At 57.4% G+C, this 52,894-nt stretch carries 47 protein-coding genes and 1 pseudogene (1 of these 48 running past the window's edge); 37 read left to right on the forward strand and 11 right to left on the reverse strand.

The window, feature by feature from the left end; genetic code table 11:
- Together VSX58_RS17845 and ppa are read right to left on the reverse strand one after the other, a co-directional pair.
- Window positions 1-259, reverse strand: the 5' portion of a protein-coding gene (locus tag VSX58_RS17845) for a sulfonate ABC transporter substrate-binding protein (RefSeq protein ID WP_327619267.1). It extends 725 nt beyond the left edge of the window; the window shows 259 of its 984 coding nt (coding positions 1-259); the start codon lies at window positions 257-259; the stop codon falls past the left edge of the window.
- 621 nt (window positions 260-880) lie between these two features.
- Window positions 881-1,408 carry an inorganic diphosphatase gene (gene ppa / locus VSX58_RS17850; protein WP_327615450.1) on the reverse strand — a complete coding sequence of 176 codons (528 nt, stop codon included), beginning with the start codon at window positions 1,406-1,408 and terminating at the stop codon, window positions 881-883.
- Window positions 1,409-1,693: 285 nt separating this feature from the next.
- On the opposite strand from ppa, the gene VSX58_RS17855 reads away from it, so the two are divergent.
- A complete protein-coding gene (locus VSX58_RS17855; RefSeq protein ID WP_327619308.1) occupies window positions 1,694-3,280 on the forward strand; it encodes a methyl-accepting chemotaxis protein in 1,587 nt (528 codons plus the stop codon).
- A 50-nt stretch (window positions 3,281-3,330) separates the two neighbouring features.
- Here VSX58_RS17855 and plsY read toward each other — a convergent pair whose 3' ends face one another.
- Complete coding sequence (gene plsY / locus VSX58_RS17860; RefSeq protein ID WP_327619268.1) at window positions 3,331-3,963, reverse strand: glycerol-3-phosphate 1-O-acyltransferase PlsY; 633 nt, start codon at window positions 3,961-3,963, stop codon at window positions 3,331-3,333.
- A 122-nt stretch (window positions 3,964-4,085) separates the two neighbouring features.
- Between plsY and folB the strand changes: the two genes are divergently transcribed.
- Together folB and bacA are read left to right on the forward strand one after the other, a co-directional pair.
- On the forward strand, window positions 4,086-4,439 hold the full coding sequence (folB, locus tag VSX58_RS17865; protein WP_327619269.1) for a bifunctional dihydroneopterin aldolase/7,8-dihydroneopterin epimerase: 354 nt from the start codon (window positions 4,086-4,088) through the stop codon (window positions 4,437-4,439).
- Window positions 4,440-4,669: 230 nt separating this feature from the next.
- Window positions 4,670-5,488 (forward strand): undecaprenyl-diphosphate phosphatase, encoded by an 819-nt coding sequence (gene bacA, locus VSX58_RS17870; protein WP_327615453.1) that lies wholly within the window; start codon window positions 4,670-4,672, stop codon window positions 5,486-5,488.
- Window positions 5,489-5,665: 177 nt separating this feature from the next.
- Here the strand turns inward: bacA and VSX58_RS17875 are convergent, their stop codons facing one another.
- Both VSX58_RS17875 and VSX58_RS17880 read right to left on the reverse strand, forming a co-directional pair.
- Window positions 5,666-6,913, reverse strand: coding sequence for a multifunctional CCA addition/repair protein (locus tag VSX58_RS17875; RefSeq protein ID WP_327619270.1), 1,248 nt, complete (start codon window positions 6,911-6,913; stop codon window positions 5,666-5,668).
- An 82-nt stretch (window positions 6,914-6,995) separates the two neighbouring features.
- The gene (locus tag VSX58_RS17880; RefSeq protein ID WP_327619271.1) at window positions 6,996-7,616 is read right to left on the reverse strand and encodes a TIGR04211 family SH3 domain-containing protein; all 621 of its coding nucleotides are present in this window, start codon (window positions 7,614-7,616) and stop codon (window positions 6,996-6,998) included.
- Between the two features lie 268 nt (window positions 7,617-7,884).
- On the opposite strand from VSX58_RS17880, the gene VSX58_RS17885 reads away from it, so the two are divergent.
- The 5 genes from VSX58_RS17885 (at window position 7,885) to VSX58_RS17905 (ending at window position 16,055) form a co-directional block, all read left to right on the forward strand.
- The gene (locus VSX58_RS17885; protein ID WP_327619272.1) at window positions 7,885-9,225 is read left to right on the forward strand and encodes a CYTH domain-containing protein; all 1,341 of its coding nucleotides are present in this window, start codon (window positions 7,885-7,887) and stop codon (window positions 9,223-9,225) included.
- Between the two features lie 145 nt (window positions 9,226-9,370).
- Entirely contained in the window at window positions 9,371-12,220 is a 2,850-nt protein-coding gene (glnE, locus tag VSX58_RS17890; RefSeq protein WP_327619273.1) for a bifunctional [glutamate--ammonia ligase]-adenylyl-L-tyrosine phosphorylase/[glutamate--ammonia-ligase] adenylyltransferase, read from the forward strand.
- A gap of 103 nt (window positions 12,221-12,323) precedes the next feature.
- On the forward strand, window positions 12,324-13,757 hold the full coding sequence (gene hldE / locus VSX58_RS17895; RefSeq protein WP_327619274.1) for a bifunctional D-glycero-beta-D-manno-heptose-7-phosphate kinase/D-glycero-beta-D-manno-heptose 1-phosphate adenylyltransferase HldE: 1,434 nt from the start codon (window positions 12,324-12,326) through the stop codon (window positions 13,755-13,757).
- A gap of 15 nt (window positions 13,758-13,772) precedes the next feature.
- Window positions 13,773-15,827, forward strand: a complete 2,055-nt coding sequence (gene ligA / locus VSX58_RS17900; RefSeq protein ID WP_327619275.1) for an NAD-dependent DNA ligase LigA — start codon at window positions 13,773-13,775, stop codon at window positions 15,825-15,827.
- Between the two features lie 3 nt (window positions 15,828-15,830).
- Window positions 15,831-16,055 (forward strand): DUF3820 family protein, encoded by a 225-nt coding sequence (locus tag VSX58_RS17905; RefSeq protein WP_327619276.1) that lies wholly within the window; start codon window positions 15,831-15,833, stop codon window positions 16,053-16,055.
- A gap of 33 nt (window positions 16,056-16,088) precedes the next feature.
- Here VSX58_RS17905 and VSX58_RS17910 read toward each other — a convergent pair whose 3' ends face one another.
- The 4 genes from VSX58_RS17910 to barA all read right to left on the reverse strand — a co-directional run bounded on the left by VSX58_RS17910 (window position 16,089) and on the right by barA (window position 22,016).
- On the reverse strand, window positions 16,089-16,439 hold the full coding sequence (locus VSX58_RS17910) for a FlxA-like family protein (RefSeq protein ID WP_327619277.1): 351 nt from the start codon (window positions 16,437-16,439) through the stop codon (window positions 16,089-16,091).
- 193 nt (window positions 16,440-16,632) lie between these two features.
- Window positions 16,633-16,989 (reverse strand): FlxA-like family protein, encoded by a 357-nt coding sequence (locus tag VSX58_RS17915; protein WP_327619278.1) that lies wholly within the window; start codon window positions 16,987-16,989, stop codon window positions 16,633-16,635.
- Between the two features lie 87 nt (window positions 16,990-17,076).
- Window positions 17,077-18,612 carry a methyl-accepting chemotaxis protein gene (locus VSX58_RS17920; protein ID WP_327619279.1) on the reverse strand — a complete coding sequence of 512 codons (1,536 nt, stop codon included), beginning with the start codon at window positions 18,610-18,612 and terminating at the stop codon, window positions 17,077-17,079.
- A gap of 650 nt (window positions 18,613-19,262) precedes the next feature.
- Window positions 19,263-22,016, reverse strand: coding sequence for a two-component sensor histidine kinase BarA (gene barA, locus VSX58_RS17925; RefSeq protein ID WP_327619280.1), 2,754 nt, complete (start codon window positions 22,014-22,016; stop codon window positions 19,263-19,265).
- 246 nt (window positions 22,017-22,262) lie between these two features.
- On the opposite strand from barA, the gene rlmD reads away from it, so the two are divergent.
- The 6 genes from rlmD (at window position 22,263) to VSX58_RS22595 (ending at window position 30,338) form a co-directional block, all read left to right on the forward strand.
- A complete protein-coding gene (gene rlmD / locus VSX58_RS17930) occupies window positions 22,263-23,600 on the forward strand; it encodes a 23S rRNA (uracil(1939)-C(5))-methyltransferase RlmD (protein WP_327619281.1) in 1,338 nt (445 codons plus the stop codon).
- Window positions 23,601-23,652: 52 nt separating this feature from the next.
- A complete protein-coding gene (gene relA / locus VSX58_RS17935; RefSeq protein WP_327619282.1) occupies window positions 23,653-25,884 on the forward strand; it encodes a GTP diphosphokinase in 2,232 nt (743 codons plus the stop codon).
- A gap of 101 nt (window positions 25,885-25,985) precedes the next feature.
- Window positions 25,986-26,786, forward strand: coding sequence for a nucleoside triphosphate pyrophosphohydrolase (gene mazG, locus VSX58_RS17940; RefSeq protein WP_327619283.1), 801 nt, complete (start codon window positions 25,986-25,988; stop codon window positions 26,784-26,786).
- Window positions 26,787-27,012: 226 nt separating this feature from the next.
- On the forward strand, window positions 27,013-28,650 hold the full coding sequence (pyrG, locus tag VSX58_RS17945; RefSeq protein WP_327615468.1) for a glutamine hydrolyzing CTP synthase: 1,638 nt from the start codon (window positions 27,013-27,015) through the stop codon (window positions 28,648-28,650).
- A 75-nt stretch (window positions 28,651-28,725) separates the two neighbouring features.
- Window positions 28,726-30,027: a phosphopyruvate hydratase gene (gene eno / locus VSX58_RS17950; RefSeq protein WP_327619284.1), complete on the forward strand. Its 1,302-nt coding sequence runs from the start codon at window positions 28,726-28,728 to the stop codon at window positions 30,025-30,027.
- 215 nt (window positions 30,028-30,242) lie between these two features.
- Window positions 30,243-30,338 carry a DUF3363 domain-containing protein gene (locus VSX58_RS22595; RefSeq protein WP_433913813.1) on the forward strand — a complete coding sequence of 32 codons (96 nt, stop codon included), beginning with the start codon at window positions 30,243-30,245 and terminating at the stop codon, window positions 30,336-30,338.
- Between the two features lie 106 nt (window positions 30,339-30,444).
- Here the strand turns inward: VSX58_RS22595 and VSX58_RS17960 are convergent, their stop codons facing one another.
- On the reverse strand, window positions 30,445-30,990 hold the full coding sequence (locus tag VSX58_RS17960) for a MarR family winged helix-turn-helix transcriptional regulator (protein WP_327619285.1): 546 nt from the start codon (window positions 30,988-30,990) through the stop codon (window positions 30,445-30,447).
- Window positions 30,991-31,059: 69 nt separating this feature from the next.
- Here VSX58_RS17960 and VSX58_RS17965 point away from each other — a divergent pair, with 69 nt between their 5' ends.
- The 8 genes and pseudogenes from VSX58_RS17965 (at window position 31,060) to queE (ending at window position 36,490) form a co-directional block, all read left to right on the forward strand.
- On the forward strand, window positions 31,060-31,932 hold the full coding sequence (locus VSX58_RS17965; protein WP_327619286.1) for an EamA family transporter: 873 nt from the start codon (window positions 31,060-31,062) through the stop codon (window positions 31,930-31,932).
- Between the two features lie 136 nt (window positions 31,933-32,068).
- Window positions 32,069-32,158: pseudogene (locus tag VSX58_RS17970) on the forward strand (nitroreductase family protein); the annotation flags it as partial.
- Between the two features lie 3 nt (window positions 32,159-32,161).
- Window positions 32,162-32,290 carry a hypothetical protein gene (locus VSX58_RS17975; RefSeq protein WP_327619287.1) on the forward strand — a complete coding sequence of 43 codons (129 nt, stop codon included), beginning with the start codon at window positions 32,162-32,164 and terminating at the stop codon, window positions 32,288-32,290.
- Window positions 32,287-32,487 (forward strand): nitroreductase family protein, encoded by a 201-nt coding sequence (locus VSX58_RS17980; protein ID WP_327619288.1) that lies wholly within the window; start codon window positions 32,287-32,289, stop codon window positions 32,485-32,487. Before VSX58_RS17975 ends, VSX58_RS17980 begins: the two co-directional genes overlap by 4 nt.
- 8 nt (window positions 32,488-32,495) lie before the next feature.
- Complete coding sequence (locus VSX58_RS17985; RefSeq protein ID WP_327619289.1) at window positions 32,496-32,714, forward strand: hypothetical protein; 219 nt, start codon at window positions 32,496-32,498, stop codon at window positions 32,712-32,714.
- Window positions 32,715-32,944: 230 nt separating this feature from the next.
- The gene (locus tag VSX58_RS17990) at window positions 32,945-34,501 is read left to right on the forward strand and encodes an MFS transporter (protein WP_327619290.1); all 1,557 of its coding nucleotides are present in this window, start codon (window positions 32,945-32,947) and stop codon (window positions 34,499-34,501) included.
- A 43-nt stretch (window positions 34,502-34,544) separates the two neighbouring features.
- On the forward strand, window positions 34,545-35,684 hold the full coding sequence (gene bglB / locus VSX58_RS17995) for a beta-galactosidase BglB (RefSeq protein ID WP_327619291.1): 1,140 nt from the start codon (window positions 34,545-34,547) through the stop codon (window positions 35,682-35,684).
- A 134-nt stretch (window positions 35,685-35,818) separates the two neighbouring features.
- Window positions 35,819-36,490, forward strand: coding sequence for a 7-carboxy-7-deazaguanine synthase QueE (queE, locus tag VSX58_RS18000; RefSeq protein WP_327615927.1), 672 nt, complete (start codon window positions 35,819-35,821; stop codon window positions 36,488-36,490).
- A gap of 76 nt (window positions 36,491-36,566) precedes the next feature.
- On the opposite strand, the gene queD is transcribed toward queE, so the two are convergent.
- Window positions 36,567-36,929: a 6-carboxytetrahydropterin synthase QueD gene (gene queD / locus VSX58_RS18005; protein ID WP_327615906.1), complete on the reverse strand. Its 363-nt coding sequence runs from the start codon at window positions 36,927-36,929 to the stop codon at window positions 36,567-36,569.
- Window positions 36,930-37,311: 382 nt separating this feature from the next.
- On the opposite strand from queD, the gene cysJ reads away from it, so the two are divergent.
- The 15 genes from cysJ (at window position 37,312) to rpoS (ending at window position 52,801) form a co-directional block, all read left to right on the forward strand.
- Window positions 37,312-39,147, forward strand: coding sequence for an NADPH-dependent assimilatory sulfite reductase flavoprotein subunit (gene cysJ / locus VSX58_RS18010; protein ID WP_327619292.1), 1,836 nt, complete (start codon window positions 37,312-37,314; stop codon window positions 39,145-39,147).
- Window positions 39,148-39,182: 35 nt separating this feature from the next.
- Entirely contained in the window at window positions 39,183-40,898 is a 1,716-nt protein-coding gene (gene cysI, locus VSX58_RS18015; protein ID WP_327619309.1) for an assimilatory sulfite reductase (NADPH) hemoprotein subunit, read from the forward strand.
- Between the two features lie 12 nt (window positions 40,899-40,910).
- Entirely contained in the window at window positions 40,911-41,645 is a 735-nt protein-coding gene (locus VSX58_RS18020) for a phosphoadenylyl-sulfate reductase (RefSeq protein ID WP_327619293.1), read from the forward strand.
- A gap of 140 nt (window positions 41,646-41,785) precedes the next feature.
- Window positions 41,786-43,228 carry a siroheme synthase CysG gene (cysG, locus tag VSX58_RS18025; RefSeq protein ID WP_327619294.1) on the forward strand — a complete coding sequence of 481 codons (1,443 nt, stop codon included), beginning with the start codon at window positions 41,786-41,788 and terminating at the stop codon, window positions 43,226-43,228.
- 9 nt (window positions 43,229-43,237) lie between these two features.
- Complete coding sequence (cysD, locus tag VSX58_RS18030; protein ID WP_327619295.1) at window positions 43,238-44,146, forward strand: sulfate adenylyltransferase subunit CysD; 909 nt, start codon at window positions 43,238-43,240, stop codon at window positions 44,144-44,146.
- An 11-nt stretch (window positions 44,147-44,157) separates the two neighbouring features.
- Window positions 44,158-45,603 (forward strand): sulfate adenylyltransferase subunit CysN, encoded by a 1,446-nt coding sequence (gene cysN, locus VSX58_RS18035; protein ID WP_327619296.1) that lies wholly within the window; start codon window positions 44,158-44,160, stop codon window positions 45,601-45,603.
- Window positions 45,542-46,228 carry an adenylyl-sulfate kinase gene (cysC, locus tag VSX58_RS18040; RefSeq protein ID WP_327619297.1) on the forward strand — a complete coding sequence of 229 codons (687 nt, stop codon included), beginning with the start codon at window positions 45,542-45,544 and terminating at the stop codon, window positions 46,226-46,228. Before cysN ends, cysC begins: the two co-directional genes overlap by 62 nt.
- 53 nt (window positions 46,229-46,281) lie before the next feature.
- Window positions 46,282-46,614, forward strand: coding sequence for a DUF3561 family protein (locus VSX58_RS18045; protein WP_327619298.1), 333 nt, complete (start codon window positions 46,282-46,284; stop codon window positions 46,612-46,614).
- Between the two features lie 265 nt (window positions 46,615-46,879).
- A complete protein-coding gene (gene ftsB, locus VSX58_RS18050) occupies window positions 46,880-47,209 on the forward strand; it encodes a cell division protein FtsB (protein ID WP_327615914.1) in 330 nt (109 codons plus the stop codon).
- Window positions 47,210-47,212: 3 nt separating this feature from the next.
- A complete protein-coding gene (gene ispD, locus VSX58_RS18055) occupies window positions 47,213-47,932 on the forward strand; it encodes a 2-C-methyl-D-erythritol 4-phosphate cytidylyltransferase (protein WP_327619299.1) in 720 nt (239 codons plus the stop codon).
- A gap of 211 nt (window positions 47,933-48,143) precedes the next feature.
- Window positions 48,144-48,641: a 2-C-methyl-D-erythritol 2,4-cyclodiphosphate synthase gene (ispF, locus tag VSX58_RS18060; protein WP_327615916.1), complete on the forward strand. Its 498-nt coding sequence runs from the start codon at window positions 48,144-48,146 to the stop codon at window positions 48,639-48,641.
- 2 nt (window positions 48,642-48,643) lie between these two features.
- Window positions 48,644-49,690, forward strand: a complete 1,047-nt coding sequence (gene truD / locus VSX58_RS18065) for a tRNA pseudouridine(13) synthase TruD (protein WP_327619300.1) — start codon at window positions 48,644-48,646, stop codon at window positions 49,688-49,690.
- Window positions 49,691-49,816: 126 nt separating this feature from the next.
- Complete coding sequence (locus VSX58_RS18070; RefSeq protein ID WP_327615918.1) at window positions 49,817-50,443, forward strand: protein-L-isoaspartate(D-aspartate) O-methyltransferase; 627 nt, start codon at window positions 49,817-49,819, stop codon at window positions 50,441-50,443.
- A 259-nt stretch (window positions 50,444-50,702) separates the two neighbouring features.
- Window positions 50,703-51,755 carry a murein hydrolase activator NlpD gene (gene nlpD, locus VSX58_RS18075; RefSeq protein ID WP_327619310.1) on the forward strand — a complete coding sequence of 351 codons (1,053 nt, stop codon included), beginning with the start codon at window positions 50,703-50,705 and terminating at the stop codon, window positions 51,753-51,755.
- 53 nt (window positions 51,756-51,808) lie between these two features.
- On the forward strand, window positions 51,809-52,801 hold the full coding sequence (gene rpoS / locus VSX58_RS18080; RefSeq protein WP_327615919.1) for an RNA polymerase sigma factor RpoS: 993 nt from the start codon (window positions 51,809-51,811) through the stop codon (window positions 52,799-52,801).
- Window positions 52,802-52,894 lie beyond the last annotated feature (93 nt).

Here is a 52,894-nt window from a genome sequence, read left to right on the forward strand (position 1 = left end):
TGCTGCCGACGTTGAGTCCCTCCAGCATTTGCGGACCGGCGGGAAACTCGATCCAGCGGGTGGCGATGCCTTTCTGCTTCAGCGCTTCGTCGAGCGTGCCGCGGGATTTGAGCAGCGCCAGAATATTGGCTTTTTGAAAGCCGATATTCAACTGCCGGAGCGGCGGTGTCTCCGCCAATGCCTGACCGAATATTCCCAGCGCCGCCAGCGCGATTATCACGCGCAGAAAGCGCCGTGCTAAAACAGATCCGTAATTCATAAAACCGCCCGTTTATCTGTAGTGAAATATCTAAAAATCCCGGCAGGAATTAAAATGAACCGCCTGGATTAACGTTAATAATTTTTAGTGCGCGTTGCCGGTGTGTTTATTGATATGCTCTAAATCATTCGAGCCGCGGCAAGGCGTATGCGAAGGACAAATTCGGCGGGAACGAATTTATCCGGCCAGCGGCCAGGCCAACGCTCATGCGGCTTGAAATATGACGCGTGTATTTAAAAACAGAGATCGCCTCATCCCGTCACCCGAGATAAGGCTAACGTTGTAAGAGGCCGCCGATATTGTCAAAGTAAAAGATTGGTATTACATAGGATATTTAATTATTAACGATATAAAATATTGCCAATAATCTCTGTGTTCTAATATTGCGGTGTGAAAAAGGTTTGTCGTAGCGTAATTCGCTAAAACGGACGAGCTGGCATAACCTTATTTTTGTACCAATTGAAAGACTTTTCTTGCCGCCGAATACCGTTCTTTAATTAAGGATAATGTTAAGCGCGATGCTTTGCGGCGGATATTGCGCGGTGGGATCTATTCGGAAGGCATGCCGGCTGGCGCCGGCATGCCGCAGCATCGAATGCGGCTTTTACTTTTACGGCGGGCTTATTTCTTGGCGCGTTCGAAAGAGGCGACGATTTCCGCTTTGGCGGCTTCGGCGTTATCCCAGCCTTCTACTTTCACCCACTTGCCTTTTTCCAGATCTTTATAGTGTTCAAAGAAATGGGTGATCTGCGCCCGCAGCAGTTCCGGCAGATCGTTGACGTCTTTGATGTGATCGTACTCTTTCGTCAACTTGCTGTGCGGCACGGCGACCAGCTTGGCGTCTTCGCCGGATTCGTCGGTCATTTTCAGTACGCCGACCGGACGGCAACGGATAACCGCGCCCGGCTGCAACGGATACGGCGTCGGCACCAGCACGTCGACCGGGTCGCCATCCAGAGACAGAGTGTGATTGATATAGCCATAGTTGCATGGATAGAACATGGCGGTAGACATGAAACGGTCTACAAACAGCTCCCCGCTCTCTTTATCAACTTCATATTTGATCGGATCGGCGTTCGCCGGGATTTCAATGATGACGTAGATATCTTCCGGCAGATCTTTACCCGCCGGGACATTATTCAGACTCATGTCGGTTTCCTTCTCTATTAAACCTGAAATGGCGTGGCGGTCATTATAGCCAAAACGCGCCTGATGTCCTCATTTTTAGCGCCCGCCGTTTTCCCCAAAGCCGCGCCGCGCGGCGCGCAATGAGTGATAAGCGAATGTAACAAACTTATTAATTCGTTATTAAGTTACTAAACCCCACGGCGGGTTAAAGATTGAGATATCGGCATCCGATAGATGGCTGGTGCGAATGGCGTGAGCCGTTTGCTGCTTTTATAGGATTGATGTTTATATATTCAGGAGGAAATGATGTTGAAAAACATCACCATTAAGGTGAATTTGATCGCGCTGCTCGGTGTGATGGTGTTGCTTCTTACGCTGGTTAGCGCCATTGGCATTAGCTCTATCGATCGGGGGAAGAGATCGCTTGCGACGATTGACAAAATTCAGGGCAAAGAGCTAAGCGCGCTGGCGGGCAGTTACACCGCCTCGCTGCGCGCCCGCACGGGGGCGGCGCTGGCGGCCCGACAGATGGTGGCCGGCGAGCTTATTCAGGCCCAGGAGTCGGTGGAGCGGGCGCAGAACTATGCGCAGATCTCTCGTCAGGAGATGGCCCGCTTCATCGAATACGGCGCGGTGACGGATCACGGCAAGAAGCTGTTGGAAGACATCAGAAAACAGTACGCCATCTATATCGATATGGGTATTCAGCCGATGCTTGACGCGCTGAAGCGCAGCAACGTGGATGAATATTATAGCCTGCTGCAAAACGTGGTTCCGCCTCTCAGCGCGGACATGGATAAAGCCAATAACGCTTTCCGCGATTTTGCCTTGCTGGTCGGGCAGGAGATGGTCGCTGAAGCGGAATCCTTTGCCTCCGGCCGGTTGATGACGATCGGCGTCGCCTGCGCGCTCACGCTGCTTATGGCGCTGCTTGCCTGGGTTGTGCTGAAGCGCCTGGTGCTGCTTCCGCTTAGCGGCGCCGTAGAGCAGTTGGAATTTATCTCGCAGGGCGATTTAACCCATCAAATTGAAGAGGGCGGCAACAATGAGATCGGCCGCCTGTTGCGATCGATGAAAACCATGCAGCACTCGCTTTCTCTGGCGGTGGGTCGGGTGCGCGACGCTGGCGGCCAGATTGACATCGGCACCGGCGAGCTCTCCATCGGCAATACGCATCTGGCGGCGCGTACCGAAGAGTCGGCGGCATCCATTGAGCAAACCGCGGCCAGCATGGAACAGCTGAATGCGACGGTAAAGCTGAACGCGGAGAATGCCGAGCAGGCCTATACTCTGGCGCAGAATGTCGCCGATATCACCGAGCGCGGCGGCAATGCGGTCGGCCAGATGGTCGAGAAGATGGGGTTTATCTCCCAAAGCTCGGCGCGCATCGCCGATATTCTGGCCGTTATCGACGGCATTGCTTTCCAGACCAACATCTTGGCGCTGAACGCGGCGGTGGAAGCCGCCCGCGCCGGCGAACAGGGGCGGGGATTCGCGGTAGTGGCCGGCGAAGTGAGAAACCTGGCGCAGCGCAGCGCGCAGTCGGCCAAAGAGATCAAGGCGCTGATGCTGGACTCTCAGGACCGGGTGCGGGAAGGCACGGAAATGGCGGAAATCGCCGGCGGCATAATGAATGAGGTTTCCGATGTCGTGACGCATATGACCACGCTGATGCGGGAGATATCCAGCGCGTCGCGTGAACAGAGCCACGGCATTGAACAAGTGAACGTCGCGGTGTCGCAGATGGATGAAGCGGCCCAGCAGAATGCGTCGCTGGTGGAGGAGTCGGCGGCGGCGACGCGTTCATTGGAGGAGCAGGCGCGTCAACTGGCGGAAAGCATGGCCGTATTCAGACTGTCGCGTCAGGAACCGGTGGCGATAGGCCAGCATTAAATCCGACGGTTCGGCGTTATCAACCGGCCATTCCCGCGCGGCGGGAGTGGCTATTTTTTTCCGGCGTCCGCATCGTCAGCGCGCTTTTTGCCGCGCAGCTTGCGCCAGATTTTACTTTCCTGCCCACGCCACAGGCGCTGAATATTATCGTGGTGACGCACCAATATCAGGCAGGAGAGCATGGCGACCGGGAAGGTAAACTGAGGCTTAAACCACCAGACGTAGAACGGCGCGATCAGCGCGCTGACGATCGCCCCAAGCGATGAGTAGCCGCTGAGCAATACGGTAAGCAGCCAGGTTCCCGTCATCAGGCCGGTAAGGTCCCAGCCGATTGGCGCAATGGCGCCGAACGCCGTGGCGACGCCCTTGCCGCCGCGAAAATGAAAAAATACCGGATAGATATGGCCGAGACAGGCGGCAATGGCGGTCAGCCCCAGATATAAGGGGGAAACCCCCAGCGCATACGCCGCCCAAACGGGCAACATTCCTTTCAATATGTCGAAGACCAGCACGGCGGCGGCGACGCCCTTGCCGCCGATACGCAACACGTTGGTGGCGCCGGGATTTCCTGAGCCATGCTCTCGCGGGTCCGGCAGTCCGGCGATCCGGCAGACCAGAATCGCGCTGGAGATAGAGCCACACAGATACGCGATTAATATCATACCAAGCGCGGTAGCACTCATAACGAGGTTCCGTTTAATAGAAGGCGGTTTAATAGGGGTCGTTTTACTCTTCGCATCCGTGGATAATACGCATATTCCGTCGGAAGTGGTATCCGACAACGACAAAAACAGAGAATGGCGTGATGGATATCGTATTTATTGAAGAGCTTACCGTAGTGACCACGATTGGCGTTTACGACTGGGAACAGACCATCCGACAGAAATTGGTGTTCGATATCGAAATGGGCTGGGATAATCGCCGCGCGGCGACCAGCGATGACGTAGACGACTGTCTGAGTTACGCCGACGTCAGCGACGCCGTGATTACGCTGGTTGAAGGCGGGCGCTTCGCGCTGGTTGAACGCGTGGCGGAGGAGGTGGCGACAATGCTTATGCAGCGTTTCTCCATCCCCTGGTTGCGCATTAAACTTTGTAAGCCCGGCGCCGTGGCGCAGGCGCGTCAGGTCGGCGTAATTATTGAGCGCGGAACGCGATAAATCTGATTTTTTTGCAATAATACTGATTTGCGCGCAACAAAAACGTAATCTGTAAGGTCTATAACACCCGAAGCGGCTCGCTAGGCAGCGCTGCCGCTTTTTTATGGCGGGTATCCCTGCCCGCCGCAAGCGGCGTTGATACGTCGCGCCGTTCCCGTTCTCGCTTTCAGACCATGTCCGCGCTACGTTTTTTATGGTCTAACGGTTTTATCATACGCAAGGTATTTTAGATGGCAGATCTGCACTCACTATTTATTGCATTTATTCTCGGCGTCGTTGAGGGATTGACAGAATTTTTACCCGTATCTTCCACCGGCCATATGATTATCGTCGGCCACTGGCTCGGGTTTGCGGATGACAAGGCAAAAACGTTTGAGGTGATCATCCAACTAGGCTCCATTCTTGCGGTCGTCGTGATGTTCTGGCGCCGTTTGTTTGGCCTGATCGGCATCCATTTTGGTCAGGTTCCCCATGAAGGCCACAGCGCCGGCCGCTTAAAGCTGAGCCATATTCTGCTGGCGATGATCCCGGCGGTGGTGCTCGGCCTGGTTTTTCACGATGTGATAAAGTCGCTGTTCGAGCCGAGAAATGTCATGTACGCGCTGGTCGTCGGCGGTTTCCTGCTGCTGGCGGCGGAGTGGTTGAAGCCCAAGCATCCCCGCGCCGTCGGGCTGGATGATATTACCCATCGCCAGGCATTTATGATCGGCTGTTTTCAATGCTTGGCGCTCTGGCCGGGATTTTCCCGCTCCGGCGCCACCATTTCCGGCGGGATGCTGGTGGGCGTGAGCCGCTATGCGGCGTCGGAGTTCTCTTTTATTCTGGCGGTTCCCATGATGATGGGCGCGACGGTGCTGGATCTCTACAAGAGCTGGCATTTTCTGACGCTGGGCGACCTGCCGATGTTCGCGGTGGGTTTTGTCACGGCCTTTATCGTGGCGCTGATTGCGATTAAAACGTTCTTACAGGTTATTAAGCGTATCTCTTTCGTTCCTTTCGCTATTTACCGTTTTATCGTCGCCGCGGCGGTTTATATGGTGTTTCTGTAACCGGCCCGGAGTAAAAAAAACACGCGACGGCGTAATGCCGATCGTTTAAGCATCGAGATACACGGGGCGACCACCGGGGTGAGGCGTCCCTACGGGAACCTCCCCCTGTGTTTCCCCTAAAAACCGGCTTAAGTGAACGGCATTAACGCGACGGCGTGGCTTTTTACCTTTCGGCGCTTATGCCGTCGGCGCGGCGTCGTCCGCCTGCGCCGCCTTCCACTGCTCCAGCGCCCTGATACGGCGACGATGAAGCTCGTTGCGCACTTCCACACCCTGAAAACCATCGGCGACGACGGCCGCGCTGGAAACGTTGCCGGCGACGCGAAAGGCGGCGCGCAAATAATCGCCCTGCGGATAGGCGGTTTCTTCGAAGCCGGTGCGCCCGCGGGCATCGGCTTCGCTGGCGATGGCCAACTGTTCCACGCGCTGCGGCTTACGCCATACGTCAAGGGCGTCAAACAGCTTCAGCAATGTTTTCGGCTGCAGTGTCTGAACCGTGTGCACCAGATCGTGATATTCCGCGACCAGTTTCGCCAGATCGCGGATAGGGTTGGGAATACGCAGCCGCAGACATAGCGCCTCAACCAGTTTTACTCCGGCCGGCCCATGTCCGTGATGCCGCGGCCAGAGTTCGGGCGGCGTCAATCCTTTGCCAAGATCGTGACACAAGACGGCGAAGCGTATGTCAACATCCGGCGTAAGGCGCGCGGCGATGGCCAGCGTCATCAGCGTATGAATGCCGGTATCGATTTCAGGGTGCCATTTGGCCGGCGCCGGAACGCCGTAGAGCTTATCGATTTCAGGAAACAGCACGCCGAGCGCGCCGCACTCCCTGAGTACCTGAAAATAGACCTGCGGGGATGAGGTCGCCAGCGCCTTTTCGGTCTCTTTCCAGACGCGCTCCGGCGTCAGATAGGCGAGTTCGCCCTCGCGCGTCATTTTTTGCATCAGCGCCCTGGTTTCCTCGGCAATCTGAAAACCGAGACTGGCGAAGCGGGCGGCAAAACGCGCCACGCGTAATACGCGCAGCGGATCTTCACTGAAAGCGGCGGAAACATGGCGTAAGATGCGCTGTTCCAGATCGCGGCGGCCATGATAGGGATCGATAAACTCTCCCTCTTCCGTGCGGGCGATGGCGTTAATGGTCAGATCGCGGCGCAGCAGGTCCTGCTCCAGCGTAACGTCCGGCGCGGCATGGCAGACAAAGCCGGTGTAGCCGTTTCCTGATTTTCGCTCGGTACGGGCCAGCGCATACTCCTCATGGCTGACCGGATGCAAAAATACGGGAAAATCCTTTCCCACCTGCCGATAATCCTGAGCGAGCATCTGCTCCGGCGTTGCGCCAACTACAACCCAATCTCGTTCGGTAACGGGCAGATTAAGCAGACTGTCCCGTACTGCACCGCCGACAAGGTAAATATTCAACGTCGGGCTCCTGTGAATGCGTCGTCATATTCACGACATATTACCATTTTGCGCGCCGTGCCGTTACCGACGGCGGATCGCGTTAACTCATCCAGCGGTCATTCTTTTTCCGGCGCGGGATAATGTGCGGCAGCACCAGGCCCAACAGCAGCCCGGCGCCGGCCACGCCGCCGCCGTACAGGAACCATTGGAGAATAATGGTCCGCTGTTTATCGTCAAGCTGGACGTTCGCGGCGCTGACTTTCTTCTGAGCCACGATGAGCTGATTCTTCAATTCCTGATTTTCGTTATGTAACCCGTTAATAATCTCGTCGCTGGCGGAAACTTTCCGCTGCATTTCCGCCGTACGCTGGTTCCAGCTTTGATCGATGTTTTTCAGCTTGTCCGTCAGCTCGCTAACCTGATTTTCCAGTTCGGGCACGCGGGTTTTCAGACTCGGCGTTTCGCTCAGCTGATCGAGCGCGATCCAGCTGGTGCGGTTTTTATCATCAAGGATCTGCGCATAGCCCGCTTCCTGATTCGTCGCGAGAACCGTCACCGGCGTGCCGGCCTTCAGCGTGCCGACAATGCGGTATTGATTGCCCGGTCCGCTGTGGATATAGGTCAGCAGTTCATCGGAAATATAGCGTTTTTCCTCGGCATGCGCGGTCAAACTTAGCGTAAAGGTCATTAAGGTAAAAAAAATCAGGAATAATTTCTGCATAAGATCATCATGTTGCGTGAGTCATAGGATGATAGTAGAGGCTTAAGTCTGACGAGGCAATGATTAAACCTGAATGAGAACTTTCTCACTCTTGGTTCGCCGGCCGTTCTCCCGCGCGGTGCGAGACGTTTTTGTCGCGGCGCGGACGCCGTTTATTCTCATCGCCGCCCGTGAAGCGTCGTCGGCCGCCGCAAAGGTGGCAAGGTGAAGTAAAATGTTATTTACTGAGGTAAATTTCATGGAGTTGGAATCCGGCCTGGTAAATGTTATGAGTGAAGAAATCGAACTGAAATTTATTGTTCATCGCGACGGCGTCGAGTCGCTGCGCAAACAGCTGTCCGACTGGCGAAGCGAGTACAGTCGCGTCGAACATCTGCATGCCCGGAGGCTGACGAACACCTATTATGAGACGGCGGACCGCTTCCTGCGTAAACAGGGCATCGGCCTGCGCATTCGCGGTGAGGACGAACGCTATGAAATGACGGTGAAAACCGCCGGTAGGGTGATCGGCGGACTGCATCAGCATCCTGAATACAATATCGCGTTGGAAAAAGCGGCGTTGGATCTTAGCCTGCTGCCGGCGGATATCTGGCCTGAAAACTGCGATCCCGGCGCGCTTCAGCGCGCTCTTAATCCGCTGTTTAGCACCGACTTTACCCGTGAAATGTGGGTAATCACTTACCACCAAAGCGTGATTGAGGTTGCGCTCGATCGCGGCGAGATTCGCGCAGGCGAACTCAGCGAACCCTTGTGCGAACTTGAGATGGAGCTGAAGCTGGGACAGACGGCGGATCTGTTCGAGCTGGCGGCGGAGATCGCCGAGTTCGGCGGTTTGCGTCAGGGAAGCCTCAGTAAAGCGGCCCGCGGCTATCATTTGGCGCAGGGCAATCCGCCCCGCGAATGCCGTCCGGCGGGCATCCTTATCCTGGAGCCCAAGGCCACTATCGATCGCGCCATCGGCGCGGCGCTGGAATACGCGCTGAGCCATTGGCAGTATCATGAAGAGTTGTGGGTGCGCGGCAACGCCGAGGCCCGCGGCGCGCTGCCGCAGGCCGGCGCGCTGATGCGCGAAATGCTGGTGCTGGTCGGCGGCGTGATTCCCCGCAAGGTGACGACCCTGTTTCGCGCCGCGCTTGCCAGTCTGGAGGAAAAGGTTCAGGGGCCGGGAGAGGCGGAAACCCTCTGCTACAGCGTGGAGTATCTGCAAAGTAAGCTGGCGCTTACTTCATGGCTGGTGGAGGCCGGCTGGCGCAGCCATATGGATAATAAGGAGCGAATCAAGCTGCAGGGCTCTTACAAACGCTTTGCCGACATCATGCTGGGACGCAGTTGCGCCGAGCTGAAACACACGTTCAGCGGCCCCCTGAGCGAGACGCAATATGTACAGCAACTGCCCCGTTTGCGGCGCAATATTTGCGCCCTCCGGCTGCTGTCCGGCGCCTATCCGGCCGAACAGGTTGAGGCGTATATCGAGCGCTGGCGCGCCTTAATCCAGTCGATTGCGTCGCTGTCGGTCGAGCGCTCGCCGTCGCCGTATCTGGAAGCCTGCCGCAAACAGGCGCTGGCTCAACCGCCATTCTGGTTACACAGCGCCGGGAATATACACTGAAAATAATTCGCGCCGCAGGACAAAACGCCATCGTTTTGCCGCGTATCGTATTACACAATGCGCCAGCGGCTTGCAGTATGGACGGGTATCACCGTTAACCGCGTTTACCGCCATTGATGGCGGATAACGCCTCAAGGGAATCACCATGCCGACACCTTCTTTGCCGCCTTTGCCTCCGCTATTGGCGGAGCAGTGCCAACGGGTTTTATTACGTCAGCAGGCCGCCGCCGACCCGGCTTCGGCTGCGGAGAGCGAGCTCGCCGTTCTGGCGATGAGCGATTTCGTCAGCGACGCGCTGGCGCGTTACCCGGAGTGGCGGCAGGATATTCACCGCCTGCCGCCGCAGCCGGAAGAGTGGCGGCATTATCCCGAGTGGCTGAATCGGACGCTGAGCGCGATCGATGACGAAACGGCGCTGATGGCGGCGCTGCGGCTGTTTCGCCGTCATATGCTGGTCAGGATCGCCTGGTCGCAGACGTTGCGGACCAGCACCACCGAACAAACGCTGCGGCAGCTCAGCGAACTGGCCGAAACGCTGATTATCGCGGCGCGCGACTGGCTGTATCAAGCCTGCTGCCGGGATTGGGGCGTGCCGGTCAATGCGCAGGGCGTTCCCCAGCCGCTGCTGATTCTGGGCATGGGAAAATTGGGCGGCGGCGAGCTGAATTTCTCCTCCGACATAGACCTGATTTTCGCCTATCCGGAGAGCGGCCAAACCCGCGGCGGACGGCGCGAGCTGGATAACGCGCAGTTTTTTACCCGCTTGGGGCAGCGGCTGATCAAGGCGCTGGATCAGCCCACGGTTGACGGATTCGTCTATCGAGTGGACATGCGGCTGCGTCCGTTTGGCGATAGCGGCCCGCTGGTGCTGAGCTTTGCCGCGATGGAGGACTATTACCAGGAGCAGGGAAGGGACTGGGAACGCTATGCGATGGTGAAGGCCCGTCTGCTGGGCGGGGCGCAAGACGAATACAGTCAGGAACTGCGCAGCATGCTGCGGCCGTTTGTCTTTCGGCGCTATATCGATTTCAGCGTTATTCAGTCGCTGCGCAATATGAAGGGCATGATTGCCCGCGAAGTTCGCCGGCGGGATTTGCGCAACAATATCAAATTGGGCGCGGGCGGCATTCGTGAAATCGAGTTCATCACCCAGGTCTTTCAACTTATCCGCGGCGGGCGCGAGCCGGGGCTACAGCAAAGGGCGCTGCTGCCTACGCTGCATCATATCGGGGAGCTGGGGCTGTTGGCGCAGCCCCAGGTCATGGCGCTCAGCGCGGCATACCGTTTTCTGCGCCGCCTGGAAAATCTTCTCCAGGCGATTGCCGACGAACAAACCCAGACGCTGCCGGATGATGCGCTGAACCGGTCGCGGCTGGCGTGGGGCATGGAAGTTGACGGCTGGAGCGAGCTGGAACAGGCGCTGGCGCGGCATACGCTCTCCGTCCGCCGGGTATTTGACGAGTTAATCGGCGATGACGCGCCGGACAATAACGATATTCCCGAACACGGCAGCTATTGCAGCCTGTGGCGGGATAAATTGGATTATGCCGATCTGGCCTTGCTGACTCCGCATCTCACGGAAAGCGTGCGGGAAAAACTGCTGCGCCAGGTGGTCGATTTTCATCATGATGTCTCGAAGCGTACCATCGGTCCGCGCGGGCGCGATGTGCTCGATCAACTGATGCCCTGCCTGTTGGCGGAAGTGTGCGCCCGGAAAGACGCCGACATCATTTTGGCGCGTCTGACTCCCCTGCTGCTGGGCATCGTCACCCGCACGACCTATCTGGAACTGCTGCTGGAGTCGCGGCCCGCGCTGGCGCAGCTCGTTCGGCTGTGCGAGGCCTCGCCGATGGTGGCCGGTCAGTTGGCCCGATACCCGCTGCTGCTGGATGAGTTGCTCGATCCCGCTACGCTCTATCAGCCGACGGCGCCGGAAGCCTATGCCGATGAGCTGCGCCAGTATCTGATGCGGGTGCCGGAAGACGATGAGGAGCAGCAGCTGGAGGCGGTGCGTCAGTTCAGGCAGGCGCAGCTGCTGCGTATTGCCGCCGGGGATATCGCCGGGGTACTGCCGGTAATGAAAGTGAGCGATCACTTAACCTACCTGGCGGAAGCGATCATCGCCGCGGTGGTGCAGCAGGCCTGGTCGCTGATGGTGGCCCGTTACGGTCAGCCCTCCCATCTGAGCCAGCGCGAAGGGCGCGGTTTTGCGGCGATCGCCTACGGCAAGCTCGGCGGCTGGGAGCTGGGTTACGGCTCCGATCTGGATCTGGTGTTCCTGCTGGATTGCCCGCCCGATGTTATGACCGACGGCGAACGCAGCATCGATGGCCGTCAGTTTTATCTGCGGCTGGCCCAGCGCGTGATACATCTGTTCAGCACGCGCACCTCATCGGGCATTCTGTACGAGGTGGATGCGCGCCTGCGGCCTTCGGGCGCGGCGGGCATGCTGGTCAGTACGATCCAGGCCTTTGACGATTATCAGCATAGCGAGGCCTGGACCTGGGAGCACCAGGCGCTGGTGCGGGCGCGGATGGTTTACGGCGAAAGCGACATTCAGCGGCAGTTTGAGAACATTCGGCGCAACATTCTTTGCCGCGAGCGCGATGGCGACAAGCTGCGCGCCGAAGTGCGTGAAATGCGCGAGAAAATGCGCCAGCATCTGGCGAACAAGGACAAGAACCTGTTCGATCTGAAAACGGACGCCGGCGGGATCACCGACATTGAGTTTATCGTCCAGTATCTGGTGCTGCGCTATGCGTCGCAGGAGCCGCGCCTGACGCGCTGGTCGGACAATGTGCGCATCCTTGAGATGATGGCGCAGTATGGGGTGATGGAGGCGCGCGAGGCCGACGCGCTGAAGCAGGCCTACGTTACCCTGCGCAATGCGCTGCACCATCTGGCGCTGCAGGAGATCGCCGGTCGGGTGGAGCAGGATAAGTTTATGGCCGAGCGGCGACAGGTTGTGGAAAGCTGGAATAAATGGCTGGGCTGAGAGACGCCGCGCATTCCGCTTAGCCGGCGTGCGCTTTTTAATGGTAATAATCAGTCCTGTGATATTATGACGCGCATTATGCGAAATGAGCTTGGAGTAGGGGATGAAAGTTACGCTGCCTGATTTCCGCCGTGCGGGCGTATTAGTGGTTGGAGACGTGATGCTGGACCGTTACTGGTACGGGCCCACCAGCCGTATTTCACCAGAGGCGCCGGTGCCGGTGGTGAAGGTGGATACCATAGAAGAGCGCCCGGGCGGGGCCGCCAACGTGGCGATGAATATCGCATCCCTGGGCGCGCTTTCACGATTGGTCGGCTTAACGGGGATCGATGACGCCGCGCGGGCGCTGAGCGCCAAACTGAACGAAGTCAACGTGAAGTGCGATTTCGTTTCGGTGCCCACGCACCCGACTATTACCAAACTGCGCGTGTTGTCGCGTAATCAGCAGTTGATCCGGCTGGATTTTGAAGAGGGTTTCGACGGCGTCGATCCGCGGCCGATGATTGAGCGCATCCAGCAGGCGCTGCCCAATATCGGCGCGCTGGTGTTGTCTGATTACGCCAAAGGGGCGCTCACGCATGTGCAGGAGATGATCCGGACGGCGAAAGCGGCGGGCGTACCTGTGCTGATCGATCCGAAAGGAACCGACTTTTCCCGCTACCGCGGCGCGACGCTGTTGACACCCAACCTGTCCGAGTTCGAGGCGGTGGCCGGGCGCTGTAAAAATGAAGAAGAGCTGGTGGCGCGCGGCATGCAGCTGGTGGCCGATTACCAGCTGTCGGCGCTGTTGATCACCCGCTCCGAGCAGGGCATGACGCTATTGCAGCCGGGCAAAACGCCGCTGCACCTGCCGACCCAGGCGCAGGAAGTGTATGACGTAACCGGGGCCGGCGATACGGTCATCGGCGTGTTGGCCGCGGCGCTGGCCGCCGGCAATCCGCTGGAAGAGGCCTGCTTCCTGGCGAACGCCGCCGCCGGCGTGGTGGTCGGCAAGCTGGGGACGTCGACGGTCACGCCGATCGAACTGGAAAACGCCATTCGCGGCCGCTCGGAAAGCGGATTCGGCGTGATGAGCGAGCCGCAGTTGAAAGAGGCCGTAGCGCGCGCGCGCCAGCGCGGCGAGAAGATCGTCATGACGAACGGCTGTTTCGATATCCTGCATGCGGGGCACGTCTCCTATCTTGCCAATGCCCGTAAGCTGGGAGACCGGCTGATTGTCGCCGTCAACAGCGACGCCTCGACCCGCCGCCTAAAAGGGCCGACCCGGCCGGTGAATCCACTGGCGCAGCGGATGATCGTATTGGGGGCGCTGGAGTCCGTCGACTGGGTGGTGGCGTTTGAGGAAGATACCCCGCAGCGCCTGATTGCCGAAGTGTTGCCGGACATTCTGGTGAAGGGCGGCGATTATCAGCCGCATGAAATCGCAGGCAGCGAAGAAGTGTGGGCCAACGGCGGCGAAGTCAAGGTGCTGAATTTTGAAGACGGCTGCTCCACCACCAATATTATTAATGCCATTAAAGCCGGTAAGTCTGAGTAACTGACTGAAACAGGTATGAATCCATTGAATTTAGCGTTAGCCGAAGTACGCGAGGCTAACTCGCGGATAGCAGAACTGCGCACGCTGTTGCGCCACCATGAATATAAGTATCACGTGGAGGATGCGCCGGAAATTCCCGATGCCGAATATGACCGGCTGATGCGCGAGCTGAAAAGTCTGGAAGAGGCCTATCCCCAGTTGGTGACCGGCGACTCGCCGACCCAGCGCGTGGGGGCCGCGCCGCTGGCGGCGTTCGAACAGGTGCATCATGAAGTGCCGATGCTGTCGCTGGACAACGTATTCGATGAAGAGAGCTATCTGGCGTTCAGTAAACGTATCGGCGATCGGTTGAAAAACGCCGAAGACCTGACGTTTTGCTGCGAGCTGAAGCTGGACGGCCTGGCGGTCAGCCTGCTGTACGAAGATGGCGTGCTGGCGCGCGCGGCCACGCGCGGCGACGGTAGCACCGGCGAGAACATCACCGCTAATATTCGTACCATCGGCGCGATCCCGCTGCGTTTGCGCGGGGAGAATATTCCGCGCCGTCTGGAAGTGCGCGGCGAAGTGTTTATGAAGCACAGCGGTTTCGAAAAGCTGAATGAAGAAGCGCGCCGCGTCGGCGGCAAGGTCTTCGCGAATCCGCGCAATGCGGCGGCGGGTTCGTTGCGCCAGCTCGATCCGCGCATCACGGCGAAACGTCCGCTGACCTTTTTTTGCTATGGCTGGGGGCTGCTGGACGGGGGCGAACTGCCCGGCAGTCATTGGCAGCGTTTGATGCAATTCAGAGACTGGGGGTTACCCGTCAGCGACCGTATCCAGCTCTGCACCGGCAGCCGAGAAGTGCTGGATTTTTACCGCCGCGTCGAGCAACAGCGCGGTTCGTTGGATTTTGATATCGACGGCGTGGTCATCAAGGTCGACTCGCTGGCGCTACAGGAGCGTTTGGGGTTTGTCGCCCGGGCGCCGCGCTGGGCGGTGGCGTTTAAATTTCCGGCTCAGGAACAGCTGACCTGGGTGCGCGACGTTGAATTCCAGGTCGGCCGTACCGGAGCGATTACGCCGGTGGCGCGCCTGGAGCCGGTGGCGGTGGCCGGGGTGATGGTCAGCAATGCGACCTTGCATAACGCTGACGAAATCGAGCGCCTCGGGATACGCATCGGCGATCGGGTGATTGTGCGCCGGGCCGGAGACGTTATTCCGCAGATTGTCGGCGTGGTGGAGGCGGAGCGTGCGGAAAATACTCTGCCGATCCTGTTCCCCACGGCGTGTCCGGTGTGCGGTTCCGATGTGGAGCGCATCGAAGGCGAAGCCGTCACCCGCTGTACCGGCGGACTGATCTGCGGGGCGCAGCGCAAAGAATCCCTGAAGCATTTTGTCTCCCGCCGCGCGCTGGATGTCGAGGGAATGGGGGATAAGATTATCGATCAACTGGTGGAGAAAGAGTACGTCAAAACGCCGGCCGATCTTTTCCGGTTGAGCGCCGGGATGTTAACCGGTCTCGATCGCATGGGGCCGAAGTCGGCGCAAAACCTGGTCAACGCGCTGGAAAAAGCGAAAACCACCACGCTGGCGCGCTTCCTGTATGCTCTGGGGATCCGCGACGTCGGCGAGGCGACGGCGGCCAATCTTGCGGCGCATTTCGGTTCGCTTGAGGCGCTTTTCGCCGCCGGCGAGGAGGCGTTGCTGGACGTTTCCGACGTAGGAACGGTGGTGGCGACCCATGTGCGTCATTTCCTTGAGGAAGAGCACAACCAGAAGGTGATCCGTGAGTTAACCGATCCTGAGGGCATCAATATCCATTGGCCGGCGCCGGCGGCGATCCGGGTTGACGAGATCGATAGTCCGTTTGCCGGCAAGACGCTGGTGCTGACGGGGTCGTTGAGTCTCTTATCCCGGGATGAGGCCAAAGATCGGCTAACGGCGCTGGGGGCGAAGGTTAGCGGCAGCGTATCGAAGAAAACGGATATGGTGATTGCCGGCGAAGCGGCGGGTTCCAAGCTGGCCAAAGCGCAGGCGCTGGGGATTCCGGTGATCGACGAGGCCGAAATGATCCGTTTGCTGGGAGAGTAATCCGTGGAAAAAGAGGACCTGATCGAGATTGCCAATATGCGCATGCCGTTTGGCAAATATCAGGGACGCGCGCTTATCGACCTCCCGGAAGAGTATCTGCTGTGGTTCGCCCGTAAAGGCGAGTTTCCGCCGGGGCGCCTGGGCGAGCTGATGCAAATCACGCTGACAATCAAGATAGAAGGCCTGCAAGGGCTGATTAAGCCGTTGAAAAAGAGCGGCAAGGCATAAGCGTTATGCCTTGCGCGCTACGGCTACGGATCGTTAGGCATAAACGTTGATCTGATTGTCGTCCGTCGGGCGGTTAACGCCGTCTGCCTGGGCGGAAAGACTGTTCTTATCCGAATCTGCTTCTTCAACCGACTGCTGCACCTGGGCGCTTTCCTGCGCCTGCTGCGCCTGAAGCTGGGCGATTTGCGCCTCGATCACCTGGATCTGGGCCTGCAACATCTCGCTTTGCGCTTCCGACGTTTCGTCTCCGGATGACGAGACGTTTTTAAGCTGTTCCGTTAATTTTTCAAGCTTTTGAGTGAGTTGATTAATCTTCTGGGCATAGCTTTGCGAATCGCTGCCTGAAGATGACGCTGCTGATGAAACTGCACTTATGCTGGACATTGATCCTCCTGATAACGCGCATGTGTGAATCGATTATCGGCAACGACGCTTTTTTATTGAGGATAGCCGAGTTATCAAGTCGCAAGGCCGCCGTTAATCTTGAGTAATAGGCGTAACAAGATATGTTTGCCGCATGTCGCCGCGCTATTTTTACCATCGGCCGAGCATCGCTAGCCATAGAGAGATAACGTTATTAGATGTAAAGATCGAGCCGATTATTCCCCGACGCCGCATCGGGCGCATTCACGCTTTCCGACGCGTTTTCAGCGGTCGCCGCCGGAGGGACCGGCTCTCCTTGCTGTAAAATCGCTACCTGAGACTGGAGAGCGACCAGCTGCGCCTGAATAATCTGCTTTTGCTCCTGAATCTGCGTCTCGCTCGGGCTGTCGTCCCCCCCCGCGGCGGGAGCGCTGAGCTGCGACAGCTTGTCGTTAAGATGGCTGATGCGCTGATTAAGCTGGGTGACCTGCTGATCGGCGTCGCTGGCGGTGTTGGATGTGATCGGCGCGATAGAAGAGACTAAAACCAAAGCAATGGAAGATGTAGACATTGTTTTATCCTCAACGTAAAAATTCCTGACGGCAACCTTACTACTATCGGTTAAATTTCGCCCGGCTTTAATGTTTTGAAACATTAATCAACGTCCATAAACATGGATGGCGCTGTTTAAGCGTTTCGCCTGGTTATTTAACTCTTCCGCGGTTTCCGTCGATTGCGTCACCATATCCGTATTGCGCTGCGTCATCTCCTCGATATGGGCTATCGACGTATTAATTAGTCCCAGCGCCGACGTTTGCTCGTGGGAAGCATGGCTGATCTCTTTGATCATCGTCGAGACTTGCAGCACCTCATTCACCATATCGCTGATATGTTTGCCGGCATTCTCCACCATCTCTCCGCCCGACTTAACGCTTTTGACGTTGTCGTCGATCAGCGTTTTGATCTCTTTCGCCGCCGATGCCGAGTGTTGGGCCAAATTTCGGACTTCCGCCGCCACCACGGCGAACCCCTTGCCTTGCACCCCGGCCCGCGCCGCTTCAACGGCGGCGTTCAGGGCCAGTATATTGGTCTGAAAGGCGATGCTGTCGATCACGCTGATGATATCGACGATTTTATTGCTGGCATGGGAAATGGAATCCATCATGCCGCTGGTCTCTTTCATTATCTCCCCGCCGGCGACGGCCGTCTGGCTGGCGGTTTCCGCCATCTGCGTCGCTTGCGCGGCCGTTTCGGAACTCTGCTGAACCGCGGCGGTGATTTGTTCTATGGCCGCCGCCGTTTGCTGCAGGTTGGCGGATGTCTCCTCCGTGCGGCTATTCAGCGCGATATTGTTTTCCGCCAGCCTGCGGCTGACCTCGGTCATGCCTTTTACCTGCGTGCCGACATCATCGACCAGGGAGTGCAGATTGAGTCCGAATTGGTTGACGACCCGCAGCAGCAGGCCGATTTCATCAACCCGGTTCAGGCGCATGGCTTTTCCCTTGCGCCCGGAAACCACATCCTGGGCCTGTTGCAGAATCATTTTCAGCGGCCGGGCGATTTGCCGCTGCAAAAGAGCATCCAGCAGCAGAATTAACGGCAGCGTCAGCGCCGTCAGCCAAAGCGCATTCATGCCGCCGAGCGCCAGTAACGCCGGAGCGCCGCCGGCGAACAGCACCGCCAGCCGTAAGCGCCAGCGAACGGACAGCTTTTGCAACAGCGAAAGCGGGGAGAATATTCCGGTTCGAATCACCAAGCCTTTATATAATTTACGTTTCCCGGCCTGATTTTTCTTCATCGCGGCATATAAAGGCTCCGCCAGTCTGATTTCATCCGCGCTTGGCGTATTGCGTACCGAGATATAACCTGTAAGTTTATTTTGATGATAAACCGGCGTGACGTTCGCTCGCACCCAATAATAATCGCCGTTATTACGACGGTTTTTTACCAGCCCGGTCCAGCTGTCTCCCTGTTTTAAGGTAAACCACATGTCTGCAAATGCTTCGACCGGCATATCCGGGTGGCGCACAATATTGTGCGGCTGACTGAGCAATTCTGATTCGGAAAAACCGCTGACGTTGATAAACGCGGAATTAGCGTAGGTAATATGGCTATTCGTATCTGTTGTCGACATTAAGATGGTATCCATGTCCAACAGATACTCCTGCTGCGTAACAGGCGTATTTAATCTCATCGAAAACCCCGGCGTGTTAATACCCGTATCGATTTGCGGTTGCAGCCGATATTAGGGTAATTGCTGTGTAAATTAATCAATATTTATTAAGTAAGCCTATATTCCCGCTATTATTGTTGCCATTTTGTTGGTCTATTGTGAAAATTGGTAGGAATATACGCCGTCGATTATAATAAACGTTATGTTAATTTTTTATGACATCCGACGTTCGGCGGCAGACTTCTTTTTAAGGCGAGTGTCTGAATATATTCATCATCATGTCAAGTATTGTAAATTTATGATGACGGCGATCCTGATGTCAACGAGTTCTTTAATTATTAAAAAAAACAATAATAGACCGGGTCGATCGCAGTTAAAAAAAGGTTTTCCTTATTTGTTATATAAAACCTATCCTGAATGTTGCTGATTATAAGGTGTTATGCGGATTACTCTCTGGTATACCCGTCATACTTCAAGTTGCCTGTGCGTTGGCCCTGTTACTCGCTCCATCCGTGGGGCCGCCGCAAGCGCCGTGCAAAAACGCTTTGGCGTTTTTGTCCTGCAACTCGAATTATTTAGGGGATATAACTGAGAATATATCGGCTAAATTGATCTCCAATCAAAAATAAAAATAGCGCTCGCCGGATTGATTTTGCGTTGCGCCATGTTATTTAGTGCGATAAGTGCTGCGCCGCCGCTTTACTGACATTCCCGATCTCATCCAGCAATTCCAGCCATTCCGGCTCCAGATCGCCGGCATCGATGCCTTTGCGCAGCTGCTGCTCCAGGTAGCAGCAGATTTGCTTCAAGCGCGGAACGCCGCTGTAGCTGCAACTGCCGTGTAATTTGTGGATCAGATCGAGGATCCGATCGCTGGGTTGGCCATTCATCATGTTCTCAACCTGCCGGCTCACCTCCGGCAGAAAGTCCAGCAGCATCTGTAGCAGTTCGCGCGCCAGCTCCGGTTTATTGGCCGCCTGCCGTTGCGCCAGCTCCCAGTCCAGAGAGCGTCGGCCCTCCTGCGCTTCATCGGCCGGCGCTTGGCTATGGGAATAGCGGGACAGCGCCTTTTTCAGCATCTGTTCGTCAATCGGTTTCGCCAGGTAATCATCCATCCCCGCCTGGAGCAAACGGTCGCGCTCGTCGCTCATGGTATGGGCGGTCACGGCGATAATCGGCGTTTGGGCGTGATTGGGAAGCTGGCGGATTAACTCGCTGGCGCGGATACCGTCCATGCCCGGCATCTGGATATCCATCAGAATAATATTGATCTCCCGCTCCCGGGCCTGGTGGATGGCCTCCGCGCCGTTTTCACACAGAATGATATTCTCCACCAGCTCTTCCAGCAGCGTGCCGATCAATTTCAGATTGGCCGGATTATCATCCACCGCCATGACGCTGAGCGGCAGGCGTTCGGCGGACGGCAACGGCGGCTGCGCCGTCTTGACATTTTGCGGCGGGAAAGGCGGCTGGGATAACGGGGTGTCTTGCAGCAGCGGCAGCAGCCGGGGCGCGGAGATCGGTTTGCTCAAACAGGCGTGAACGCCAAACAGCTTCAGCTGCTCGGCGTCCATTTGCGCCAGGCTGGGCAGCGCCAATATCACGCAGGGCGCGCGCCGGCAAACGTCCCGCAGCTTGGGCGTATAATCGAGCAGTTTGTTGCGGTAGTGAACCGGAATGCCCAGCAGCAGAATATCAAAAGGCGCATCGGGAAGCTGTTCCAGGGTGGCGCTGTAGCTGACCGTCAACGGCGTTTGGCTGAGAATATCCAGCGTAGCCTGCGCCGCCGCCGGATTGGATTCGATATACGCCAGGCTTTTGCCCTGCAGCATAGGATATTTGTTGTGCGTCGGCGCGGCGTGGGGGTTCAACGGCAGGTTGATATGGAACCAGAAGGTGGAGCCTTTATTCAACTGGCTGTGAAAGCTGATCGTGCCGCCCATCTCTTTGATCAGCCGCTGGGTGATCACCAGGCCAAGCCCGGTTCCCCCGTGGCGGCGTGAAATACTGGTGTCCGCCTGGCGGAAAGCCTGAAACATCTGCGACTGCTGCCGTTCCGCAATGCCGATGCCGGTATCGCGGATTTGAACTTCCAACTGAACCTGGCGATGCTCCTGCCGGCGTTTCTCCACCCGGATGTCGATGTTGCCCTGTTCGGTGAACTTAATGGCGTTCCCCAACAGGTTGGTGATGATTTGCTGCAGCCGCATCGGATCGCCGACGTACTGTTCCGGCACGTCATTTTGAATATCGAGCGTGAGCTCCAGCCCCTTTTCATGCGCGGTATGGGCCAGCAGCATCACCACTTCGTCCAGCGTGTTATGCAAGGAGAAGGGAATATTTTCCAGCACCAGTTTGCCGGCTTCCAGCTTGGAGAAGTCCAGTACGTCGTTAATGATGTTGAGCAGATTATTGGCGGAGCGTTCGATGGTCAGCAGGTAGTCGGTCTGCGTCGGATTCAGCGAGGTTTTCAGCGTCTGGCGGGTAAAGCCGATGACGCCGTTGAGCGGCGTTCTTAATTCGTGCGACATATTCGCCAAAAACTCGGACTTGATGCGCGCCGCTTCCTGCGCCCGTTTTTTCGCCAGATCCAGCTCGACGTTCTGGATCTCCATTTGTTCCAGGGTTTCCCGCAGATCGTAGGTGGCCTGATCGATATTCTGCTGCATCTCTTCATGATAGGCGGTTAACGACATCGCCATTGAGTTGATGCCGTTTTTCAGCATATTCAGCTCGCCCAGCATATGGCCTTCAACCCGGCTGTCCAACTGCCCGCGGCGGATTCTATCCACCGTTTCGACCATGTTGCGGATGGGCGCGGTGACGTCCCGCATCAGACGATAGGCAAACAGTACGGCAATGCCCATACAGAGCAGCAGCAGCAGGCCGACGATAAGAATTTCCTGGTATTGCTGGAGCTTGAGGGCGTTGATATCCAGCTCGACGGCCAGGTAGGCGATAGGCCGCGTAACGTCAGGCAGGGCCGGGCTGACGTTATGGGTGAATTCGCTATCCCCCATGATGGGCATATGCAGGATCAGCAGGCTGTCGGTGCGGTAGAGGCGCAGGCCGCCGTTAGTGGGCGGCTCCGCGCTCAGGCGTTCAGGCAACGTTTTATGACGAATGTTGGTGGTGACGATCAGCCGATCCTGGGCGTCGAAGATGCTGATGGCTCTGATGACATCGGAATGGCGGCGGTGCAGGGTATTGATCAGCGGCTGAAGCGTATCCAACTGGTTTCTGGCGATAGCATAAGCGCTGGCGACCGCCAGCGGCTCAATAATACTGGCTCCGGTATCGGCCAGCTGCGACTGCAGTTGGTTATAGCGGTTTATGCCGAAAAACACGCTGAGCAGCAGCCCGATCAATAATGTCGGCGCCAGAACCAGTATTAACATACGCGCACGCAGACTGTATTTGGTCATGTGGCTCCAATGTGGGAGAATTCAGCCTTACCCGCTATCTTGACAGCAATCATTGGGTATCAATCAACATTACAGCTTAAAAATTAGGGCGTTTATATACCTAAAATAATTCGGGTTGCCGGACAAAACGTTATCGTTTTGCACAACGCGCGGCGTCGGCCCTTGACGGGCGGGCTCCGAGGGGCCGGGTAGCAAAGCCCGCGCGTCTGCAGCTTGAAGTATAAAGGTATAAACCGATTGTAAATTATGGCGCAATTCTACTCTCCAAACCGGCGCGTGACGACCCGGCAAATCATAACCGTAGCGGTAGACTCGCTGGACCCGTTTGGTCAAGGGGTGGCCCGTCATCAGGGTAAAACGATTTTTGTCGCCGGCGCGTTGCCGGGGGAACAGGCGGAAGTGCAACTGACGGACGAAAAGCGTCAGTTTGCGCACGCCAAACTTAAGCATCTATTGACGCGCAGTCCGCAGCGCGTAGCGCCGCGGTGTCCGCACTTTAACGTCTGCGGCGGGTGCCAGCAGCAGCACGCCGATATCGCGCTACAGCAGCGCAGCAAATCGTCGGCGCTATTGCATCTGATGGCGCGGGAAACGGGCGTGAGCGCGCCCGCCGGCGATCCTATCTGCGGCCCGGCTTACGCATATCGGCGACGGGCGCGGCTTGCGTTATACTATCAGGCGAAGCGGCAGCGCCTGCTGATGGGGTATCGCCAGGCCGGATCGCACGATTTGGTCGATATCCGGGCCTGCCCGATACTGCGGCCCGAGCTGGAAGCGCTATTGGCGCCGCTGCGCGATTGCCTGGGAAGCCTGCAGGCGGTAAGGCGGTTGGGGCACGTAGAGCTGGTGCTGGCGGATAACGGCCCGTTACTGGTATTGCGCCACCTCGATCCGTTGAGCGCCGCCGATCGCCGGGCGCTATGCGACTTCGCGCAGCGGCATGCGGTTTCGGTCTATCAGGCCGAGGATGCGCAGTCCCTGAGCCGTCTGCACGGCGTCGAGCCGGTATACCGCATTGCGGGGTTAACGCTGGCATTCAGTCCGCGGGACTTTATTCAGGTCAATGATGCGGTCAATCAGCAAATGGTCGGCCAGGCGTTGGCCTGGCTGGACGTTCAGCCGGAGGACCGGATACTGGATCTGTTCTGCGGGATGGGCAATTTCACCCTCCCTTTGGCGCAGCGGGCGGCCGGCGTTGTCGGCGTCGAGGGCGTGGCGGCGTTAGTGGAAAAAGGGCGCGAGAACGCCCGGCACAACGCCCTTGAGAACGTCACATTTTTTCACCAAAATCTTGAAGATGACGTCACGCGGCAGCCCTGGGCCGCCCAGGGTTTTGATAAGATATTGCTCGATCCGGCGCGTGCCGGCGCCGCGGGCGTTATGGCGCAAATCGTCAGGCTGTCTCCCCGGCGCGTGGTGTACGTTTCCTGTAACCCGACGACGCTGGCGCGCGACAGTAAAATATTGCTCGAAGCCGGTTACCGGCTGGCGAATGTGACTATGTTGGATATGTTTCCGCATACCGGGCACCTTGAATCGATGGCCCTGTTTTTACGCGATTCCGGCGAGGCGGATACCCAGTAGGTTTCGACGCGCCGGCGGCTTGGAAGATGACGGGGATGAGTAGGGAGAAATTATGGTTGCGGTAAGAAGTGCGCATATGAATACGGACGGCGAGTTTGTCGCTGACGCGTGGATTGCTTCGCTTGGATTAACCAGCCAGCAGTCGTGTGAACGTTTAGCCGAAACCTTGCGTTACTGTGAACAACAAACTCAGGATCATCCCGATGCCGTGCTGCTGCTGTGGCGGGGAATCGAGATGGTTGAAATACTGTCCACCCTGAGCATGGATAACGACAGCATGCGCGCGGCGCTGCTGTTTCCGCTCGCCAACGCCAATGTGGTGGATGAAGCCACGCTGGGCGAAAAATACGGCAAAAGCATTGCGGATTTGGTGCACGGCGTGCGCGATATGGATGCGATTCGCCAGCTCAAGGCCACCCAGACGGGCTCCGTCGCTTCTGAACAGGTGGATAACATCCGCCGTATGCTGCTGGCGATGGTGGAGGATTTCCGCTGCGTGGTGATCAAGCTGGCGGAGCGCATCGCCCACCTGCGCGAAGTGAAAGACGCCCCGGAAGAGGAGCGGGTGCTGGCGGCGAAAGAGTGCAGCAATATTTATGCGCCGCTCGCCAATCGCCTGGGGATCGGGCAGCTCAAGTGGGAGCTGGAAGACTTCTGTTTTCGCTATCTGCACCCGGAAGAGTACAAACGCATTGCGACGCTGCTGCACGAGCGCCGCATCGATCGCGAACAGTACATCGACGATTTCGTGAAAACGCTGCGCGCCGCCATGAAAGAAGAAGGGGTGCAGGCGGAAGTCTACGGCCGCCCCAAACACATCTACAGCATCTGGCGCAAGATGCAGAAAAAATCGCTGTCGTTTGACGAACTGTTCGACGTGCGCGCGGTGCGCATCGTGGTGGAGCGTCTGCAGGACTGCTACGGCGCGCTGGGGATTGTGCATACCCACTATCGCCATCTGCCGGACGAGTTCGACGACTACGTCGCCAACCCGAAACCGAACGGCTACCAGTCCATCCATACGGTGGTGCTGGGGCCGAAGGGCAAAACGCTGGAAATCCAGATCCGTACCCGCCAGATGCATGAAGACGCCGAGCTGGGCGTGGCGGCGCACTGGAAATATAAAGAGGGCACGGTGGCGGGCGGCCGTGCGGGCTACGAGGGGCGGATCGCCTGGCTGCGCAAGCTGATCGCCTGGCAGGAAGATATGGCGGATTCCAACGAAGTGCTGGATGAAGTACGCAGCCAGGTGTTTGACGATCGGGTTTACGTCTTTACGCCGAAGGGCGACGTGGTCGATCTGCCGGCCGGCTCGACGCCGCTGGATTTCGCCTACCATATTCACAGCGATATCGGCCATCGCTGCATCGGCGCGAAAATCGGCGGACGCATCGTGCCCTTCACCTACCAGTTGCAAATGGGCGATCAGATAGAAGTGATCACCCAGAAACAGCCCAACCCGAGTCGCGACTGGCTGAACCCCAATCTGGGCTATATCACCACCAGCCGCGGGCGTTCTAAAATTCACAACTGGTTCCGCAAACAGGATCGCGACAAGAACATTCTGGCCGGCCGTCAGCTCCTGGACGACGAGCTGGAACACTTGGGGATCGGCCTGAAGACGGCGGAGAAACTGCTGCTGCCGCGTTATAACGTGAATTCGCTGGATGAACTGCTGGCGGCGATCGGCGGCGGGGACATTCGTCTCAACCAGATGGCGAATTTCCTGCAATCGCAGCTTAAGCAGCCCAGCGCGGAAGAGCAGGATCGTGAAGCGCTGCGCCAACTGACGCAAAAATCTCCGCCGCCGGCGCCGCGCAACAAGGATAACGGGCGCGTGGTGGTGGAGGGCGTGGGCAACCTGATGCATCACATCGCGCGCTGTTGCCAGCCGATCCCCGGCGACGATATCACCGGGTTTATCACCCGCGGGCGCGGGATCTCCATTCACCGCTCGGACTGCGATCAGTTGGAAGAGCTGCGTAGCCATGCGCCGGAGCGCATCGTGGACGCGGTGTGGGGCGAAAGCTACTCCAGCGGTTACTCGCTGGTGGTGCGGGTGACGGCCAACGATCGCAGCGGCTTGTTGCGCGACATCACCACCATTCTGGCGAACGAAAAAGTCAATGTGCTGGGCGTGTCCAGCCGCAGCGACACTAAACAGCAGTTGGCCACCATCGATATGGAGATCGAGATTTATAACTTGCAGGTGCTGGGCCGCGTGCTGGCCAAGCTCAACCAACTGCCGGACGTGATCGACGCGCGCCGCCAGCAGGGAAGCTGAATCGGTTTTTCTTTGGGGGGCTTTTACCATGGCGTAAGCAATTACGCTGAGGCGGGCGACCCCGCGCATGTTATTACCCAATTTTTAAATTGAGATACCCAATGAATTCACCCGCTATTGAGCGCCTGCTTGGCGTGATGAAAACCCTGCGCGATCCGCAAAACGGCTGTCCGTGGGATCGTAAACAGACCTTCGACACCATCACCCCTTACACGCTGGAAGAGACGTACGAAGTGCTGGACGCCATCAGCCGTAAAGATTTCGACGACCTGCGCGGCGAGCTGGGCGATCTGCTGTTTCAGGTGGTGTTTTACGCGCAAATGGCGCAGGAGCAGGGGCTGTTCGATTTTTCCGACGTCTGCAACGCCATCAGCGACAAGCTGGAGCGCCGTCATCCGCATATCTTCGCGGGCGCGGCGGCGCCGGCGGACGGCAAGGCCGCGCTGGCAAGCTGGGAACAGACCAAGGCGCAGGAAAGGTGCGAAAAAGATCGCCACTCGCTGGTGGATGATATTCCGGATGCGCTGCCGGCGTTAATGAAAGCGCAAAAAATTCAGCAGCGTTGCGCCTCCGTCGGTTTTGACTGGAACAGCCTGGGGCCGGTTGTCGATAAGGTTTACGAAGAAATTGATGAAGTGATGCATGAGGCGCGGCAGGCGGTTATTGATGAAGACAAACTGGGCGAAGAGATCGGCGATTTATTGTTCGCCACCGTCAATCTTTCGCGCCATTTGGGGCATAAGGCCGAACGGGCGCTGCAAGAGGCCAATCGCAAATTCTGCCGTCGCTTCCGTCAGGTGGAACAGCTTATTAGCCAGTCCGGCCGCACTATGGAGCAGGCCACGCTGGAGCAGATGGAAGCGGCGTGGCAGCAGGTGAAACAGCAAGAAAAAAGCAGCTGACCCGGTTTTTATTATGAATGCGTTATTTTCATAGCTTATTATTCATAATAAAATGATTTTTAGATGATTTTCTGTTGGGCATGACGGGATGTGAACTCCCGAAGCCGCGGGGATGAAATCGCCGCGACGGGCAAAACGAACAATTGTGGCGCCCGGCCGGTTCCGGTATACTACTTTCCCGTCTTGGTCTTTCCATCGTCTTTAAACCTAAACTCTCAGGTTCAGCATGACAACTAATTATATTTTTGTGACCGGCGGGGTCGTATCCTCTCTGGGTAAAGGCATTGCCGCAGCCTCTCTGGCGGCTATTCTCGAAGCCCGTGGCCTCAACGTTACCATCATGAAACTGGACCCGTACATCAACGTGGATCCGGGCACGATGAGCCCGACTCAGCACGGTGAGGTCTTCGTCACCGAAGACGGGGCGGAAACCGATCTCGATCTGGGCCACTACGAGCGCTTTATCCGCACCAAAATGTCTCGCCGCAATAACTTCACCACCGGCCGAATCTACTCCGACGTGCTGCGCAAAGAGCGCCGCGGCGACTATTTGGGCGCGACCATCCAGGTTATCCCCCATATTACCAATGCGATTAAAGAACGCATTCTGGAAGGCGGCGAAGGGCATGACGTGGTGCTGGTGGAAATCGGCGGCACCGTCGGCGATATCGAATCGCTGCCGTTCCTCGAAGCGATTCGCCAGATGGCGGTTGAAGTGGGCCGTGAGCATACGTTGTTTATGCACCTGACGCTGGTGCCTTACCTGGCCGCCGCCGGCGAAGTGAAAACCAAGCCAACCCAGCATTCGGTTAAAGAACTGCTTTCCATCGGTATTCAGCCCGATGTGCTTATCTGCCGTTCCGACCGCACCGTGCCCGCCAATGAGCGCGCAAAAATTGCTTTATTCTGTAATGTGCCGGAAAAAGCGGTAATCTCCCTTAAAGATATTGATTCCATTTATAAAATTCCGTCGCTATTGAAATCTCAGGGGCTGGACGATTATATTTGTAAACGATTCAGCTTGAACTGTCAGGAAGCAAACCTGTCAGAATGGGAACAGGTGGTGTACGAAGAGGCCAATCCGGGCGGCGAAGTGACCATCGGGATGATCGGCAAATACGTCGCTCTGCCCGATGCCTATAAGTCCGTTATCGAAGCGCTGAAGCACGGCGGTTTGAAGAATCGCCTGACGGTGAACATCAAGCTGATCGATTCGCAGGATGTTGAAACCCGCGGCGTTGAAATTCTGAAAGATTTGGACGCTATCCTGATCCCCGGCGGATTCGGCTATCGCGGCGTTGAAGGTAAGGTGATGGCGGCACGCTACGCCCGCGAACACAATGTCCCCTACCTGGGGATTTGTCTGGGGATGCAGGTCGCATTAATGGAATTCGCCCGTAACGTCGTCGGTATGGAAGGGGCGAACTCGACGGAGTTTGTGCCAGAATGTAAGTACCCGGTGATTGCGCTGATTACCGAATGGCGCGATGAAGACGGCAATATCGAAGTGCGCAGCGAAGACAGCGACCTGGGCGGCACCATGCGCGTCGGCGGGCAGCAGTGCCACCTGGCGGAAGGCAGCCTGGTGCGCCAGCTCTACGGCGAGCCGACGATCGTTGAACGTCATCGCCATCGTTACGAAGTCAACAACATGTTGTTGAAACAGATTGAGGCGGCGGGATTGCGTGTTGCCGGTCTTTCCGCCGATCGCAAACTGGTGGAGATCATCGAATTGCCCGATCATCCGTGGTTCGTGGCCTGTCAGTTCCACCCGGAATTCACATCGACGCCGCGCGATGGGCATCCGCTGTTTGCCGGTTTTGTAAAAGCCGCCGGCGCGTATCAAAAGCGCCAGGTGAAGTAAGGTTTTGCCAGCGCCGCGCGGACTTTGCGCGGTGTTCGTCTGAGGTTTTAGTTTAACTGTACTGAGGAAAATCTAATGTCCAAAATTGTTAAAGTCATCGGTCGTGAAATCATCGACTCACGCGGAAATCCAACTGTTGAAGCCGAAGTGCATCTGGAAGGCGGTTTTGTTGGTCTGGCTGCCGCGCCGTCAGGGGCTTCCACGGGTTCTCGCGAAGCGCTGGAACTGCGTGACGGTGACAAATCCCGTTTTCTGGGCAAAGGCGTAACTAAAGCCGTTGCCGCAGTAAACGGCCCGCTGGCTCAGGCTATCCTGGGCAAAGACGCGAAAGATCAGGCGAACATCGATAAGATCATGATCGACCTGGACGGGACTGAAAACAAATCCAAATTCGGCGCTAACGCCATTCTGGCCGTTTCCCTGGCCGCCGCTAAAGCCGCCGCCGCCGCCAAAGGCCTGCCGCTGTATGCCCACATCGCTGAACTGAACGGCACTCCGGGCCAGTACTCTATGCCTCTGCCGATGATGAACATCATCAACGGCGGCGAACACGCCGACAACAACGTCGACATCCAGGAATTCATGATTCAGCCGGTCGGCGCGAAATCCGTTAAGGAAGCGATCCGTATCGGTTCCGAAGTGTTCCACAACCTGGCTAAGGTGCTGAAAGCCAAAGGCATGAACACCGCAGTCGGCGACGAAGGCGGCTATGCCCCTAACCTGGAATCCAACGCCGCCGCGCTGGCCGCTATCAAAGAAGCGGTGGAAAAAGCCGGTTACGTGCTGGGTAAAGACGTTACGCTGGCGATGGACTGCGCGGCTTCCGAGTTCTACAACAAAGAAACCGGTAACTATGAACTGAAAGGCGAAGGCAAAACCTTCACTTCTCAGGAATTCACTCATTACCTGGAAGGCCTGACCAAAGAATATCCGATCGTTTCCATCGAAGATGGCCTGAACGAATCTGACTGGGACGGTTTCGCTTACCAGACCAAAGTTCTGGGCGACAAAATCCAGCTGGTTGGCGACGACCTGTTCGTAACCAACACCAAAATCCTGAAAGAAGGCATCGAAAAAGGCATCGCTAACTCCATCCTGATCAAATTCAACCAGATCGGTTCTCTGACCGAAACCCTGGCTGCAATCAAGATGGCGAAAGACGCCGGTTACACTGCCGTCATCTCTCACCGTTCCGGCGAAACTGAAGACGCCACCATCGCCGACCTGGCGGTAGGTACGGCGGCCGGTCAGATCAAAACCGGTTCCATGAGCCGTTCCGATCGCGTTGCTAAATACAACCAGCTGATTCGTATCGAAGAAGCGCTGGGCGCGAAAGCACCGTTCAACGGTCTGAAAGAAGTGAAAGGTCAGGCTTAATTTTTAGCCTTTTCCTGTTTGCTGATAACGGCTCCTTCGGGAGCCGTTTTTTTTGGTGTGCCGGGCATGCTCGGCAGCTCGCGGGGGAAAGTCCCCCGTCCAGCCTGATGGTGACGAAGGACTAGAGAAGCGCAAGGGCGTCGTCGTGAGGCGGGGTCTTAAGAAAGCCTGAAATAAAACCATGACCTGACGAACAGAAACCCGATACAAGGCCTATCGCCCACGGCGGTCGCTACGCGATGCTCGATGACGGCATGAGATTCAGCCTGGTGCCGTGGCGGCCAGTGATAGAACAACGGCTGGGACAGTAGATCGCCGCGACAGTGCGCGGCGGTGGTGTGTCGTGGGAGATTGGGCCGCGGCGGGGACTTTCGATTTAAGCACGCTCGATGTGGGGATTGTGTTTCGCACGGCGATCTAGCTTGCTTGCGTGGAGTTGTTACGCTCGGCAGGGATCTCCAACGCTTGCAGCAATACAGAAAGGTGTTCATCGAGACTTGACAGCACATCGGGAGGTAGCGCCGAAAGCACAAGGCGCTCGTTCTCAACGTGTCCCTCGACAGCACGATTGATCAACGCAAGCCCCTTACGCGTGAGTTGCACGAGCGTACTGCGGGCATCCTGTTCGTTGGGGACGCGCTCGACCAAGTTTCTTATTTCCAGCCGCTTGAGTCGATGGGTCATCGTTCCAGAAGTCACCATCAACGTGGAGAACAGTTCGGTCGGACTCAGGCGATACGGCGCACCGGCGCGTCGCAGTGTGGCCAGCATGTCGAACTCCCAAAGGTTCAGGTCGAATTTCGCAAATTCGGACTCCAGGCGCTGATCCAGAAGCGCCGCGCATCGCTTGATGCGTCCGATCGGCCCCATCGCGCTGACATCAAGGTCGGGGCGCTCCCTCTGCCACTGTTCGAGGATGACATCCACCGCGTCGCGTTGTCGTTGATTGGATTGATTCTTCATTTGTCTTGACTTCAAGATAAGTGGTTGGCACAATCATATTATCTTGAATTGAAGGTAAGTTACAAGGTCATGTCAACAACAATCTCATCGCCCCACTGGCGCGATGTCATGCTCACAGCAGTGGCCCCGGCAATCTGGGGTTCCACCTACATCGTGACATCGGAACTCCTGCCGCCGGATCGCCCTTTCACGGCTGCACTCATCCGGTCGCTGCCCGCAGGTCTGCTGCTGCTTCTGTTTACCTGTCGAATGCCTGCCCGGCGGGACTGGTGGCGCTTGCTGGTGCTTGGGGCGTTGAACATCGGCATCTTCCAGGCCCTGTTGTTCGTAGCAGCTTATCGCCTGCCTGGAGGTTTGGCGGCAGTGCTTGGCGCGATCCAGCCGTTGCTGGTGATGGCGCTGGCCTGGGCCGTGGATGGACGGTCGCCTGCGCAAACTACTTTGTGGTCGGCAGTCGCGGGCATGTTTGGAATGGCTATTCTGCTGTTGTCACCGCAGACGGTGTTCGAGCCCGTTGGGATCGCCGCCGCCGTGCTGGGAGCAGCGTGCATGGCGGCTGGCGTGTGGCTGACACGTCGTTGGCGACTAGACCTGCCCTTGTTGCCACTGACAGGCTGGCAACTTGTCATCGGGGGCTTGATGCTTGCGCCCGTGGCGTGGCTGGCCGATGCGCCGCTACCCCCCTTGGGGCGTGTGGAATGGGCGGCCTACGCCTACCTCTGCCTGGCCGGCGCTTTGCTGGCCTATGCGCTCTGGTTTCGTGGCGTGGCCCGCCTGCCGACAGTAGCCGTTGCATCCCTGGGGTTGCTAAGTCCTCTTACCGCCGTGGTACTGGGCTGGGCGCTGCTTTCGCAGTCAATCACGGGAACTGCACTTTTGGGACTGTTGATCGTGCTGGTCAGCGTCTTCGCCGTGCAATGGACAACGGCGCGTAGCAAGTGACCATCGCCCCTCTCAACCCTTCTCTTTTCTATCAGGCAATGACATGAATACTTCCGTACAAAGCGCGATTGAAACTTGAACATCCGTCAATAACTTTCAACCCAATCGCCCGCTGGATGATGATGCCATTACAACGCTGGTTGACCTGGCCGCGAAGGCGCCGTCTGCCTATAACTTGCAGAACTGGCGATTCATCGCCGTACGCTCGGAAGACGCCAAAGCGCGCCTGATGAGGGCAGCGCTGCAATCCAGCATAGAAGCCAATATCATGGATCAACGGGTGGTCGATGCGGGGGTGGCACAGGCAACCGCGTCCCATGAAGATAACTCAGTATTGCAGCGTGACTGGCGGCAATGACCCTGATGCTGGCAGCGCAAGGCATGGAATTGGGCTCGTGCGCGATGGGTGGATTTGATGCAGAACGGGTAGCTCAGGAGTTTGAGCTTTCCGTCACTGAATTGCCGGTGGTGATCGTCGCTGTCGGTCATCCGGAAATCAGCAACTGGCCGCAGAAGCCACGCAAGCCCCTGCCTGAAATTCTTGCCATCGTTTGACGGAGACGGTGCTGTTCGCCCGCACCACGCCCAGCACGCGCCTGACCCGCGCGGGCAAGCTGCTCTCCGATCATATGCCGCGCGAAACTCCCTCCGTACTGACAGAAATTTTTCCCCAAATTTCTGGGGATCCCTCAGGGCGGAAGTGTTTTTCAACGTCGCTCACGACGGCTCGCGATAAAAAGCTTGCCGCCCATCTCAAAATCCGCTTTTTGCGAATGCAGTAATTCATCACCAGAACTACATTATTCAGACTGCTGGTTTTATTAATATGAAATGCCTTTTTATAAAATATTTGAGGCCGATCGGTAAGTTCTTTTCTAGGGTGCCAGCAGCGGTCATCCGATGGCAAAAGCACAAAGGTGCCGCTACGGTCCGAACGTTACCTTAAATGCCATGGCAGGCAAAAACCGTCAGCTATGACACCTTCATAAAAAATGACCGAGGAAGGATGGTAATGAAAACACGTAAGATCGGGTTGGCTAATTATCTGGCCTATGGCTCGGGCGACTTTCTTGGCGCGGGCACCACCGCATTGACCGCTGCCTGGTTACTCTATTTCTACACCACGTTTTGCGGTTTAACGCCGATTGAGGCGACCTTTATTTTCGCGATGGCGCGCGTTCTGGATGCCGTCGTCAGCCCGTTAATGGGCTTCCTGACCGATAACTTCGGCTCCACCTGGTTGGGCAAGCGCTTCGGCCGGCGTAAATTCTTTATCCTGCTCGGTATTCCCTGCGTATTCAGCTACAGCTTTATGTGGGTGAGCGACATGGGATATTGGTACTACCTGCTGACCTATCTGCTGTTTGATGTCGTCTACACCATGATTCTGGTGCCGTATGAAACGCTGGTGCCCGAAATGACCGACGACTTCAAACAGAAAACCAAATTCTCCGGCGCCCGTATTGCCTTGGCCCAGCTTTCCGCCATTCTGGCCGCCTTTCTGCCCGGCATCCTGCTGGGGTATTTGGGTAAGGACAACGCCATCTCCTTCTTCTACTCCAGCCTGGTGTTCTCCGTCATCTGCGCGCTGGTGCTGACGATGGTGTATGCGTTCACCTGGGAGCGGCCGCGGGATCAAATGTCCGAGGCTTCTCTGCGGGCGGAAAAAGAGCGCCAGTCCCTGACGCTGGCGGATAGCCTGAAACGGCTGAACGTTGAGCTGCTGTCGACGCTGCGTATCCGTATTTTCCGCCAGCACCTGGGGATGTATCTGGGCGGCTATATCGCCCAGGATGTGTTCAACGCCGTATTCACCTATTACGTGGTCTTTGTGTTGATGCAAAGCCCGACGGTGGCGTCCAACCTGATGGGCACTATGGCGATCCTGCAATTTATCTCGGTCATCGCCATGATCCCGCTGTGTATTCGCTTCGGACCCGCGCCCTCTTACCGCCTGGTGGTTTGCCTGTTCGGGCTGAGTGCGCTCTCTTATGCTTTCCTCTGGTACAGCAATATGCATGATGCGTTTTCTCTGCTGCTGCTGATTTCCGCGCTGGCGGGTTTAGGCCGCGGCGGCATCAACTACGTGCCGTGGAATACCTACACCTATATCGCCGATGTTGATGAGGTGATTACCGCGCAGCGCCGCGAAGGGATCTTCGCCGGCATTATGACCCTAACCCGCAAGGCTTCCCAGGCCGGCGCGGTGATGCTGGTGGGGATCGTGCTGCAGCTTTCCGGCTTCGTCTCCGGGCAGAGCGTACAGGCGCCGGGCGTCAGTCATACGATTTTGATGATCCTGAGCTTCGGCACGGTAGGGGTTCTGGCGCTGGGCTTCCTGGTTTCCCTGCGTTTCAAACTCAACCTTCAGACGCACAGCATACTGCGCGAAGAAACCCAGAAGATGCGCGATGCCGGGCGGCTGGTCCCTGAACAGATCACGCCGGAGGCGCGGGCGGTGGTCGAAAACCTGGCCGGTATGTCTTATGAGTCGCTGTGGGGCAACAACAACATCGGCTACCTGAACCGCAATAAGGTGAAACCGATAACGCGCGTGCCCCAGTCCTGAATGTCTTGAATTGTTAAATGATAACTAAATTGGATGATTTGCTATGACCGTATTCAGCGTAAAACATAGTCCGCTTTTGCGTCAGCCCGAACGCTTTATCTCCCGTGAGGAGCTCAAGGCGCTGATTTGCCGCATCACGGATAATCTGGTGAATATTGAAGATAAAACCGGCGAGTTTCTCCTGCGGCTGGACGATGGCCGGGTGATCGACACTAAAGGCTGGGCCGGCTGGGAGTGGACGCACGGCATCGGGCTGTACGGTATTTACCAGTATTACCAGCAGACCGGCGACGAGCGGATGCGCGCCATTATCGATGACTGGTTCGCCGCGCGTTTGGCGGAAGGCACGCCGACCAAAAATGTGAATACCGTGTGTCCTTTTCTGACGCTGGCCTATCGCTACGAAGAGACGGGGGACGCCCGCTGGCTGCCCTATCTGGAGCGCTGGGCGGAGTGGGTGATGTACGAAATGCCGCGCACCCAAAAGCGGGGATTGCAGCACATTGTTTACAACAATGAAAATATCGAGCAATTGTGGGATGACACTCTGATGATGAGCGTGCTGCCGCTGGCGAAAATCGGCAAGTTGCTAAATCGCCCGGAGTTTGTGGAAGAGGCGACGTACCAGTTCCTGCTGCACGTTCAGTATCTGATGGATCGTCAAAGCGGCTTATGGTTCCACGGCTGGACGTTTGCCGAGCGGCATAACTTCGCCAAGGCGCGTTGGGCGCGGGGCAATAGCTGGCTGACCGTGGCGATCCCCGAGTTTATCGAACTGCTGGATTTGCCGGAGCATAACGCTACGCGCCGCTTCCTGCTGCAAGTGCTGGAAAGCCAAATTGAGGCGCTGGAGAGATATCAGGACGACAGCGGCCTGTGGCACACGCTGATCGACGATCCGCAATCGTATCTTGAAAGCTCGGCGACCGCGGGCTTTGCCTACGGCATCTTAAAAGCGGTGCGTAAGCGCTATGTGGACAAGCGCTATGCGCCGGTCGCGGAAAAAGCGATTCGCGGCGTTATCAATCATGTTAACGCGCAGGGCGAACTGACCCAGGTTTCATTCGGTACGGCGATGGGCCGCGACCTTGATTTCTATCGTGAAATCGCCCTGACCTCCATGCCGTACGGGCAGGCGATGGCTATCCTCTGCCTGTCGGAGTATCTGCGGGTCTATCTGTAATAACCAGGACGGATATCCCCGCCGCCCGGGACGGCGGTTGAGCGTTCTCGTCCGCGCGTGGGGGAGGGATGTTTGGCGCGGCGCCGGCTATCTGCGATAATGCGTTTTTATGTTACGGGCAGAAGTGGAAAAGCATGCGCTACCCGATTAATGAAATGTTTCAGACGCTGCAGGGCGAAGGCTATTTTACCGGCGTTCCGGCGGTGTTTGTGCGTCTGCAAGGGTGTCCGGTCGGCTGTAGCTGGTGCGATACCAAACATACCTGGGACAAACTGGCCGAGCGGGAAATTCCGCTGGAACAGGTGCTGGTTAAAACGCAGGAGAGCGATGGCTGGGGGGCGGCCAGCGCCGAAGATATTGTGGCGTCGATCGCTCGGCAAGGCTATACCGCGCGCCACATTGTGATCACCGGGGGAGAGCCCTGTATTCACGACCTGGCGCCGCTGACGCTGCTGCTGGAAAAGCAGGGCTTTAGCTGTCAGATTGAAACCAGCGGCACGCATGAAGTTCGCTGTTCGCCCAAAACCTGGGTGACGGTCTCCCCGAAAGTGAATATGCGCGGCGGCATGAAGGTTATCGATCGGGCGCTGCAGCGGGCGGATGAAATCAAACATCCGGTCGCCCGCGAGCGCGATATTGAGGACTTGGATGCCCTGCTGGCCCGGCTGGAGGATGACAAGCCGCGGATTGTGGCGCTACAGCCGATCAGTCAGAAAGAGAGCGCCACCAGGCTGTGCATCGCCACCTGTATCGCCCGTAACTGGCGGCTTTCCATGCAGACGCATAAATATTTGCATATCGCCTAGTTTTACCATCTCCGCCGTTCCCGCGCAGGCGGTAGCCTGCTTACACCGGCATCTCGGCGTTGCCTGAGCTTGCCGGCTACTCGCCTCTATAGATACAGCCCGCGGTGCAGGTCTCTTTTACCATCACCGCGCTCAGCGCCGGCAGCGACGGCTTTAACCGCTGCCAAATCCAGTGCGCCAGCACTTCGCTGGTGGGGTTTTCCAGGCCGGGAATATCATTCAGGTAGTGATGATCCAACTGCTCCCACGTTGGTTTAAACGCGGCTTTGAGCTCCGCGAAATCCACCACCCACCCGGTGTGCGGGTCAACCTCGCCGGTAATTTCCAAGCGAACCATAAATGAATGCCCATGCAGGCGTCCGCATTTATGTCCTGCCGGAACGTGAGGCAGACGGTGAGCGGCCTCAAATTGAAAATCTTTAAATAGCGTGGTGACCATGGTGTTGCTCTCGGTTTCTTAAAAATTAGCTTTCGGTAGAAGCTGTTCGCACATAACAACGTAAAAACCGTCGCATACTACCGGAAATTACGGCATGAAGCACGTTTAGCCGCCTGCGGCGCAGCGCCGGACGCAATGATTCCTCCGTATGGGGCAGAAAAATAATAGGCGAATTATAGGCTGAATAATTAATTAATCGCGATCTATAACACTTTAACCAATAAGCCTTATCAGAAAAACCATTTAGTCGTTTTGGTTATTTGATATGTCCATCATTTCTTTAATTGTTAAGATGCGGGTGGTTAACCTTATATTCCATTCATCTTTTTATTGTATGAATTTGTATTAGCCTGGTCACAAGCACAAGGAAATAGAGATCATAATGACAACTCCGGTTTCTCCGACTTCGTTGCTCCCGTTGAGTGCGGATCAATTAACGCGTTTACAGGCGGCGACCGGTGATTTTTCACCTACGCAGCTTGCCTGGCTGTCCGGTTATTTTTGGGGTCTGCTGCAGCAACCCGCAGGGCAGCAGCTTCCCGGTTCCGCGGCGATCGCCGCGCAGACGGCCCCGGCTGCGCTCTCCGTTCCGGTTCAGAGCATTACGCTGATTTCCGCTTCTCAAACCGGCAACGCGCGGCGGGTCGCGGAGCAACTGCGGGATGACCTGCTGAACGCCAAGCTGGCGGTGAACCTGGTGAACGCCGGCGATTATAAATTCAAGCAGATCGCGCAGGAAAAATTGCTGCTGGTGGTCACCTCGACGCAGGGCGAAGGCGAGCCGCCGGAAGAGGCGATCGCGCTGAACAAATTCCTGTTTTCCAAAAAAGCGCCCGCGTTAAAGGATACCGCGTTCGCGGTATTGGGGCTGGGCGACTCCTCCTACGAATTCTTCTGCAAAGCCGGCAAGGATATAGACGGCCGGCTGGCCGAACTGGGCGCGGAGCGGCTGTTGGAACGCGTCGACGCGGATGTCGACTATCAGGCTAAGGCCGAGCAGTGGCGTCGGCAACTGGTGGATATTCTTCAGGCCCGCGTGCCGGTGCAGGGAACGGCGGTCGCCACGGTAAGCGCGAGCGGCGCGCTGGACGAGATCGCCAGCAGCCCTTACGGCAAGGCGTCGCCGCTGCGGGCGACGCTGTCGGTGAATCAGAAAATCACCGGCCGCAACTCGGAAAAGGACGTGCGTCATATTGAGATCGATCTGGGCGATTCCGGTCTGCGCTACCAGCCGGGCGATGCGCTGGGCGTATGGTATGAAAACGATCCGGCGCTGGTGCAGGAACTGCTTGAGCTGCTGTGGCTGAAAGGCGACGAAAGCGTCACGGTGGAGGGGCAATCGCTGCCGCTGTCGCAGGCGCTACGCAGCCATTTTGAACTGACGCAGAATACCGCGCCGATTGTCGAAAAATATGCGGCGCTGTCGCGTGACGAAACCTTGCTGTCGCTTTTGGCGGATAAGCCGGCTTTACAGCAATTCGTTCAGCGGACGCCGCTGGTGGATATGGTGCGCCGGGCGCCGGTTGAGCTGACGGCGGAACAGCTTATCGGCCTATTGCGTCCGCTGACGCCGCGTCTCTATTCCATCGCCTCTTCGCAGGCGGAGGCGGAAAACGAAGTGCATATCACCGTGGGCGTGGTGCGTTATGACATCGACGGCCGCGCGCGCGCCGGCGGCGCGTCGGGCTATCTTGCCGATCGCCTGAAGGAAGATGATGAAGTCCGGGTGTTTATCGAACATAACGATAATTTTCGTCTGCCCGCCGATCCGGACGCGCCGGTGATTATGATTGGCCCCGGCACCGGGATCGCGCCGTTCCGCGCCTTTATGCAGCAGCGCGAGGCCGATGGGGCGGGCGGTAAAAACTGGCTGTTCTTCGGCAACCCGCACTTTACGGAAGATTTTCTTTATCAGGTGGAGTGGCAGCGCTATGTGAAGGACGGCCTGCTGACGCATATCGATCTGGCCTGGTCGCGCGATCGGGCGCACAAGGTTTACGTTCAGGACAAACTGCGGGAGAAAGGCGCGGAAGTGTGGCGCTGGCTGCAGGATGGCGCGCATCTGTACGTGTGCGGCGACGCCAATCGCATGGCGAAAGATGTCGAACAGGCGTTACTGGATGTGGTGGCCGAGCACGGCGGCTTGGACGCCGAGCAGGCCGATGAGTTTTTGAGTGATTTGCGCCTTGCGCGCCGTTATCAGCGAGATGTGTACTAATGAGCAAAAAACCATTATCAGATGAAGCCGCCGCGATGAGTGAAAAACATCCCGGCCCATTAGTCGTCGAAGGAAAACTCGCTGACGCCGAGCGCCTGAAAAAAGAGAGCGACTTTCTGCGCGGCACTATCGCCGAGGATTTGCTGGACGGTCTGACCGGCGGTTTTCACGGCGATAACTTTCTGCTGATCCGTTTTCACGGCATGTATCAGCAGGATGACCGCGATATCCGCGCCGAACGCGCCGAGCAGAAGCTGGAGCCGCGTCACGCCATGATGCTGCGCTGCCGTTTGCCGGGCGGCGTTATCACGCCCCGGCAGTGGCTCGGCATCGATAAATACGCCGCCGAAAATACGCTGTACGGCAGTATTCGCCTGACCAACCGCCAGACGTTCCAGTTTCACGGTATTCTGAAGCCCAATGTGAAACCGGCGCATAAGCTGCTGAACAGCCTAGGGCTGGACTCGCTGGCGACCGCCAACGACGTTAACCGCAACGTGATGTGCACCTCGAATCCGGTGGAGTCCGAACTGCATCAGCAGGCGTATGCGTGGGCGAAGAAAATTTCCGAACACCTGCTGCCGCGCACGCGCGCCTATGCCGAGATTTGGCTGGATCAGGAGAAGGTCGAGACCACGGACGAAGAGCCGATTCTGGGGGCCACCTATCTGCCGCGCAAATTTAAAACCACCGTGGTGATCCCGCCGCAGAACGATGTGGATCTGCACGCCAACGATCTGAACTTCGTCGCCATCGCTGACAACGGACGGCTGGTCGGCTTCAACGTGCTGGTGGGCGGCGGGCTGTCGATCGCCCACGGCGATAAGGCGACCTATGCGCGCACCGCCAGCGAACTGGGGTACATTCCGGTAGAGCATACGCTGGCGATCGCCGAAGCGGTGGTGACCACGCAGCGCGACTGGGGCAACCGCACCAACCGCAAGAATGCGAAAACCAAATACACGCTGGAACGGGTGGGCGTCGAGACCTTTAAGCAAGAAGTGGAGAGACGCGCGGGCGTGCGGTTTGAATCGGTGCGCCCTTATGAATTCACCAGCCGCGGCGATCGCATCGGCTGGGTGAAGGGCATCGACAATAAATGGCATCTGACGCTGTTTATCGAAAACGGCCGCATCCTGGACTATCCCGGCCGGCCGTTGAAAACCGGGCTGGCGGAAATCGCTAAAATCCATAAAGGGGATTTTCGGCTGACGGCGAACCAGAACCTGATCGTCGCCGGGGTGCCCGCGCGCAGTAAAGCGAAGATCGATGCGCTGGCGCGCGCGCACGGATTGATTGACGATAGCGTCACGGAACAGCGTAAAAACTCCATGGCCTGCGTTTCCTACCCGACCTGTCCGCTGGCGATGGCGGAGGCGGAGCGTTTTCTGCCGGAATTCGTCACCAAGGTCGAAGACATTATGCAGCGGCACGGCGTCGGGGATGAACATATCGTCCTGCGGGTCACGGGCTGCCCTAACGGCTGCGGGCGCGCGCTGCTGGCGGAGATCGGCCTGGTGGGGAAAGCCATCGGCCGTTATAACCTGCATCTGGGCGGCAACCGGCAGGGCACGCGTATTCCGCGCATGTACCGCGAGAATATCACCGAGGCGGAGATCCTCGATGAGATCGACCGGCTTATCGGGCGATGGGCGCAGGAGCGTACAGATAATGAAGGTTTCGGCGATTTCACCATTCGCGCCAACATTATCAAACCGGTGCTGGATCCCGCGCGCGACTTCTATGACTGACAGGAGGGGCTGATGTCTGAACTTAATCTTGACGCGCTCAATGTGCTGCCTAAGGCGGAGCAGACGGCGGCGCTGGCGGAGGTTAACCGAAGCCTGGAGGCGCTGTCCGCGCAGGAGCGGATAAGCTGGGCGCTGGAGAATCTGCCGGGGGAGTATGCGCTGTCCTCCAGCTTTGGTATCCAGGCGGCATTATCCCTGCATCTGGTGACGCGGCAACGGCCGGATATTCCGGTCATTCTGACCGATACCGGCTACCTTTTCCCGGAGACCTATCGGTTTATTGATACCCTGACCGAACAGTTGAAACTGAATCTTCGGGTCTACCGCGCCGAACTGTCGCCCGCCTGGCAGGAAGCGCGCTACGGTAAGCTGTGGGAGCAGGGGGTTGAGGGCATCGAGCGTTACAACCAGATAAACAAGGTGGAGCCGATGAACCGGGCGCTAAGCGAGCTGAAGGTGAAAACCTGGTTCGCCGGCCTGCGGCGCGAACAATCCGGCAGCCGCGGGCATCTGCCGGTGCTGGCCGTACAGCGCGGGGTGTTCAAATTTCTGCCGGTTATCGACTGGGATAACAAGCAGGTTTATCAGTATCTTAAGCAAAATGGCCTGGGCTATCACCCGCTGTGGGATCAGGGCTACCTCTCGGTGGGCGACACGCACACCACCCGCAAGTGGGAGCCCGGCATGAGCGAGGAAGAGACCCGTTTCTTCGGCCTCAAGCGCGAGTGCGGTCTGCACGAAGGGTGAATGGCGAAGCCGGGCGTTTACCCGGCTTTTTCCCCGGGTTATTCCATTACGGAACTTGTCATTCCAATTCGGCATTTCATAAGTGTTCCATCCGCACCGTATAGTCACTTTATCTATTTTTTAACTTTGCTAAGGCGATTGTGAACTATCTTCCCCTATTCGCGGACCTGCGCGACCGCCCGGTGCTGGTGGTCGGCGGCGGTGAGGTCGCCGCGCGCAAAATCGAACTGCTGCAACGCGCCGGCGCCGAGATAAAGGTGGTCTCCCAGTCGCTGTCGGCGCATTTGGCCGCGCAGCATCAGGCCGGCCGGCTGGAGTGGGTCGCCCGGCATTTTACCCCCGAGCTGCTGGCGGAGGTGTTTCTGGTTATCGCGGCAACCGACGACCGCCAACTGAATGCGCGCGTCTTTGAGGCCGCCAATCAGCGCCGTCTGCTGGCGAATGTGGTGGACGACCAGCCCAAGTGCTCGTTTATTTTTCCTTCCATCGTCGATCGCTCGCCGCTGGTGGTGGCGATCTCCTCCGGCGGACAGGCGCCGGTATTGGCGCGCCTGCTGCGTGAAAAACTCGAAGCCTTGCTGCCGGTCACGCTGGGCGCCATGGCGCAACTGGCGGGCGGCTGGCGCGATCGTATCAAGCAACGCCTGCACTCTTCGGGCGAGCGCCGCCGTTTCTGGGAGCGCCTGTTCTACGGGCGTTTTGCCAATCTGGTGGCGGCGGGCAGGATGTCTCAGGCGGAAGAGGAGCTTCGGCATCAGCTTGAGCAGCAGCAGGACGAACAGCAAAAGGACCCCGCCAGCCGGGGCGAGGTCGCGCTGGTCGGCGCGGGGCCGGGAGACGCGGGGCTGCTGACGCTGCGCGGCCTACAGGTTATTCAGCAGGCGGATGTGGTGCTGTACGACAGCCTGGTGAGCGCCGATGTGCTGGAGCTGGTGCGGCGCGACGCCGAACGGATTTGCGTCGGCAAGCGCGCCGGCGGCTGCTCGGTTTCTCAGGATGAAATTAATCGGCTTATCGTCTCGCAGGCCCGGCAGGGTAAACGGGTGGTGCGCCTGAAAGGCGGCGATCCCTTTATTTTCGGCCGCGGCGGCGAAGAGCTGCAGCAGGTGGCGCAGGCCGGCATCGCTTTTCAGGTCGTGCCGGGTATTACCGCCGCCGCCGGGGCGACGGCCTACGCCGGAATACCGCTGACGCACCGGGACTATGCCCAGAGCACGGTGTTTATTACCGGCCACGGCCGCCATGACGGCCAGGCGCTGGAGTGGGAGGCGCTGGCGCGCAGTCGTCAGACGCTGGCGATTTATATGGGAACGCTGAAGGCCGCCGATATCGCTCGACAGCTTATCGCCCACGGCCGCAGCGCCGAAACGCCGGTCGCGGCGATCGGCCGCGGCACCCGACACGACCAGCAGGTGCTGATCGGCTCATTGCGGCAGTTGGAACAATTGGCCCGGCAGGTGCCGACGCCGGCGCTGTTGGTGATTGGCGAAGTGGTGAATCTGCACCATGAGATCGCCTGGTTTGGTCAGCAAGCGCTGACGGCGCGTCATGATAGCCGTCCGTCGGTAGTGCATTTGGCTTAAGGAAGAATAATGGACGAGAAACGACTCACGCATTTACGGCAGTTAGAGGCCGAGAGTATTCATATCATCCGCGAAGTGGCGGCGGAATTCGGCAACCCGGTGATGCTGTATTCTATCGGCAAGGACTCCTCGGTTATGCTGCATCTGGCGCGCAAGGCGTTCTTTCCCGGATCGCTGCCGTTTCCGCTGCTGCATGTGGATACCGGCTGGAAGTTTCGCGAAATGTATCAATTCCGCGATCGCACGGCGCAGGCGTACGGCTGCGAGCTGCTGGTTCATCGTAATCCGCAGGGCGAAGCGCTGGGCATCAATCCGTTTATTCACGGCAGCGCCAAGCATACCGATATCATGAAAACCGAGGGATTAAAGCAGGCGCTGGATAAATACGGCTTTGACGCCGCGTTCGGCGGCGCGCGGCGCGATGAGGAAAAATCCCGCGCCAAGGAGCGCATTTATTCGTTTCGCGATCGCTTTCACCGCTGGGATCCGAAAAGCCAGCGTCCGGAGCTGTGGCATAACTATAACGGCCAAATCAACAAGGGCGAGAGCATCCGCGTCTTTCCGTTGTCCAACTGGACCGAACTGGATATCTGGCAGTACATCTACCTGGAGAATATCGAGATTGTGCCGCTGTATCTGGCGGCGGAGCGTCCGGTGCTGGAGCGCGACGGCATGTTGCTGATGGTGGATGACGATCGTATCGATCTGCAGCCGGGGGAGGCGATCGAGCAGCGTATGGTGCGTTTCCGTACGCTGGGCTGCTGGCCGCTGACCGGCGCGGTGGAGTCAAATGCGCAAACGCTGCCGGAAATTATCGAAGAGATGTTGATTTCCACCACCAGCGAGCGTCAGGGCCGGGCGATCGATCGCGATCAGGCCGGTTCAATGGAACTGAAAAAGCGTCAAGGGTATTTCTGAGGAGCCGTCGAATGAACCAGTTTGTTGAACAACAGAATGTGATCGCCAGGCAGATCGCGGAACAAGGGGGCGTGGAAGCCTATCTGCGCGCTCAACAGGATAAAACCCTGCTGCGTTTTCTGACCTGCGGCAGCGTCGACGACGGTAAAAGTACGCTGATTGGCCGTTTGCTGCACGATACCCGTCAGATTTACGAAGATCAGTTAACCACGCTGCATAGCGACAGCAAACGGCTGGGCACGCAGGGGGAAAAGCTGGATCTGGCCTTGCTGGTGGATGGCCTGCAGGCCGAGCGCGAGCAGGGCATCACCATTGATGTGGCTTACCGCTATTTCTCGACGGAAAAGCGCAAATTCATTATCGCGGATACGCCGGGGCATGAGCAGTACACCCGCAATATGGCGACCGGGGCGTCCACCTGCGAGCTGGCGATTCTGCTGATCGACGCGCGTAAAGGCGTCTTGGATCAGACCCGGCGTCATAGTTTTATCGCGACCCTGCTGGGGATCCGCCATCTGGTGGTGGCGGTGAATAAAATGGATCTGGTGGGCTATCAGCAGTCGGCGTTTGAGCAGTTTAAGCAGGACTATCTGGATTTCGCCCGGCAGCTGCCTGCCGATCTGAATATTACTTTCGTGCCGATCTCCGCGCTGGACGGCGATAACGTCGCCAGAGCGAGCGACGCCATGAGCTGGTACCCAGGGCCGACGCTGCTGGACGTGCTGGAAAACGTCAATGTGGCGCAGCGCAGCCTTGAGCTGCCTATGCGCTTTCCGATTCAGTATGTGAACCGCCCCAACCTCGATTTCCGCGGCTACGCCGGGACGCTGGCGTCGGGCGTGGTCCGCGTCGGGCAGCGGGTGAAGGTATTGCCGTCGGGCGTTGAGTCCAGCGTCAGCCGCATCGTCACCTTTGACGGCGACCTGCAACAGGCGCAGGCCGGCGAGGCGATTACGCTGGTGCTGGCCGATGAGATCGACATCAGCCGCGGCGATCTGCTGGTGGACGCCGCGGAAAGCCTGAAGGCGGTGCGCAACGCGCTGGTGGATGTGGTGTGGATGGCGGAACAGCCGCTGGTGCCGGGCCAGAGCTATGACATCAAGATCGGCGGCAAGAAAGCCCGCGCGCGGGTGGAAAATATTCAGTATCAGGTTGAGATCAACACCCTGACGCAGCGGGTAACGGAAAACCTGCCGTTGAACGGCATCGGCCTGGTCCAACTGACGTTTGATGAACCGATGGTGCTGGATAATTATCAACAGAACCACGTTACCGGCGGCATGATCTTTATCGATCGTCTTAGCAACGTCACGGTGGGCGCGGGGCTGGTACGGGAAACCATTGAACAGAGCTATCAGGAGCCGGGCGCCTATAGCGCGTTCGAACTGGAGCTGAATGCCCTGGTTCGCCGCCACTTCCCGCACTGGGGCGCGCGTGACCTGCTGGGAGGGAAGTAACGTGTCGCAACGTCATCCATCGCCGCCCGGCGATGAAAATATCGTGTGGCACCCGCACGCGGTGTCGCGTCGCGAGCGCGAGCGCCTGCATCGCCATCAGGGCGTGGTTATTTGGTTTACCGGGCTGTCCGGCTCGGGTAAATCGACCCTGGCCGGGGCGCTGGAGCAGGCGCTGCATCTCCAGGGGGTCAGCACCTATCTGCTGGACGGCGATAATGTCCGCCACGGATTGTGCCGCGATTTAGGCTTTAGCGACGCGGAACGGCGGGAGAATATTCGCCGCGTCGGCGAAGTGGCCAAATTGATGGTGGACGCCGGCCTGGTGGTGCTGACGGCCTTTATCTCGCCCCATCGCGCCGAACGGCAAATGGTGCGGGATCTGCTGGGAGAGGGGCAATTTATTGAAGTGTTCGTCGATACGCCGCTATCAACCTGCGAAGCGCGCGATCCGAAAGGGCTTTACAAAAAAGCGCGGGCCGGAGAGCTGCGTAATTTCACCGGCATCGATGCCGTCTATGAAGCGCCGGAGGCGCCGGATGTTCATCTGGACGGCGAACAATTGGTAACAAATTTAACCGACCGGCTGTTAGATCTGCTGAGCCAGCGAGCTATTATCAACCTCTGATCGCTTCGTCGCTCCCGCGCCCGTGCGGGAGGACGAAATTGAAGGGGAAAATTATGCAGAATGTCACTCAGTTGACGGTCGTCAAGACCGGCGCAATACGGGACGACGATGACGGCGTCTCGTATCTCTTTCTGGGAATCTGCGCCGGCTTCTCTTTCTACTGCCTGGCGTTCGCTATTCCTTTTCTGGTCTACGGCGCCAATACCGCGTTTTTCCTGATGCTGTACACCTGGCCGTTTTTTCTGGCGCTGATGCCGCTGTCGATCATCATCGGCGTGGCGTTCTGTTTTATGCTGGCGCAACGTATCTGGTACGCCTTGTCGGCAACCGGGCTATCGGTGATTTGCCTGTTCTGTCTGGTGTTCTCGTTCCTCGCCGGCTGGTGATAAATTCGCCCGACGGGCTGTCTGGACGGACATCGGTTTTATCCGACCGTCCGACTTTCGGCCGCAACGCTTTCGTACGCACGCTCGCCTGCTTCCGCACCCGCGCGCCGTTATTATTCGGTTGATGTCCCGCGGCGGCGCGAATATGTCATGTCGCTCCGCTCTTATTTCCGTCCTTCGAGGCGATTCTTGCCGCCGCGCCGCCAGACAGTGTGGAGTCGAAGCGAAAGTTATGGGATGATTAAGCGTTTTTTCAGGGGGCGGGATGGGAAAACTTACGCTGTTATTATTGATAATACTTGGCTGGCTTCAGTATTCGCTGTGGCTAGGGAAGAATGGTATTCATGATTATGTTCGGGTCAAAGACGACGTTGTCGTTCAGCAGGGGAATAATGCCAAGCTGAAAGCCCGTAACGAACAACTGTTCGCGGAAATCGACGATCTGGACGGCGGACAGGAAGCGATTGAAGAGCGCGCGCGCAATGAACTGGGCATGATCAAACCCGGTGAAAGCTTTTATCGTCTGGTTCCTGAATCCGGTTACCGTAACGCTACCGCCGCTCCGTCATCTTTACCCAACAATACGTCACGCTAACGCATGTTAAAACAGATTGCTTCTCTGCCTGAGGTCGTCGCTGTCTTACCTGCCGCCGGCAACGGCAGCAGGATGCGCAGCGCCTGCCCCAAGCAATACTTAACCATCGGCGACAAAACCATTCTTGAGCACGCGATTAGCGCCCTGTTGTCTCATCCCCGCGTTACCCGGGCGATCGTCGCCATCAGTCCTGACGATAGCCGTTTTCGAACCTTGCCTATTGCCGCCGATCCGCGCGTGAGCGCGGTGATCGGCGGTAAACAGCGCGCCGATTCGGTACTGGCGGGAGTCAATCATGCGGGCGATGCCGAATGGGTGCTGGTGCACGACGCGGCGCGCCCCTGCCTGCATCCAGACGATCTGGCGCGGCTGCTGAGCATTATCCCGCATAGTGATGCGGGCGGAATTCTGGCCTCTCCCGTCCGTGATACCATGAAACGCGGCGCGGGAATGGTGATAGAACATACGGTGGAGCGCAACGAACTGTGGCACGCCCTGACGCCGCAGTTATTCCCGCTCGCGCTACTGAAGGCCTGTCTGCAACGGGCGCTGCGCGACGGGACGACGGTGACGGACGAAGCCTCCGCGCTGGAGTATTGCGGCTATCATCCACAGCTGGTCAGCGGACGAGCGGACAACATCAAAGTCACGCGTCCGGAAGATCTGGCGTTGGCCGAATTCTATTTAACAAATTCACGGCATAGCTATCAGGCTGTTGACTAAGTCAGATATTCCTCGCCCGTTGACGGGGCTCGCCCTTCGGGCCGCCGCAAGCGGCGTTCAAAAACGCGCGCGTTTTTGTCGGGGGAAACACGGGGAGACGTTCCCGCAGGGACGCCCCGAGTATCTTGAGCTGACAGACGGGTCTGTCAGCAAACTACAGCATAGCTGTGCAATTAGGTAAACCCTATTCAAGTCATAAGGAGAACGCACGATGCGTATCGGTCACGGTTTCGATGTTCATAAATTTGGTGGCGAAGGTCCGCTGGTGATCGGTGGGGTGCGCATTCCTTATACTCAAGGTCTGCTTGCTCATTCCGACGGCGATGTCGTTTTGCATGCGGTGACGGACGCGCTGCTGGGCGCGGCCGCGATGGGCGATATCGGCAAACTGTTTCCCGATACCGATCCTGCGTTTAAAGGGGCCGACAGCCGCGCGCTGCTGCGCGAGGCATGGCGGCGCATCGCCGAAAAGGGTTATCGGCTGGGCAATCTGGACGTCACGATTATCGCTCAGGCGCCTAAGATGGCGCCCCACATTCCGCAAATGCGCGTCAATCTGGCGGAAGATCTGCAATGTCATATGGATGACGTGAACGTCAAGGCCACCACCACCGAACAGCTGGGATTTACCGGGCGCGGCGAGGGAATCGCCTGCGAATCCGTTGCGCTTCTGGTAAGAAATGAAGCGGGTGAAATCGTCGCATGGTAAATATGGAAAAGGGTGCAACGCTGACCTGGCTGCATGGCGAACCTCAGGCGTCGGGCGTGCTGAAGTCCAGCGCGGAAGATTTCACGGTGGTCGAGGATTTAGGGTTTCGGCCGGACGGCGAAGGCGAGCATATACTGGCGCGTATCCGCAAGCGCGGCTGCAATACGCAGTTTGTCGCGGAAGCGCTGGCGAAATTCGCCCGTCTGCCCCTGCGCGCGGTGAGCTATGCGGGGTTGAAAGATCGCCATGCGGTTACGGAACAGTGGTTTTGTCTCCATATTCCGGGGAAAGCTGCCCCCGACTTAAACGATTTCACGCTGGAAGGCTGCGAGGTGCTTGAATTCGCCCGCCATCGCCGTAAATTGCGTATTGGCGCACTGCAGGGCAACGCGTTTACGCTGGTGCTGCGCGAAATAAGCGAACGGGAAGCGGTGAATGCCCGTCTGCAACGGATTATGCAGGACGGCGTGCCCAATTATTTCGGCAGCCAGCGATTCGGCAAAAACGGCAATAATCTGGAGCAGGCCCGTCTCTGGGCAGATAATGCAATCCGGGTGAAAGAGCGCAATAAGCGCGGTTTTTATCTTTCCGCCAGCCGCAGCGCGTTGTTTAATCAGGTCGCCAGCGCGCGGTTGACGCAGCGGTTGGCGAAAACCGTTTTATGCGGCGACGCTCTGCAATTAACGGGGCGGGGCAGCTGGTTTGTCGCCCAACCTGATGAATTGCCGGTCTTGCAGGCGCGTGTGGACGGCGGTGAACTTCAGGTAACGGCGCCGCTGCCGGGCGACGGCGCGTTGGGCACGCAGGATGACGCGCAGGCTTTTGAACAGGAAAATCTTAGCGGTCAGGAAGCGCTGCTGTCGTTATTACGGCGCGAACGGGTCGAACCGGCCCGTCGCGCGATATTACTGTATCCGCAGCAGATGAGCTGGGCGTGGCACGACGACGCGACGGTTGAGCTGAAATTCTGGTTGCCGGCGGGAAGCTTCGCCACCAGCGTGGTGCGCGAAATCGTGAATTCGCGCCAGGACGTGGATATCAGCGCCTGATGTAACGCGGTTCCTTTTTCTTGAACGAATGCCGGCGACAACGATGACTGTGGCCGCAAATTTCACCCTGTGGGGGAAAATGAGCGTATCGACGACGGGGTTAACCAAAGCAGAGGTTAGCGGGGCATGGTAAATAAGCGTATGCAAACGCTGCTGGAGCTATTGCGTCAGCAGGGAATACAGGACGAGCGTCTGCTGCAGGCGATAGCCGCCGTACCCAGAGAACGTTTTGTTGACGAGGCTTTTGAGCATAAGGCCTATGAAAATACGGCGCTGCCGATAGGCTCCGGTCAAACGATTTCACAGCCTTACATGGTCGCGAGAATGACGGATCTGTTGCGCCTGACGCCGGTTTCCCGCGTCCTGGAGATCGGCACCGGTTCGGGCTATCAAACGGCGATTCTGGCGCATCTGGTGAAGCATGTCTGCTCGGTCGAACGTATTAAAGGACTCCAGTGGCAGGCGAAACGCCGGCTTAAACAGCTCGATTTGCATAATGTGTCTACCCGTCACGGCGACGGCTGGCAGGGGTGGGCGTCGCGCGGGCCCTTCGATGCGATTATCGTGACGGCCGCGCCTCCTGAGATCCCGCGCGCGCTGCTGGAACAGTTGGATGAGGGCGGCGTAATGGTTCTGCCGGTTGGCGAGCAATCGCAAATGTTACAGGTGGTTAAACGGCACGCGGGAGAATTTATTATCCAAGCGGTTGAAGCAGTTCGGTTTGTTCCGCTAGTAAAAGGCGAATTAGCCTGATAGGGTTGCCGCGACGCGCGCTGCCGTCGGAAATTTAAGATTTCATACAACTGGTTTATGGTATGAACGTGCTGATATTGCTAGCATCAGATAAGGATTTTGTCTCTCCGATGTCGCTTATGCGTCCGGGATGAAGAAACGGCGATCTTTCTCATTCCAACCGTCGAAAAATACCTGAACTCAGCTACGCTACAATGGATATGAGCCACAAATGTCTGAACTGATTACTGAATTTTATAGCTATAGGGGAGTAAGGCGCATGGGAAGCCGAAAGATGAATTTGCGTCAGATCGCTGTTTGTACGATGGTTGTCTTAGGGTTGGCAGGATGCTCTCACGATAATACGCAATCCGCGCCGATCAGCAGCGTCGGCGGAAGTTCGGGCGGCGGCAGAAGCGGCGCGATCTCCACTCCTCCCTCGCAGATAACGGCATCCTCCGGGCCGCAGGTCGCCACCCGCGACGGCCGCATCGTTTATAACCGCAGTTACAACAATATTCCGAAAGGCAGCTACAACGGCGGAAATACCTATACGGTCAAGCGCGGCGACACGCTGTTTTATATCGCCTGGATCACCGGCAACGATTATCGGGATCTCGCCCAGCGCAATCATATTCCAGAGCCCTATAGCCTGAATGTCGGGCAGACGCTGAATCTCGGCAACACCGCGCCAGGCGGCATAAATAACAGCGGCGGCGGCATGTTGGCGAAAACGGACTCGGCTTCGGGCGGCGTACCGGTGCCGCCGTCTATGCCGGCCGCCTCTTCTACGCCTGCGAATAGTCAAATACAAACTATGCCGGTTGCTTCTCAGTCGACTAACGCGTATTCTGATAATTCGGGTAAACAGAATGTAGGTAAGATGTTACCTACGGCAGGGGCAGCAGCAACCGCTCCTGTTACCGCACCGGCGGCTGTTGCCAGCAGCAATACCGCTGCTGTCGGCAGCTGGCGTTGGCCCACCGATGGGAAAGTCATAGATAGTTTCTCCGATTCGGAAGGAGGAAACAAAGGGATTGATATCGCCGGCTCGCGTGGGCAATCCGTTGTCGCTACCGCCAGTGGGCGTGTGGTTTATGCGGGCAACGCTTTGCGCGGTTACGGTAATCTGATAATCATCAAGCATAATGATGACTACCTAAGTGCCTACGCTCATAATGAAAGCATGCTGGTCCGGGAGCAACAAGAAGTCACGGCGGGGCAGAAAATAGCTACTATGGGTAGCACCGGTACCAGTTCAGTTCGTTTGCATTTTGAAATTCGTTACAAGGGGAAATCCGTAAACCCGCTGCGTTTTCTTCCGCAGCGATAAATCGGGCAGAGTATTTCGGTATTCTGCCATGGGATCACGGGTAGGAGCCACTTATGAGCCAAAATACGCTGAAAGTTAACGAGTTACATGAAGATGCTGATTTTGAAGAGAATGGACTTGGCGTTTTTGAAGATAAAGCGCTGGCAGAGGACGATACCAGTGATAATGATTCGGCGGAAGACGAGTTATTATCACAAGGGATTCCGCAGCGCGTTTTAGATGCGACTCAGCTCTATTTGGGAGAAATTGGTTATTCACCGCTTTTAACTGCTGAAGAAGAAGTCTATTTTGCCCGGCGCGCGCTGCGCGGCGATATGCCGTCGCGTCGCCGGATGATCGAGAGTAACCTGCGGCTGGTGGTAAAGATCGCCCGCCGTTACAACAATCGCGGTCTGGCGTTATTGGATCTGATTGAAGAGGGTAATCTTGGTCTGATCCGGGCCGTTGAGAAATTCGACCCGGAGAAAGGGTTTCGTTTTTCAACCTACGCCACGTGGTGGATTCGACAGACCATAGAACGGGCGATCATGAATCAAACCCGAACGATTCGTCTGCCGATCCATATCGTAAAAGAACTCAATGTTTACCTGCGTACCGCACGCGAGCTTTCTCATAAACTGGATCACGAGCCAAGCGCGGAGGAGATTGCCGAACAGCTCGATAAGCCTGTCGATGACGTTAATCGCATGCTGCGTCTGAATGAGCGAATTACCTCCGTCGATACGCCGCTGGGCGGTGATTCGGAAAAAGCGCTGCTGGATATTCTGGCGGATGAAAAAGACAACGGCCCGGAAGATACCACGCAAAATAATGATATGAAACAGAATATCGTTAAGTGGCTATTCGAACTGAACGCTAAGCAGCGTGAAGTCTTGGCGCGTCGTTTTGGTCTGTTGGGATATGAAGCGGCTACGCTGGAGGATGTCGGCCGCGAGATTGGTCTGACGCGCGAGCGCGTCCGGCAGATTCAGGTCGAAGGCCTGCGTCGCCTGCGGGAAATTCTCCAGGTGCAAGGGCTGGATATTGAAGAGTTGTTTCGCGAGTAATGCCGCCGGCAGGTGACATGGAAATAAAAATGGTGGGATATCCCACCATTTTTTATGGATCTATCGCCGCCGCGCAGAGGCGTTTTCGGCCCC

It is taken from the genome of Brenneria populi, from assembly GCF_036016195.1.
GTDB lineage: Bacteria > Pseudomonadota > Gammaproteobacteria > Enterobacterales > Enterobacteriaceae > Brenneria > Brenneria populi.

What these genes read in the sequence shown, in the direction of transcription:
- ppa (WP_327615450.1), bottom strand. Translation starts at nt 1,408, where the DNA reads ATGAGTCTGAATAATGTCCCGGCGGGTAAAGATCTGCCGGAAGATATC.
- VSX58_RS17855 (WP_327619308.1), top strand. Translation starts at nt 1,694, where the DNA reads ATGTTGAAAAACATCACCATTAAGGTGAATTTGATCGCGCTGCTCGGT.
- plsY (WP_327619268.1), bottom strand. Translation starts at nt 3,963, where the DNA reads ATGAGTGCTACCGCGCTTGGTATGATATTAATCGCGTATCTGTGTGGC.
- folB (WP_327619269.1), top strand. Translation starts at nt 4,086, where the DNA reads ATGGATATCGTATTTATTGAAGAGCTTACCGTAGTGACCACGATTGGC.
- bacA (WP_327615453.1), top strand. Translation starts at nt 4,670, where the DNA reads ATGGCAGATCTGCACTCACTATTTATTGCATTTATTCTCGGCGTCGTT.
- VSX58_RS17880 (WP_327619271.1), bottom strand. Translation starts at nt 7,616, where the DNA reads ATGCAGAAATTATTCCTGATTTTTTTTACCTTAATGACCTTTACGCTA.
- VSX58_RS17885 (WP_327619272.1), top strand. Translation starts at nt 7,885, where the DNA reads ATGAGTGAAGAAATCGAACTGAAATTTATTGTTCATCGCGACGGCGTC.
- glnE (WP_327619273.1), top strand. Translation starts at nt 9,371, where the DNA reads ATGCCGACACCTTCTTTGCCGCCTTTGCCTCCGCTATTGGCGGAGCAG.
- hldE (WP_327619274.1), top strand. Translation starts at nt 12,324, where the DNA reads ATGAAAGTTACGCTGCCTGATTTCCGCCGTGCGGGCGTATTAGTGGTT.
- ligA (WP_327619275.1), top strand. Translation starts at nt 13,773, where the DNA reads ATGAATCCATTGAATTTAGCGTTAGCCGAAGTACGCGAGGCTAACTCG.
- VSX58_RS17910 (WP_327619277.1), bottom strand. Translation starts at nt 16,439, where the DNA reads ATGTCCAGCATAAGTGCAGTTTCATCAGCAGCGTCATCTTCAGGCAGC.
- VSX58_RS17915 (WP_327619278.1), bottom strand. Translation starts at nt 16,989, where the DNA reads ATGTCTACATCTTCCATTGCTTTGGTTTTAGTCTCTTCTATCGCGCCG.
- VSX58_RS17920 (WP_327619279.1), bottom strand. Translation starts at nt 18,612, where the DNA reads ATGAGATTAAATACGCCTGTTACGCAGCAGGAGTATCTGTTGGACATG.
- barA (WP_327619280.1), bottom strand. Translation starts at nt 22,016, where the DNA reads ATGACCAAATACAGTCTGCGTGCGCGTATGTTAATACTGGTTCTGGCG.
- rlmD (WP_327619281.1), top strand. Translation starts at nt 22,263, where the DNA reads ATGGCGCAATTCTACTCTCCAAACCGGCGCGTGACGACCCGGCAAATC.
- relA (WP_327619282.1), top strand. Translation starts at nt 23,653, where the DNA reads ATGGTTGCGGTAAGAAGTGCGCATATGAATACGGACGGCGAGTTTGTC.
- mazG (WP_327619283.1), top strand. Translation starts at nt 25,986, where the DNA reads ATGAATTCACCCGCTATTGAGCGCCTGCTTGGCGTGATGAAAACCCTG.
- pyrG (WP_327615468.1), top strand. Translation starts at nt 27,013, where the DNA reads ATGACAACTAATTATATTTTTGTGACCGGCGGGGTCGTATCCTCTCTG.
- eno (WP_327619284.1), top strand. Translation starts at nt 28,726, where the DNA reads ATGTCCAAAATTGTTAAAGTCATCGGTCGTGAAATCATCGACTCACGC.
- VSX58_RS17960 (WP_327619285.1), bottom strand. Translation starts at nt 30,990, where the DNA reads ATGAAGAATCAATCCAATCAACGACAACGCGACGCGGTGGATGTCATC.
- VSX58_RS17965 (WP_327619286.1), top strand. Translation starts at nt 31,060, where the DNA reads ATGTCAACAACAATCTCATCGCCCCACTGGCGCGATGTCATGCTCACA.
- VSX58_RS17975 (WP_327619287.1), top strand. Translation starts at nt 32,162, where the DNA reads ATGAGGGCAGCGCTGCAATCCAGCATAGAAGCCAATATCATGGATCAA.
- VSX58_RS17980 (WP_327619288.1), top strand. Translation starts at nt 32,287, where the DNA reads ATGACCCTGATGCTGGCAGCGCAAGGCATGGAATTGGGCTCGTGCGCG.
- VSX58_RS17990 (WP_327619290.1), top strand. Translation starts at nt 32,945, where the DNA reads ATGAAAACACGTAAGATCGGGTTGGCTAATTATCTGGCCTATGGCTCG.
- bglB (WP_327619291.1), top strand. Translation starts at nt 34,545, where the DNA reads ATGACCGTATTCAGCGTAAAACATAGTCCGCTTTTGCGTCAGCCCGAA.
- queE (WP_327615927.1), top strand. Translation starts at nt 35,819, where the DNA reads ATGCGCTACCCGATTAATGAAATGTTTCAGACGCTGCAGGGCGAAGGC.
- queD (WP_327615906.1), bottom strand. Translation starts at nt 36,929, where the DNA reads ATGGTCACCACGCTATTTAAAGATTTTCAATTTGAGGCCGCTCACCGT.
- cysJ (WP_327619292.1), top strand. Translation starts at nt 37,312, where the DNA reads ATGACAACTCCGGTTTCTCCGACTTCGTTGCTCCCGTTGAGTGCGGAT.
- cysI (WP_327619309.1), top strand. Translation starts at nt 39,183, where the DNA reads ATGAGTGAAAAACATCCCGGCCCATTAGTCGTCGAAGGAAAACTCGCT.
- VSX58_RS18020 (WP_327619293.1), top strand. Translation starts at nt 40,911, where the DNA reads ATGTCTGAACTTAATCTTGACGCGCTCAATGTGCTGCCTAAGGCGGAG.
- cysD (WP_327619295.1), top strand. Translation starts at nt 43,238, where the DNA reads ATGGACGAGAAACGACTCACGCATTTACGGCAGTTAGAGGCCGAGAGT.
- cysN (WP_327619296.1), top strand. Translation starts at nt 44,158, where the DNA reads ATGAACCAGTTTGTTGAACAACAGAATGTGATCGCCAGGCAGATCGCG.
- cysC (WP_327619297.1), top strand. Translation starts at nt 45,542, where the DNA reads ATGCCCTGGTTCGCCGCCACTTCCCGCACTGGGGCGCGCGTGACCTGC.
- VSX58_RS18045 (WP_327619298.1), top strand. Translation starts at nt 46,282, where the DNA reads ATGCAGAATGTCACTCAGTTGACGGTCGTCAAGACCGGCGCAATACGG.
- ftsB (WP_327615914.1), top strand. Translation starts at nt 46,880, where the DNA reads ATGGGAAAACTTACGCTGTTATTATTGATAATACTTGGCTGGCTTCAG.
- ispD (WP_327619299.1), top strand. Translation starts at nt 47,213, where the DNA reads ATGTTAAAACAGATTGCTTCTCTGCCTGAGGTCGTCGCTGTCTTACCT.
- ispF (WP_327615916.1), top strand. Translation starts at nt 48,144, where the DNA reads ATGCGTATCGGTCACGGTTTCGATGTTCATAAATTTGGTGGCGAAGGT.
- truD (WP_327619300.1), top strand. Translation starts at nt 48,644, where the DNA reads ATGGAAAAGGGTGCAACGCTGACCTGGCTGCATGGCGAACCTCAGGCG.
- VSX58_RS18070 (WP_327615918.1), top strand. Translation starts at nt 49,817, where the DNA reads ATGGTAAATAAGCGTATGCAAACGCTGCTGGAGCTATTGCGTCAGCAG.
- nlpD (WP_327619310.1), top strand. Translation starts at nt 50,703, where the DNA reads ATGGGAAGCCGAAAGATGAATTTGCGTCAGATCGCTGTTTGTACGATG.
- rpoS (WP_327615919.1), top strand. Translation starts at nt 51,809, where the DNA reads ATGAGCCAAAATACGCTGAAAGTTAACGAGTTACATGAAGATGCTGAT.